We start from the raw sequence: 57,671 nt of genomic DNA, 5'->3' as shown, positions 1-57,671 counted from the left end.
TGGGCACTTGATCAGCGCTGTTTTGAAGATGGCGAAGCCTATGACTTGAGCACCATCCGCATGCTGTTGTCGAGTTCAGACTCGGTTTCTTTTAAAGTGGTTGATCATTGCGGCGAGATGAAAGGGTTTTTACTGGGCCTGGTTGACCGGACTCCGACCTATGGCGCTCCGGTTGGCGGTCATATCGTGGCGGTTGGCGTTGCTCCCGAGGCGCGTTGCCAGGGCTATGGACGATGGCTGATTCAGCAAGCTGAACTTGGTTTTGCGTTCCAGGGAGCACATCTGGTGTACCTTGAAGTCCGGGTTTCAAATCTGACAGCGTACCGACTTTATTGTACTCTAGGCTACACCATTGCTGAGGCCAAACCCCGTTATTACGCCAATGGTGAAGATGGCCTCAAAATGATCAAATTGATTCAAACTGCTTTTGTTGAACCCAGAGACTGAAAAGACATCGGGCTCAGGGCGATTGAAAGGATGAGGGATGAAGGATGAGGGATGAAATGAAACCAATTCTTCAACCCAACGTCTTCAGCCCCAAGTCCGGTTTCTTCAGCCCGATGTCTTCAGCCCTGATTTTAGGGCTCAGGGCTTGGGGCTGAAAACTCGCAAGCTCGGGGCTAAAGAAAACGAGAGGGTTCATTCCCAATTCTTTATTCTTCATTCTCAAATTCTTCATTCTTCATTCTATTCCAAACAGGAGACCTGCTGATGTTTAACGTCAACAGCCGAAAAAACTGGCTTGAACGATTGGCCGATAAAATCCCTGGTCTGGGAGATTATCTGGATCGTGACCGCCGGCGTGAAATTGACAAAGTACTGCGCGAACAGGTGGCTGACCGGTTGCGCCATATTAAAACCATTCCCAACAATGTGTTGCGGGACTTGAGCGATAATGGCCGGCTGTTTGAAGTTGGCCCGCTGGATCGAATTTTGAAAAAGCTCGACAAAATGGAAAATCGGATTCGGTTTGCGACCTATGGCTATTCTGGATTCTTTGATGCAGTGAAAATTGACGATTTTGAACTTGATCAAATCTACCAGTTTGACCTGACCTTGCTGGATCTGGCGGAAATTATCGAGGCAGACGCCAATGTGGTGGCGGCCCAGGCGGGTGAAGCCGCCACGTTGAAAGCCGCCGCCGCCGCGCTTGAGAAAAATATTGACGCGCTCGATGCCAAATTCACCGAACGCTACAATAAGATCAACACAGTCTAAGGAAAGCTGACCGAATTGCCACCCGCTGACGCAGGGTGGTACGGACAATTCTTCATTCAACAAGGTGATTCACATGCCAGAAGTAATTCAGTTTTTCGACAATTCAGGCCGCGCGCTGGTGCACCGGTATCCACCACAAGGTTCAACCAACATCACCTGGGGATCGCAATTGATTGTCCAGGAAAATCAGACAGCCGTCTTTTTTCGGGATGGTCGGGCACTCGATACCTTTGGACCAGGAAGACACACCCTATCAACGATGAATCTGCCGCTGATTTCGTCACTTCCAGGGCTCTTTTTTGGCGGCAATTCCCCGTTTCAGGCTTCGGTCTTGTTTATTGGGCGTCAGACGTTCCAGGATTTGAAGTGGGGGACGAAAGCCCCAATTTTGCTCCAGGATCCACAGCTTGGACCGATTAACCTGCGGGCGTTTGGGAAATACTCGCTCCGCGTGGTTGATCCACAACTGTTTTCAGCCACGGTGGTTGGCACCCGTGGCCGGGTTACAACGGAACAGGTTGAAGACTTCCTGCGCGACCTGATCGTCCAGCAGTTGTCTGATTTGCTTGGTGAAAATTTCAATTCGGTCTTTAAACTGGCCTCGCTCTACAACGAAATCGCCGCCGGCACCAAAGGCCGCGCCGCCGATGACTTTGCCAAGCAAGGCATGGAACTGGTTGATTTGACCGTTGGGGCGATTACCCTGCCCGAAGAAGTCCAAAAACGAATTGACGAAGGCGCCGGAATGCGCGCCCTGGGTGATATGAACGCCTATATGCAATTCCAGACCGCCCAGGCCCTGCGCGATGCCGCCAACAATCCTGGCGGTGCTGGCGAAGGGCTTGGACTTGGCATGGGCATTGGGATGGGGCAGGCCATGGCTGGTCGTATGGCACCACCACCACCTCAGTACCCAGGCTATCCACCGCCAGGGTATCCACCACCACCGGGCTACCCGCAGCAGCCACCGCCGGGCGCAGCAGCACCAGTAGATGACATTGAAGCCCGACTGGAAAAACTGCTCAACTTAAAGAACAAGGGCTTGATCACTGAAGACGAGTATCAAACCCGCCGCAATAAAATCTTGGAAGAAATTTGACAACCTTGCTGAACACGCTCCGGTGCAGTTGGTGCGGAAAGGACAAAAAAGACGGGACTCGATTCATTCCTTCTTTTTTGTCCTTTCAGTCCTTTCAGTCCTTGTTATCCACGGGCAGTCACTGTACCGAACTATTTCACCTTAACCCTTTTCTCAGGAACTCAAATGACAGGACACGAAATTCGCCAAAAATTTCTGGATTACTTTGCCAAACATGGCCACCGGATTGTGAAAAGCTCTTCGCTGATGCCGCCCGACGACACACTCCTTTTCACCAACGCCGGGATGAATCAGTTTAAAGATGTCTTCACTGGCCGTGAAACGCGTGACTATTCCCGCGCGACAACCTCCCAAAAGTGTATTCGAGCCGGTGGCAAACATAACGACCTGGAAGAAGTCGGAAAAACCGCCCGTCACCATACCTTTTTTGAAATGCTGGGAAATTTCTCCTTTGGCGATTATTTCAAAGAAGAAGCCATCGTCTTTGCCTGGGACCTGCTCCTGAAGGAATTTGGCCTCCCGCTCGAACGGCTGTGGTTCACCGTGTATGAAGATGACGACGAAGCGATTGAACTCTGGCGCAAAGTCGGCGCGCCGACAAATCGAATTTTGCGATTTGGGAAAAAAGATAACTTCTGGCAAATGGGCGACATCGGGCCCTGTGGCCCCTGCTCGGAAATTCACTATTTCCAGGGTGAAGATATGGCTGACAATTTGCCGGAATATGTCAACGGCCACGGCGACACCACCATGGAAATCTGGAATCTGGTCTTTATGCAGTATGAACGGTCAGCCGATGGAACCCTGACCCCGCTGCCGAAACCATCGGTTGATACTGGTGCCGGGTTGGAACGGGTGGCAGCCGTCATCCAGGGCAAGCCATCCAACTACGAAACCGACCTGATTCGACCCATTATTGATTTCATTGCCAGCCTGGCGGGAAAAGACTATGCCTATGACATGGAAGACGACCATGTATCAATGCGGGTGATTTCTGATCATGCCCGAACCACAGCCTTTGCACTGGCTGACGGAATTTATCCTGGGAATAAGGGCCGCAACTATGTGCTCCGCAAAATTATGCGTCGAGCCATCTGGCACGGACGGCGGCTCGGGATGGAAGATTTGTTTCTCTACAAGGTCACCAACTTTGTGATTGACCACATGGCCGGCGCCTTCCCTGAATTAAGAACGCAGGCCAATGAAGTTGAACGCGCAACCCTGACCGAAGAGAAACTATTTAGCTCAACCCTGAACAACGGCACGAAAAAGCTGAATGAAATCTTTGCGCGGAGTGAAAATGGGGTTGTCTCTGGCCAGGACGCCTTCACACTCTATGACACCTACGGCCTGCCAATTGATATGACCGTCTTCATTGCCGAACAAAACAAGATGACGGTTGATGTCGAAGAATATGAAGCCATTCTGGAAGGCCGAAAAAAAGCCGACCGCGAGAGCTGGAAAGGTGTCCTGGCCCAGGTCAAAGAAGTCTATCAATCAGTCCACAATGGCATTCCAACGGTCTTTACTGGCTATGAAGGCACAGCGCTGGCGGAAACCAAAATCCGGGGATTGATTCGCGAAGACCAGGTGGTTGACGTTTTGAAGGCAGGCGAAACTGGCGAAATCATCCTTGAACGGACGCCGTTTTACGCCGAGTCTGGCGGTCAGGTTGGCGATACCGGATTGATTGAAAGCATTTCGGCAACGGCTCGGGTCAGTAATACCTACGCCCCAGTTTCGGGCCTGACGGCGCATAAAGTCACGATTGAAACCGGTGAGTTCAAAGTCGGAGACCTGGTTTCGGCCACGGTTGACGCGCAGCGGCGCCAGCGAATCGTCCTCAACCACTCGGCAACGCACCTGTTGCACGCGGCGTTGAAGGAAGTGCTTGGGCCGCACGTCAAACAGGCTGGAAGCGAAGTCGCGCCAGACCGGCTCCGGTTTGATTTCACCCATTTTGCACCACTCACCCAGGAAGAAATCACTGAAATTGAGCGACTGGTCAACAATGAAATCCGACGCAATACCGGGGTCTCGAAAATCGAAATGGACCTCGATGCAGCCATCGAAGGCGGCGCCATGGCCCTGTTTGGCGAAAAATATGGCAGCCGGGTGCGAGTGGTCGAAGTCCCAGGGTTCTCGAAAGAACTCTGTGGCGGAACGCACGTCAATGCCACCGGCGATATCGGACTGCTCAAAATCGTGAGTGACGCATCCATTGCTTCTGGCACCCGCCGGATGATTGCCGTCACCGGTGAGGCGGCATTTGCCCGGTATCAACAGGAAGAAGCTGTGCTTGATCAGGTCGCCGGAACACTGAAATCGGCCACGACCGAAATTCCCGCCCAGGTTGAGAAACTGCAAGTGTCGCTTCGAACGGCAGAACGTGAAATCGAATCACTCAAACTCAAACTCGCCAACCTGAGCGCCGTCAACGCACTGGCTGAGGCGCGCGAAGTCGGTGGTATCAAGGTCCTCTCCCACGAAGTCGAAGACCTCGACAAATCCGGCATGCGCAGCCTGGCAGACTCGCTGGTTCAAAAACTTGGTCAGGGTGTTGTGGTGCTCGGCAAACGGGAAGGCGACAAAGTTGCCCTGCTGGTCCGGGTGGCTGATGACCTGACCAAACGCCTGCAAGCCGGCAAAATCGTCAAAGAGCTGGCCGCGATTGTCGGTGGTGGCGGTGGCGGTAAACCCGACCTGGCCGAAGCTGGCGGACGCGATGCTTCAAAACTTCCTGAAGCACTGAATGCGGCTAGCTCTGTGGTTGGAAGAATGGTTTAGATTGAAGATTAGAGACTGTTTGGAAATTCACCAAAGCCAGGGCACGGGTTTTCGTTCCGGAGGAATGGTTGAGTTGAGACCGGTCCTTCAGGGCCGGGAACCTGAGGGTGAGGATGAATGAGGGGCAAGGTGCGGCGATTTGGATGGTTTCCAGCCCTGAAGGACTGGGCTCAACGCACATCCCGGCTCGGCAGCGAAATCGAACCCCGAATTTCCAAACAGTCTCTTAGAGACTGTTTGGAAATTCAGTGTTTGAACCTGCGAAGCGGGTGGAAGGCTCGTAGCCCAGGGTGAGTCTTCGAACCCTGGGACCACATGACGTTCCGAATTGAGCCTCCGAAGGGGGCGCCGGCAGTCTTCGACACGCTGGCCGACACCCGCTTCGCAGGTTTGAACCAGGAGGGGCTCGGTTCCCCGGACTCCGCTGCGCTCCATCCGGGGCTACGAGCCAGCCACCCGCTTCGCGGGTTCAAGAACAATTTTCTTTTAAATCAATACCTTACGGAGATTCCAAGAATTTCCAAACAATCTCTTAGAGGGTAGAAAGAGAGAAACTAAACCTACGTTTTTCTTTTTCCCTTCACCCAATCTTCTCCAAAAGTCTCTTTGGAATCAAAAAACTGTGTTTTACTGTTAGCTGAGTGAAAGGAGGTGTTTAATGATCAAAGCATCATTTACTTTTTCAGATGATTTTCTGATTGAGGCCAACCGAAGATATCGTCAACAGAAGCGAATATTGGGTATAAAAACCTCTTTTTTGATATCTCTTTTGTTTTTATTAATTTTAGCTTTTCCATCAATCATGTTTTTTCGTCTGGGTAAGCCCCAACTTTGTATTGTTTTATTGCCATTTCTCTTCCTTGCCTCTTTTCAGAGGTTGATTGAAGAAAAGATTATTCGGTGGAGATTTGTTTCTTCTCCATATCGCAATGATCGTTTGACCATCGAATTTTCTGAAGATGGTTTTCATGGTTGGTCTGAAATACAGAACAGTACCCTTCACTGGGGAGTGTTCTCAAAGGTGGTTCAGTTCAAAGATGGATTTCTTCTCTTTCAAGGTCCAAACCTCTGTAACTGGATACCAATCACATCATTAGCAAATCCTAACCAAGTTTCCGAGTTACTTGATCTCTTAAAAAGAAAAATCCCTAAGTTTGAAATCTTTGATGAAGTTTAACTTTGGGGCATAGGTGAAACGAACCGTACCCATGTTTGTTGTGTTTCCATTTACACAAATTTCAGTATTCGGTTTGAAATCCAGAACCATGGCGTTGATCTTGGTTGCAATGTTTGCTGGATGTCGAGCCTCTACCAATGATCAATCACAACATCCTTCCCTTCCTCCTGTGGTGTCAGCTCCCCAAACCGTTGAACCTCCCAGCCAGCAACATTTAAATCCAGGTCGTGTGATCCACGTTCTGGTTGCACTGTGCGATAACCAGTATCAAGGAATTGTTCCCGTTCCTGCCAGAATCGGAAATGGCGACGATCCACCACATAATTTGTACTGGGGCTGTGAATTTGGGGTCAAAACCCATTTGAAGAGAGCCCAGGAATGGAAGGTGGTTTCCGAAATTCAGACGCCGAAACCCGGTGTGCTTGAGCGGGTGATTTTTCAGCATCGGACGAAACCAGTGTTCCTGGTTGCAGATGCCTATCAAGGCCGCGAAATCAAACAGTGTACGCTTGATCTTTTGCGCTTTGCGGCAGGAGGTGGGACAGAGACGATTGCTATTCCTGGTGGGTCGTCACCAGTTTATGCCGGAGGCTCGTCCCACTTGCTGGCCTATGTTGGCCACGATGGCCTGATGGATTTTCAACTTGATGCGATTCCTCAGCGCCAGGACCAGTCAAAACGGGAGGTGATCATTCTGGCCTGTATCAGTCAGAAGTATTTTTCAGACCCGTTGAAACAAACCGGTGCCCAGCCACTCCTGTGGACAACTGGACTGATGGCACCCGAAGCCTATGTATTGAAAGCTGGGATTGATGGATGGATTGCAACTGAATCAGGTGAGGCGATTCGAAGCCGGGCGGCAAAAGCCTATAACACCTATCAGAAATGTGGGATGAAGGGCGCGATGCGGTTATTTGCAACTGGCTGGTAATATGTTGGGGCTTGGGGCATAAGCGCCAGGATAAGGAAACAGAGCCCGATCTGGACAAGGGGACAAGCGGACAAAGGGGACAAGGAGAAAAAATATTCTCCCGCTCTCAACGTCAGTCGGAGGATCTCCTTGTCTCCTTGTCTCCCTGTCTCCCCAGCTCCTTGTCTCAAACAGGCTCTCATTTCCTTATCCTGGCGCTTATGGGGGCTTAGGGACTGTAAAAAATCAACTTCCCGTTTTCTTTTGGGAATCAGGCATTTGGATTGAGCATCCTGAAAGGCTGCCGTTCGGATAGCCGGTGGTTGCGGCTCCTCGCTTCGCCCGCGCCCCGCAGGGGCCCGGGCGAAGCGAGGAACAACAGGGGTGGCCGTTGGATCCGGTGGTAGGCCCAAAGCGGCCAACCGACCGGCTATCCGAACGGCAACGCTTCGCGGTGCAAGACCAAAACCTGGACGTGGCAGAACGCGCCCCAGGAACTTATTTTTTAACGCTCCCTTGGGGCAATTGAAGAGATGAGGGATGAAGGATGAGGGATGAAGAAAGGGCTCAGGGCTTAGGGCTTGGTGCCAGTCACCAGTCACTCAACCGAAGTCTCCAACTTAACCACAAAATCCTCCAGACTTTGAGCCATAATGGCATTTAACTGATGGGTGTTTAAGAGATCGTCATTTTGAATTGTCTGGATCTTTTTGATGACGGCAGGAGAAATTTCGCCAAAGCGTGCCTTGAGCGTCAGTAGAATCATTTCAATTTTTGACTCGACTCGTCCTTCGGCTTTTCCTTCGGCTTTTCCTCGGGCTTCGGCCATACGTTCGATAGTCGTCACATAAGGCATATGATGTTCCTCCTCATATTCTTCCAGGTCCTTCTGAAATCCTTGCTCCAAATCCTGTGGCAAATACATAAACCAGTCTATCAGCCGAAAGAGTTTTCGCACATCCTCCGCCGCATACCCTTTTTCATAGAGTGACCGAACAATCCGAAACTTCCATTCACGCCGGGTTTGGGGTTCGTGTTTGGTGGTCATCGTTTTGAGGTGGGCCAACACAATTGGAGCAAACCGGTTCTGGCTCTGCTCCAGGCCCTCAATATTCAGATTGATCAATTTCACAATGGGAAACCGAACTCCCATTTCATAGCCCCAAAAAGACCATCCAAAGGCTTTTGGCACCCAGTCCGGGTTTGGGTCTCCCAGCACGACCAGGCTCACAATGTGTTTTTCAAATTCGTCAAACAGCCGGGCGTCAAACCGAAAGATCCGCCTGGGAAAATCAGCTTCCCACTGGCCTTGAACCTCGACATGGATCAGCACCCACCGGGTTTCACCTTCGTGGGTTTGGACTTCTTTGAGTTTATCGGCAATTTGTCGCCCCAGTTTGGCGGTAGCCGTCACTTTCTGGAATTCTTTGTCGCGTGGTTGAGGAGCAATGTCCCAATTTATCCCATCGTGAACCATCGGAAACAACAGCTCCAGGAAGTCCTTAAAATATTCATCCAGGGCTTCTTTCCAGGGACTATCATAGTCATCATTGACAAGTTTATCTTCCAAGCCTCAATCCTCCGTTTACCTGAGTCGTTTCAGAACCACCAGTGTCATGTCATCAGCCTGGGGTTCTTTGCCGACAAAATGGCTGAGTGCTTCATCAATCCGGTCACGAAGCTGGGAAGCATTGGCGTGATTATGGCGTCGAATCACTTCTATCAGCCGTTGCTCACCAAACAATTCATCGTGTTCATTGACGCCTTCGGTCACTCCGTCACTGTAAATCACCAAAATATCCCCTGGATCAATCACAATCTGTTCGGATTCATAGGGAAAATCAACCGTAATCCCAGCCGGGAGCCCTGTGGCACCGAGTTCTTCAACCGACTTGTCCGCACGAACCAGGAGCGCGGCATTGTGCCCGGCACTGGCATAGGTCATGGTGCCGGTCGGTGGGCACAGTTCACCACAAAACAGGGTCAGGAACTTGTTTTCCGGTGAATTTTCCGTGATGTAGGCGTTGACCTCCGACACAATATCTTCCACCGGGCGTCCGGTCTGGGCCTGAGCCCGGAGTGAAGCGTGCAGGCTTGACATCATTAATGCCGCACCAATTCCCTTTCCGGAGACATCTCCCACCGCAACAATCCAGTTTCGGTCACGACATTGAATAAAATCATAGTAATCGCCACCAATTTCACGGCACGGGAAGCTGATGCCCATCACGTCATAGCCATCAATTTTGGGCTGGCGGGCTGGATGCAAACTCAACTGGATTTCACTGGCCACCTTTAACTCTTCGTCAATCCGCCGTTTTTCCAGTTGTTCTTCCATCAACCGGACATTATCAATCTTAATGGCTGACACGCGGGCAATCGTGGTGATAACGCCCAGATCTTCCTGGCTAAACCGGCTGGTTCCGTAATGCGAATCCACATAAATCATCCCCAACACTTCATCGCCGGTATGCGCAAGCGGAACCGCCATAATTGACCGGATGTTACTGAGCATAATCGAATTTCGCTGTGAAAACCGTGGATCCTGCTGAGCATCTGAGGTTAACACCGAGGTACATTCGCTGAGTACCGTGTCAATAATTGACCGACTGATTTTTACTTCCTCATTGACCAGTTGGTCAGTATTTCCAGTCTTTGTCCGGGCGGCTTTAAGCAACAATTCACCGGTTGGACTGGTGAGAAAGATGTACCCTCGCTCAGCAGCCACAGCATCAAAGACCAGATCCAAAATCAACTTGAGGGTTTCGTCCAGTGACCGTTCTGAGAGCAACGTTTCAACCACTTTGCTGACCACTGCCAGCAAATCGCGCTGCTTGTCGAGCACTCCGAGTTGAGGTGTCAGAATTCCGGTTTTGTCACTGAGCCTGTCCCGGCCCGCCATTTCGCTAATCACCGATGTCAACAAGCTGTCTTTCTTGTTGGCGCCGCTCCGCCCCATGATTGTCGCTTCGGGGGCCGTTGTCCAATCGGCATCTGAAAGCAGAATATTGGCACTGTAGGACCCGGTTGAGTCCGACTCACGAAAGTGAATCTGTGTTTCCCCAATTCGAATGATATCTCCGATCAGAAGCGGCAACGTTCCAGACATTCGAATTCCATTATGGTAGGTCCCGTTGGCACTTCCCATATCAGTAATGAAAAAGCTCTCGTTTTCCCGACGAACTTCGGCATGAACGCGCGAAGCAAATGGATCATTCAAGCAAATATCATTGCGCGAAGAACGCCCAATCGTGGTGCGCACTTTCTGCACGGCAACTTCATAATTCATTCCATTGGCTTGCTGGACAAATAAAAGTGGCATATCCAAATCGGCCCTTAACGTGACAACCAGAGAATTTGGGGAGTGGTACGTGACGGTAAACAAGACTGCTGGAACAGATTTGGGACGACACCGCATTCCACCAGGAAGGTGCCGTTCAAGCTGTCAAAAGCGGGGTTATGGGCATTGACTGGTGATTGATCCACAAGGAACTGTGGAATCACAAGAACGATGGATGCGAGGGGAAACCAGTTATGAATTATAAATTATGAGATTCATACCTGATGGAGACCAGGGTAGGCTGATTCATAATTCATAATTTTGTGCAGGCGGCTATACATCTAACCGAACAACCAGCGTGTGCGCAAGCTTGTCGTGCCATCCCTGTTGCCGACGATCCCACAACATCCACAGAAAACCGAGACCAAAAATCAGGGACAGTGGGTAGCCAATGAGATGGCGTTTGAGAATATGCATCACTGAAACCGGAGCAAAACTGGTCTGGATAATCCGAATCCCAACCAGCCATTTTCCAAGGGTTTGTCCCTGGCGAGCCGGAAGCAACAGGTGATTGGCAATCACAAGAATCCCAAACACCCAGTATCCCAACCCCTGAAGTGAATAGGAAATTGCCGGGTTTTGTTTGGCCAACAGAGCAGCAATTGGCCACCACACCAAAAACCACAGCATATACAGCGAAAAATCAAACATGCCGGCACCAAATCGAAGCCCAAACCCAGCCTGTTGAAAAGGCCCAATCAACACATTGGTGGGTGGCGCCAGTGAAAAGTCTTCAGGCCGCACGCTAAGCATCAATGGGTCTTCACTTTTGCGCTCGCCACCGGTACCCTCCGATTCGGGGGGAGCCAGGGCTGGCAGCGGCAGATTACTCAGTGACTGGTATTTCCACTCCTGGGCTGGTCCTTCAGTGACTGGACTGGCGCCCCCACTCCCTTTGGCAGGTAAGGCAGAACCAGCCGGTGGGGCCACAGCCAGTCGGGGAGGAGACCCCAGCGTTTTCGTCACTTGAACGGAGCCGGCTGAATTTCGAAGTGGTGCCCCAGCACTCTCTGATGCCGGTTGCGGCGAACCGCAAAACCGACAAAACTTTCCAGACCGTGCAAGTTCCTGATTGCAATTGCGACAACGCATGCTCAACTCTCGTTCAATTGGTTTGCAACTCCTGTTTGGTGGTGGGGCTGACACCAAACCCCAGCTCAGGGTTTGTTTCCACCAACCTGGGTCCCAAAGCGACCATATCAAGCAGGCAATCGCCCAGTCACTGGCAGGAAAGCAGAGTCGCCAATTAGTGTAACAGGCCACTACCCAAGGACAAACTTGAGAGTTGTCTCACCAAGCCGCAATTTATCCCCTTCCTGGAGGGCCCGCGGCTGTTTTGGATAAAGCCGAATATTATCGTTGACGAAGGTTCCATTCACACTTGAAAGATCTTCAACCAGAAAAACCCCACCCTCACGGTAGACTCTGGCATGTCGGCGGGAAACCTTGGTTTCAGGGTCAAATGACGTCAAATCAACTTCAGGAAAAACCCCCGTGTGCGGATCGTTGCGACCAATGAGATTGGTGTCTTTTTCGAGTGGAAACGCCGTTGTGGTCACCACATCAGCCTCAGCCATGAGAACCAGTCGTGGGATAATTCGAGGTTGGGGTGAAGCAATGGGTTGCCGGGTACCACAATGCGGGCAAAAATGGTCATCACCGGCAATCCGTTGGCCACAATTCCCGCAAAACACCTGTTCGACGGGAGGTGCGTTCCCCAACCCACGTCCGGTCTGCCGGACAACTCCGCCATCAAGGTTCACGGGTGGTGGCGGGGGTGGCAACTGACTGAGCCGGCGTAAATGCTCATCCAGGGCATACCTGAGTTCCATCGCTGAGGAAAACCGCCGTTCCGGTCGGTGTTCAACCATGCGGGCCAGGAGATTGTCCATTTCAGAGGTGAGCGCCGGACGAAGCTGACGGGGGCGCTGGTTTTTTGTGAAATCAAAGATGAGCAACGGGTTGTCTTGTGGGTCCACCCCGGTCACCAGATGAAACATCGTCGCCCCAAGTGAATAGATATCCGACCGGGGTTCAACATTTCCCGAAAACAACTCTGGAGGGGCATACCCCATGGTTCCGATGGCCGTCACCCCTTTTTGAGTCGGAGCCACAAACCGGGCAATTCCGAAATCCACCAGCATAATTCGGGACGGGGTAATGGCATCATCCAGCATCAGGTTGGCTGGTTTTAAGTCTCGGTAGATAATCGGAGGGTTTTGGCTGTGCAAATAATGCAGTACATCACAAATTTGGATGCCCCATTCGGTCACGGACCGCTCTTCGATCACCCCACCCCTTTTTTTGAGCTGGCCCTGTAAATCCCCTCCCCCGATATACTTCATCACCAGATAATAGCGACCATCGGCTGAGATGAAATAATCAAAGATCGTCGGAATTGACGGATGATCCAGACTCGCCAGCAACTGGGCTTCTCGTTTAAAATCATCAACTGCTTTCCGTCGCTGGGTTTCATCAACAAACAACTCCACCATCTCTTTGACCGCCCTGGGTTTGTTCCCAAGGCGAGTATCATAGGCCAGGTAGACGCTCCCCATCCCGCCGCCGCCAACCCGTTTTACAATCTGGTAGCGGTCGGAAAGCAATGTTCCTGGTTCGAGTTGTGCATTGGGTGATTTTCTGTTTGGTATGCTCATTCCAAAACCACCAGGCGAACCGATTCAAATGGCAGGCGATGATGCCGGTGTGGTGACCCATTCCCCGCGGCTGCGGGCCAGGGTCACCCGTGGCAACCAGGCCCCACCGAAGAAATCACAAATTTTCTCCGCTGGCGCACTATTCAACCACAAATTTTAAAAATGTCTTCCCGACAATAATCTCATCCCCATTGCTCAACGCATGGCGACTTCCAGGTAAAAGCCGACGTCCACGGTTGATGAAGGTGCCATTCGTACTGCCTAAATCTTCAAGCAAATACTGCCCGCTCTGGTGAACGATTCGGGCATGCCGGCGAGAAACCTTGGCTTCCGGGTCGTCCTGATCCAGGTCAACATCCGGGAAAATCCCGCCATCGGCATCCCAGCGACCAATATTGGATTCAGTATCGGTCAACATAAATTCTTTGCCGATGGTGCCGCCCCGCTGAATGATCAATTTGGCACGCCCTGGTGTTTTGCCTGAGGGAGAACTTGATGCAGCCCCCCCACCAGGGATAAATGTTGGTGGGGGCGCCCCATGGTCAAGTGGCGGGAGAGGAACGGCTGACGGCGCCGGGGGCATCGGCGGTGGCGCACTTGAAAAAGCCGGAGGCATCGGGGGCTGCCCGATTGGACTCGGCGCCGGCATGGCTGGCGGCGGCGGCGTTAAGGCTTTGGGGGGCATCGGCGGAATCGGTGGCGGCGGCGGCGAAAGCGCGGGAGTTGGCGGCATCACTGGCGGCGCACTGGCGGGAGGCATCGGGTACAGGGGTGCGGCGGGTAACGGCGCGACGACTGGTGACTGCAGCGCGGGTGAAGGTGCTGATGGGGGAACAGGCATCATCCCGGGTGCGCCATATCCAACCGGGGCACCTGGCGCCGGGCTGGGGTCAATATGCAACGTTGAAGCTGAAGCCTGAATGTTGAGCTTATTCCCACACTCGTCGCAGTATTCAGAACCATCTAAGTTGTCGGTACCACAATAACTGCATCGAATCATCAGTACATACCTGCCTTTCAAAATTTGTGTCAGGCGTGAGGGCCCGGGCTAAAGAAGTCAGAATCTCAGAAACCAGCGGCTGTTCCTTGGGACATCACACGTTTCCTTGTGGCACTCAACTCAGCTTACCGACTAGAAACGAATGTGCCAGGGACAGTCTCTGCGTCAAAACAGCTTATTTGCAATAGATTGTGTGTTGCTGATGCGTTGTGAAAGTGTTGATTGGTTTTGAATTATATTCCAAAACCCGTCTCAGGCAAGAGGGATGGGGATTTGTTTTCAAGGGTATTCTCCCAACAGGAGCGCCAATCCCCTTCCGTTTTCAGATTTTCAGGTACCCTGGCTACAGAATTCGAATCACGACCGCCGAAATATTGTCTTCCCCGCCACAGGCATTGGCGGCAATGACCAGTTCTTTTGAGATGCTCCAGGGATCCACACCCCGAGCTAAAATCTCTCCGATCAGTTCATCATCCAGCATGTTGGTCAACCCATCGCTGCATAAGAGCACGGTATCGTTCGCTTGGAGCCGACGGGTGACAATATCAACTTCGATTTCATCCGAACTGCCCACCGACCGATAAATAATGTTGCGGTGCGGGTGATGCCGGGCTTCATCCGGGGTTAATTCCCCGCGACGAACCATGCGCTCAACCAGAGAGTGGTCTTCGGTGATCAATTCCAGTCGGCCATGACTCCACACATAACACCGACTGTCGCCAACCTGCCCAACCGTCAACATATTTCCGATCAGCAACGCGGCGGTCACGGTGGCGCCCATCCCTTCAGATGCCGGGTTAAACCCTGCATAATCAAGGATTTCACGATTTGCGTGCAGAATTGCACTGGTCAGCAACTGCTTGGACCGGGCATTGGTGCCCGTTTCGCTGATATAGAGAATATCTCCACTTTCCGTTGATTGCATGAGGCGACTGCCATGGGTTGATCTCAAATTCATGGTGATCAATCGCTCCGTAATCCACTCCGCGATGGCCCGCACCGTGATCCGGCTGGCAACTTCGCCGGCAGCCTCGCCTCCCATTCCATCTGAAACCACATACAGGCCAACGTGCGCCAGGCTTGATTCAAAATATTGCTGTAAATCCAGGATCAGAATGCTGTCTTCATTCAGTTCCCGATGCCGTCCCACATCGGTGTAGGATCCAGCCTGGGGCTGGGCAAGGTAGGCCAGACTGACGAGGGTGGCCGCCAGTTCGACCACCGAGGTAAAGCGATGCTGGGGATTGAGCGCCAGGGTTCGGAGCAAGATTCGTTCAAAGGCTGGCGAGAGGAGCAGTTCCGGATAGGTCCCCAGACCCCGACGCAAATGCAATGACGAGGGACGTGACGAAAATGAATGCCCAGTCAACAAAAAATACAGCACACACCCAAGGCTATAGACATCAATCCGGGCATCAAGCTGGACATTGGCCGTTAACCAGATGTACTCCGGGGGAGAGTAGCCTTCAATCGGGGTCAAGGGAAAGATTGGATCAAACAACCCACGTGGGCGCATCCGATCAAAACACATTAACCAGACCTGCCCTTGACTGTCCAGCCAGAGACTGTTGGTTTCAATTCCATTGTGGATCAACCCAACCCGATGAATCAGCGTAAGAATCCGACAGACCTGTCCTCCGATTCGATGGGCGTCCCCTTCGGTGACCTGCCCGATGAGACTCAGTGGTTTGGCATCAGGTTTTTCAACCACCAGATAGGCCCAGGTGTCCTCCTCGAAACAATCGAGAAACTTGGGCAATCCAGCCATGGTCGTGTTTTTGAGAAAGAGCGCGGTGATGCCTAACGGATTTCGCTCGGAAAACGAAACCTGGATTGAAGCCGATAAATCAAAATTTGAAAGCGGGTGTGGATGCTGCGACTTCATTTCAGTGATCCAGCACAGGGTGGCAGAAGGCGAATCAATCAATTGACCGTGGTAATACACCGCCCGGTGAGGAAGGTGTACCACTTCAAGAATGCGATACCGATTGGCCAGGATGGCACCCACCGCCAGCCGTGGCGACCCAATGACTTGAATTTCCCCGCTTTCCAAATCGGAAAGACTGGTTAACTCAACCCCGCACTGGTTGCACCGCACATCACCTGAGGTATTCCCGACATATCCACATTCTATGCAGATCCGCATATGAAGCTTCCGCCCTTGATCACAAACCCGGTTGCTGGCTTTCCTTTCCATTCTCTTTCAACCGACCCTCAATTGTCTATTCCCAGCTCAGAATTTGTCCAAATTGAAACCGATGAATAATTCCAGTTTGTCGTCAGGAGTCAGGAGTCAGGAATGCCAGTGAAGAGTTGAATCCGTTTTTGGTTCTCAGCCCAGGAACTGGGCGCCGGCTCGTAGCCCAGGGCGAGTCTTCGAGCCCTGGGAATTCGGGTCAGTCCCCACCTTTTCCCAGGGTTGCACCCTGGGCTACGAGCCTGTCACCCGCTTCGCGGGTTCAAATCCGCTCATTTTTTCAACTCTTCACTGGCATCAGTAGTCAGTGGTTCACTAAGTTTATTTAGTTGAATCATTTGACTGTTTTCTAATACAAGGATTCCCTTACAAATTGGTCTATACTCTGGGGACAGCCGAAGTGACAGGCAGTGGGAACTTGCGGGAACTAAACAGACGGGGAAAGAGCTGGCGATTACTTTTCAGAATTAAAATTTGCGTGTACTCACACTGGCAAGGATTTTGGTGAGAGAGTCACGTGGCAAAGTAGCGCAATGGCAAAATAGCGAAATAGTGAAATAGTGAAATAGTGAAATAGTGAAATCCTCTGTAAGCGGTTGCTACTTCGTGACTTCACTACTTCACACTTCGCTCTCTTGCCGTGTTGCTCAAGATCACTGTCTCGGTTTACAGAAACGCAAAGTCATAGTGTTCCTGGTGGATATTGGGGTCTGATTGCAAGGAAACCGAGCAGCCCAGATAGTCTTCGATTTCTCCCCACACCTGCTTTTGTTCATTCCGCAATGCCTTGGCAACGGAGGGGTTGATCCGCAACGTGACTTCCCGGCTTCGGGTTTCACCTTCCATATCCGACGCCATCCGCCTGGATTCAGCCAGAATCTCATAACATACCGTCTCGGCTGATTTGACGATTCCCGCCCCGGTGCAATAGGGGCAAGGTTCACACAAAATCCGTTCCAGACTCTGTCGAACCCGCTTGCGCGTAATCGCCACCAGACCAAAATCGTTAAATTGCAGAATTTTGGAAGGCGACCGGTCAGATTTGATTTCCTGCTCCAACACCTGCATCACTTTTTGGCGATTTTTGCGCTCTTCCATATCAATGAAATCAAGCACAATGATTCCGCCCAGATCACGCAGGCGAATCTGGCGCACGATTTCAACCGCCGCTTCGAGGTTGGTTTTGACAATCGTGTCTTCCAACCGGTTTGAGCGTCCGACAAATTTCCCGGTATTGACATCAATCGCCACCAGCGCTTCGGTCTGGTTGATCACGATAAACCCGCCCGACTTGAGCCATACCCTGGGTTTCAAGGCCGCATCGAGTTCTGATTGAACTCCATATTCCTCAAAAATCTGACGTTTCCGGGTATAGAGTTTGACTCGATCAAGCAATTTGGGTTGGAAGCGACTGATGAAGTCAACCACCCGGGCATATTCTTCTTCATTATCAACCCGAATGACCGAGAATTCATTGGAGAGGTGATCCCGCAAGAGCCGCTGGACCAGATCGAGTTCACGATAGACGACCGTCCCAGGCTTGGAATGCTCAGATCGTTTGCGCATATCCTGCCAGGTGCGAAACAAATACATCATGTCTTCGCGCAGTTCTTCCTCGGTGTGTCCCTCACAGGCAGTGCGAACAATAAAGCCACCTGGAATCTGTTCGCGGTCCCGCAAGTTGATCATGGTTCGTTTCAACCGGGTGCGTTCCTGGTCTGAAGGAATTTTGCGTGAAACCCCAATGTGGGCCACGGTCGGCATATACACCAGATATCGCCCAGGCAACGCCACATACGAAGTAATGCGGGCACCTTTGGTGCCAATCGGCTCTTTCGCAATTTGAACCAGAATTTCCTGACCTTCTCGAAGGAGATCGGTAATTCCAGGCGCCCGACCGCGAAATTCACGGGGGGGACGGGCTTCGCTCTTGGTTCGAGTGTCACGGGGGGGAGGAAGGTCTCGTGATTCACGGCGAGCCGGCAGCGCGGCAACCGGGGGCTGGGGCGGCACCAGGGAATCATCCCCGAGACTGTCATCTTTGGCTTTCATTTCCGGAGTCTCTGAGTCCCCGCCATCAGCCTCAGCTTCATCTCCGAGCAGCGCGGCCACATCTGAATCGGCCAGCGTCGTTTCACCGGTATCCTCATCCGACTGGGCGGCCCCGCCACCATTGGCTGGCCGGCCACGACGACGACCACGACGGCCACGACGCGAAGCAAATTCAGAGTTACGCGACCGTTTGCCGACACTGGCTTCCGTATCGGTCAGATCAGCTTCCGGTTCCCCTTGCGCCACGGCTGGCTCGACGGGTTCTTCATCCGCGACCCGGACTGGAGCTGGTTGAGCAATTTCAGGAGCAACTGGCGTTGCCTCCATCGCTGGCTGGGCGCCGTCCTCCGCAGTGGGAGTCGCCGCGATTTCATACTCATCCTGTCGGGTTTGCTCCAGGATTTTATGCTGAACAATCGCTTCTTTGAGTAAATCACCCGCGTCGGAGAGCACATCGTCATCCAGAATGCGTTCAAAGGCCACGGCTGGAGCTGGAGGTGGAGTGGCTTTCTTGCGTCCGCCGCGTGCCGGCTTTTTCTTTCCAGCAGGTTCAACCGGAGTCGGTTCAGCCTGGACCGGAATTTCAACTGGGGGTGGTTCGACTTTTACAGGTTCCGCTTTTTTGCGTCCCCGCCGGCGCCCCTGGGGCCTGGTCTCGGCTTCAACGACCAGCGGTTCAACTTCAGCCACGACAGCGACTTCCGTGGGGGCTTCAGCGGCTTCAGCCTGGACATCGGCTTCGGGTTGGGTGGCTGGGGGCTCTGGTTCCACCTGAGGCATATCGTGGTCAGTGACCCGTTCAAACTGGAATCCATCAGACAAGGCCAGCGCCAGATCTAGATCAGGTTCGGTTGACTCGACTGGTTCGGCGACAACCGGTTCTTCATCCTCAACTGGGTGAATTTCGACCCGCTCAAGCTGAACTTCGCTTTCGGCTTCGAGCACGGCCTGCATTTCCTCAGGATCAAGTTCGACAACCGAGGCTTCCGGGCTGACGCTTAAATCCAACCCATCCGTCATAATCGCAATTTCAGATAAGGAATCGTCCACATCCAGGTCTGGTGGGAGCAAACGGCTGTCAAACTCGACCTGGTCTTCGATTGCGGGTTTGGCCTTTACGGTACTTTCGGCAGGTTCGGTCACCAGAGGACGGGGATCACGATCCCGTTTGTGACGGCCTGACAGATCCCGATCCGGTTGACGTGGCGCCTCCCGTCCTTCTCGGCCTTTCCCACGGGCCTGACCTTCGTTTGAGACAGATTCCGTGTCATATTCATCATTGCCTTCTTCTTCAAAGAAGTCCGAAACATAGAGAAACGCATCCCGTTCCAGACCGATATCCACAAAGGCGGATTGCATGCCTGGCAGGACCTTCACCACACGTCCTTTATAGACATTTCCGACCACAGCCTGCGTTTCATCAATGCGCTCAACGTAAAATTCCATCACCACTCCGTTTTCCAGAATGGCCACGCGCTTTTCGTGGGCGCTTGCACTGATAATCATTTCTTTATTCATAGTTTCCTCTAAGCCCTACAAAATCACTCTTTTGTCAGGTAACTTGCGCGCTGGGGACTACACCCTGACAACGAATATGGATTGTTTCAATGTGTGTGGCTTGGAGGAGAAACTGGTAAAAGGAAGCAGGATGAGATCAAGAGGAAGATTGATTGCGACTCTCTCTCGCCGCCCAATGGTCAAACTCGTACCCGATAAAGCGCAACGGGTCTGAGATAACCACGCATTGGGTGATGACCGGACACACCGAAATGTGCCCAAAGGATGTCCCAATCAAGTTGCCGAAGGGAGCACTGGCACCAACACTTGTCAAATCAGCTCGGGGTATGGAACGGAGACCGATCAGAAGAAGGGTGAACAACCGGTGTGCCGCTGAGAGCGCAAGCCGGACTTGCGTCAAGATACCTGAAGCGCAGTGTCTTCTCTCAGACTGGCAAATCCTGTGTTTTCTCTCACCGAATGGTGATTTTTCCTGTTTCAAGCAACATTTCTTCAGAAAACGAGCAGAATTTTAGAAGATAAGACTGATTCCTGGTTCAAAACAAGAGACAGTCAGATACCACACCTTATTTCTGGATGAAAACCAATCCCAAAGTTGTTTCAGTCTACTGCCAGAAAGCGGCAGCAGAGTTAAAACGAGCTATGTCAAACGTCGTTGCTGGCTCCTGTTTCAGCCTCTGTTTTTCGCAAACAGACTTCTTTCTTACCGAAACCAAGCCTCAACACAAAAAGTTGGAAAGAAAGTTGTACACCTACCTGACGTTCACCATTCAATTTCGCCATGGATTCGTCAACACTGACACCAGCCCCTTGGCCAGAATGAATTTTCCGCACTGGAGTTTGCTCAAACGGCGATCAGAACAACCTTCCCGCACTCCAAACGCCAGGGACAGATCCATCCGGCAAGATTGCATGATGGGTTCAGCGTCTCAGGTTCTTGACTAATTGACAAACCGCTGCTGATACACATTGGCAACGATGCCAAGACACATAAACGTCATCAGCAGCGAGGTTCCGCCATAGCTCAACAATGGAAGCGGAATCCCCATAATCGGGACCAAACCAACAACCATGCCGATATTGATGACCGCGTGAAATGAAAGCAACGTGACGAATCCGGTGAGTATCAGCAAGCCAAACCGATCGCGTGCGCGTTCGGCGGTGCGAGCCGAGTGTATTATGATGAACAGCAAAAGCGCAAGCATGAAGATGCTTCCAGCAAACCCAAGTTCCTCAGCCAAAACCGCGGCAATAAAGTCGGTACGTTTTTCCGGGACGAATCCGCCCTGGCTCTGAGTTCCTTTGGTAATTCCCTTTCCGGTGGCGCCGCCGGATCCAACCGCAATCATGGATTGCAGGGTTTGGTATCCATACCCTTCTCGAATTTCCCGGCCCTGGAGTTTTTCCGGTGCAAACATCGCATTCACCGCAACGTTGATCCGATCCCGTTGATACTGCTTCAACCGGGGTTCAATCACATATTTGAAACCAAACGGGGCGATGATTAAGGTCAGAATCAGCGTCACCACAATAAAGCGCCGATTCAACCCGCTGACAAACAACATCGCAATCAGCACCGGGAAAAACGTCAGCGCGGTGCCGGTATCCGGCTCCAGCATAATCAGCCCGACGGGCAAAGCCACTGCCGCACAGGCTTTGAGTGCAAAATCCATCGTCACTGCCCGTCGTTGCAAGGGGTGCAAAATCCGGGCAACCATCATAATTGTCCCCAGCTTGGCAAACTCCGATGGCTGCAAGGTCCCGAACGCCCCCAAACTGATCCAGCACCGCTGACCGTTGATTTTGGTGCCAATCATCAGAACCAGGACCAGCAGGATCATGGTTGCGGCGTAAAAATAAGGCACCACATCAAACAACCGCTGAAAATTGATCTGTGACAAAACAAACATGACCACCAGCCCAATCCCGACCGTCACCAGTTGCTTAAACCAGAAATTCCCTTCCGGTTGGGCACTGTAAATGCCGGTAATCCCCATGCCACACAACACCAGGGCGGCAATCAACAACGGCCAGTCAAAATCTCGAATATCACGTGTCATCATAGGGTGGATCACCGCCTGGTCAGGAAAAGTGGTTCATTGAACCGGAGTTGTAGCCGCCGGTTTGGGCGTTGTTGCCGGCTTGGGCGTTGTTGCCGGTTTCGTTTGTCGGGTCTCAGCACGTTGTTGTCGGCGGGCAATAGCGTTGTGCCACTCCTTGCGGAACTGTTCGGCCTTCTTTGCCGCTTCCTGAACTGTCTCCAGCGACACCTCAATCGGTAAGCCGTTCTTTTTCTTCAAATAGGTTTCAAAGACGGCCTTCACATTTGGGGCCGAAGCCTTTGCCCCAAACCCGCCGTGTTCAACGAGCGAAATTCCCGCGATTTCAGCATTTTCACGCGGGCCAAAGGCAACAAACCACGAGTGGTCTTTTTCCTCCAGCTTTTCGGTCTTGATTTTACTTACCACCTGAGCCGTGCCGGTTTTTCCACACATTTCCCAACCCGGAAACTCAGTAATCGCGGAACCAGTCGCGGTGCCGCCAGAATTGACCGCTCCCCACATGCCTTTGATAATCGCTTCCCAGTTTTCGGGAGGCATTTCAATTTTATGGGTTTTGTCCGCGAAAAATCGGGCGGGATAATCTTTGGTAGGTCTGGCTTCGAGCAATAAATGCGGCGTGTGAAAGGTTCCACGTTGGGAAATCCCCGCCGCCGCCCGCAGCATTTGGAGCGGCGTGGGTCGGACCATGGCCTGTCCGATAGAGGCATACACCGAATCTATGTCCCGCCACTCAAACTCCCTGGCGGTCGGGTTGGGGAAAGAACGCCGGACGGTTGCCGCTTTCAACTCCAGACTTGGAATGTATCCCTTAAACTCATTTGGCAAATCAATGCCCGTATATTGGCCACACCCCATTTCGGTGGCCCATTTTTGAAGGTTTTCAAGTCCTAGCTTGATTCCAAGGCGATAAAAGAATCCATCGCACGACTTGGTCAGGGCATAGTCAATCTTTGGTGCACCGTGGGCGCCCATACAGCGGGTAAACTTATTACCAACGGTGATACCGCCACCGCACACATACGTGTTGTTTGGATCCAACACACCCGATTTCATCCCCGCCACAGACATAATCAGCTTCCAGGTTGATCCAGGGGGATAAATATCTTGAATGGCACGGTTCCGGAGCGGTTTATGCGGATCCTGAGCCAGTTTGGCATAATCCACTTTTGAAATCCCGGAGGAAAACAGATTGGGGTCATACCCTGGGAACGAAGCCATGGCCAGGATTTCCCCATTGCGTGGGTCCATGACAATGATAATGCCGTCCAACCCCCGTTCACGCAGGACCTGCTCCGCCATCAACTGCAGGTCCAGGTCAATCGTGGTGACCACATCCTGGCCCGGTGACGGGGGCACCTGCTCCAGTTCGCTCACAAATCGGCCCCGGCTGTCCACAATCACCCGGCGATAGCCTTCCTTCCCCATCAAGACCTGGTTATAAGATTTTTCCAGTCCGGCCTGTCCGACTTTATCGCCCGGTTTACAGTTTTCATATTCGGCCCGCAATGGTGGCTTCAATTGGGAAGGACTGATTTCATGCACATAGCCCAAAATATGCGACCCGATATCACCCAGGGGGTATTTGCGTTGGGGGTGCAATTCCACGGTCAGTTCGGGGTATTCATAGGACAACGCAGCAGCTCGGGCCCGGTCGGCATCGGTAATATCAATTTTGACTTCAATTGGTCGGGATTTAGCAGCCTGTGACTGAAGCTGCTGGAGCACATACTCACGATCAACCCCGAATTCTTCAACCAGCATGCGAATGGTGGCTTCCTGTTCACCGATATCTTCCCGATTGATCATCAAATTAAATGTCGGGCGACTATCAACCAGAATCCGGCCATTGCGATCCAGAATGTTGCCCCGCGGCGCCGGAATCGGAACGTCCCGTAACCGGTTGTTTTCAGCCTGTCGGACATAGTTTTCATGCTGAACCACCTGCATGTTCCAGAACCGCAGCGCCAGTACGCCGAAGGCAATGACGATGCAATATTGCAGAATCAGGAACCGGAAGTGGAGGTTATAGGGATGCGACCCGTCGGAATCGAGAGATTTCAATGGCATAATGCAACAACACGAGGGGGTAAGAATTCGAGGTTGTGATTCTGAGATTGAACCGCGTGCGAAGCCACAAGCTGGATAAATAGTTTGCCCTTTTTTTTCATTTGAATCTAGGAAAGTTTCCTTATTCACCCAGCAAAAAGAAGAAACAGTCGAGTCAGAACAGATGGGTGGACAGACTTTTTCTTCACCTCAACACTGGCTAATTCAGTTTCCGCCGGCCCACTTCAGGGGCCCGGGTTGGATCATAGGGATCTTCGTGAAAGAATTTGTCAAAAATTGGGAACAACAGCAGCGAAACGAGCAGGTTTCCCACAAGCTGCAGTCCTCCGATTTTCATGGCTCCGCGAATATTCATTCCTTCTGGAGCCGCCGCAAAGAAAAAATGAAGTGCCACAAACATCAAGGTATTGGCGGCGGAGGATGCCAGCAAAATAAAAATTCGGAGCAGCGCCCCATCCAACCGAAAGCGATTTCCAAAAAACCAGAGGCTGTAGCCAATCGCGGTTTTTGAAAAGCCGCATAATCCAAGTAATCGGGAAGACAGTGAAATGTCCTGGCACAACCCGGCAATCGCCCCAAACCAGATGGCCTGGCTCGCGTTCCGCTGCAATCCCAAATGAACCGTTAAAATTAAAGGCAAATCAAGATAACTGAACCCCGGCCAATATCGGGGGAGCGCCGTTTGGAGAGCAGTAATGATGAAAATGACAAAAATGATTCGAAGAGTTGGCACAAATAAAAAGGGTGAAGACTGTTTTTCTCAATTTATGGTTCAGGGTTGCTGGGTTGCTGGGAAATACAGGGGTTTCAATCATTTAGACTTCCCCTCATACAGAGGGTTCATTCCAAAATGGTATCACTTATTCTTTTTCTTTCTTTACCGATTCGGTCATTTGAACATCCGAGGCCCGGCTCAACAACACCAGAACCTCTTCCAACCGGTCAAGCTGAGCCGCCGGGCGAACGGAAATCTGATGGAGACCAGCCCCCGACCCAAGCTGGACCTGGGTCACATATCCCAATAACAACCCTTTTGGATAAAACCCATCGAGCCCGGTCGTCAGGACTGCCTCGCCAACCCGGACCTGGGTCAGGCCGCTGATACTGTCGAGCTGGCACACCAACTCGTTTCGGCCACGCAATTCTCCGTTGGTTCGCGATTCAGCCAGCATGGCGCCCACGCCGGCATCACCGTGAGTGATCATCAAAACCATGGCCGAGGAAGGTCCGACGCTCACAACCCGTCCCACAACCCCATCTGGCGTGATGACAATATGATTGAGGTGGACCCCGGCCAGTGTCCCTTGATCAATAATGACCTGCTTGTACCAGGGACTCCCATCCCGACCAATGACATTGGCCGCAATGGTTGGACTTTGAAAGCTTTCCTTTAATTTGAGCAAATCCTGGAGGCGTTTGTGGCTGGCGATTGTTTCCTGCAATTCGGTCCGTTCCCGTTTGAGTTGCGAGAGTTCCCGACGCAAGTTCTGATTTTCCTCAGCCGCCCGCCACAAACTAACGTAGCCCTTCCAGACATGGCCCACGGAGGTGGTGACGACCGCCAATCCTTTCTGGATGGGATAGGTGGCGGTCAAGATGAGGGTGCGCGGAAGGGATTGCTTGGTAATCCGGGCCTGCGCATTGATCGTCATCAGTAAAAACTGACCGACCAGCAAAATGACGGCAATGATGGTTGGACGTAACGATGAATCAGACTTCACCCGTAGTTACCCCTGAGCCGGAGTGGTGTGGGAACTGGTTGCTCACGCGAATTGCCTTTGGGACCTTTACCCAGCGATCCACCCACCGTGGAAAATCCTGGATCCAGGTGACAACCAGCCTCGCATCACCCACATTAGTTTTGATTATTGTATCCGTACCCACTTTCGAGGCTGACACGTTTTAACAACTCAAAGTCACCAAGCATTTTCCCGGTGCCTAACACGACTGAGGACAACGGGTTCTCAGCCAGGGTTACGGGGACACGGGTTTCTTTCATCAACAATTTATCCAATCCCTTGAGCAGTGCCCCACCACCAGTGAGAACGATGCCACGGTCGGCAATATCGGCTGAGAGTTCAGGCGGAGTTCGCTCAAGCGCCACCCGAACGGCATTGACAATAGTTGCCACCGGGTCGGCCATGGCCTCGCGGACTTCTTCGTCCGAAATCGTAACCGTCTTCGGGATTCCTTCGATCAAGTCCCGGCCTCTGATTTCCATGGTCAGCGGTTCATCCAACAAGTGGGCAGACCCAAGCTCAATCTTGATTTGCTCGGCGGTGCGTTCCCCAATCAGCAAGTTATATTTGCGTTTGATGTACTGTGAAATGGCCTCATCCAACTCATTTCCGGCCACTCGAACCGCTCGCGAATACACAATGCCAGACAGGGAGATCACCGCGATATCGGTCGTTCCGCCGCCAATGTCCACGATCATATTCCCATAGGGTTCGGTGATGGGCAGTCCAGCTCCAATGGCGGCGGCCATGGCTTCTTCCACCAGGTAGACCTCGGCGGCGCGTGCCCGATTGGCGGCATCAATCACAGCCCGGCGTTCGACTTGCGTGATTTCCCCCGGAACTCCGATGACAACCCGCGGACTGACCCACGACTTCCCGTTGTGGGCTTTCTTAATAAAGTGCTGAAGCATTTTTTCAGTGACTTCAAAGTCAGCAATCACACCATCTTTCATTGGACGAATAGCCACAATGTTTCCAGGCGTTCGGCCAAGCATTTCCTTAGCCTCTTTGCCAACCGCTTCAACTTTGTTGGTGATTTTGTTGATGGCGACGATGGATGGTTCACTGACCACAATCCCGCGTCCCTTGGCATACACCAGGGTATTTGCGGTGCCCAGATCAATCGCAAGGTCATTTGAGAAGAAGTTAAACAGGGAGCGAAGTTTCATGGAGTATCGTACAGCAGCCTTTCAAGAAGGAATTGTTAACTCACCAATCTATCAAAAATTCGTCAATCGGGAACCCCGTTTTGGAGATTCTCTGGTTAAATAGTTGAATATCAAAGGATTTTTGGTTCTCCTGGTTTTTCGTTCCTGGTTCTTCGTTCCTGGTTTTTGGAAAGTATCTGTTCCTAAACCCCAGGCCCTAAGCCCCAAGCCCCAAGCCCCAACCACTAAGCCCCTTGCAGATTGACCACAACAACCTGGTTTTTCGTGCCCTGTTTGGCGTTGTACATGGCCTGATCGGCCCATTTGACCAGATCTTCAGCCACAACGCCATGTTCAGGAAACGCCGAGATCCCAAGGGAACAGGTTAAATGAACATTTAAGCCTCGTGCCTTTTGGAAATTGGACGCTTCGATGCGGGCCCGGATTCGTTCGGCAATAATAAATGCCTGGGCCGCATTGGTTTCCGGCAGCACAATCACAAATTCATCTCCGCCATAACGAGCGACAACGTCTGTTTCGCGCACGGCCCGGTAAATCAACTGACCAACTTCAACCAGCGTACTGCTTCCGACCAGATGGCCAAATTGATCATTGATCCCCTTGAACCCATCCAAATCTAAAAAGATCACGGCCAGGTGAAGCCCATAGCGACGAGACCGTTTCAGTTCGGTGTCCAATGCCTGATAGAAAAACCTGGCATTATACAGGCTTGTCAAGTCATCCAACTGGCACATGCTTTCCGCTTTGGTAAAACTCATGGCATTTCCCAAGGCAATGGCCAGCGAGGCGGTGACCCGTTCAGCAATATCCAGATTTTCCGCGGTAAATGTGCGCGTACCGGCTTCCAACGAAGCCATCATCACACCACACAGATTGCTATTGGTCAGCAATGGCAGGAGCAATTGGGTTTCGTGTTTGTCACTCAGTGCATTGAGCGAATAGGTAACCACTGGATCAGCGTGGCTCTCACCGGCGGCGGGAAAAATGGCAAACATTGATTTCCCCTCGCGAACCGTTTGGACCAGCGGGCTTTCCTCATCGGCCATTGAAACACTTTTGACAATGGCCCGGCCTGAAGCATTCACCGCCGCCACCAGATTCAAATGTTCACCAGATTCGGTGCTGAGATAGAGCGCCCAGGTATCGGCGGGAACCAGCCTTGGCAAATGCAACATAGCGGATTCCACGACTTTTGCCTGATCCAGTGACGAGTGAAACGAAGTCACGGCCTCAAATGCTTTGTCAAACCCTCCTTTTCCCGTTGCCGTCGGAACCGGGCTATGGGGGAGTCGCGACAGACGCAGACCATACTGCAGGTGCAATTCGAGTTCTCGTGGAGTCAATCGGAGGGCTTCCAGATGGTTGATAAACCCAATCTCGGCTGAGAGGTCGCACATATCGGCGCTGGCCGTGGACGAGAAGGAGAAGGCTGGGATTCCGGCCACCGCATGCCGGGCGTGAGTCAGCATTCGGCGTGATAATTGTTCGCTGGCTTCATCTTCCAGCTCATACAAAATCACTTCGGGATGCCACAAACTGAGGAAATCCTCGTCGTTTCGCTTGCCGGTAAACAATGCCGTTTCAATAGACGTGGTATGGCCAAGGACCCGCAAGAGAACTTCAGGGATTTTTTCCAGGTACACCACGGCCACGCGCATTGCAGTCTTTATCAACCAAAATGAAATGAGGGGGAGATGATACAGTTGGCGATTTGAAATCAGGACCCGCGATCAATGGTTCCCTTAGAGTGAAACTGTTGGTGGTGAGTTCCAGTCACAGGGGTGAAACGGTCTCTTTTCACCATAAACCAGCGACATCAGGTTGTCCGAAGCAACAATCAACCAGGTTCCGCGAAACATGTGACAGTACTCAGTTTCCACGCGTGTGTCTACTCAGTTTTTGACAAAACGTTGAAAACAGTATGGAACCAGAAGTTGATGTATTGAAGGAACCAGGCAAGGTGGGAGTCTTGCCTGGTATAAAATTTTGAAAATTTGAGCAAGAACCCGAAGCACGCACTCCGGCTTGATTCTGGATCTGGAGTCAGGTTACCGAGGCATACGCGCCAGGATAAGGAAACAGAACCCAATCTGGACAAAGGGACCGGGAAACAGGGAGACAGGGAGAAAAAACAACTGGTCGCCTTCGCCCGCTCTCAATCGAAACTGATTCAACCTGACAAACCTGGTGAATTGTCATCCGTGTCTCCCCGCCTCCTTGTCTCCTTGTCTCGCACAGGCTCAAACTTCCTTATCCTGGCGCTCATGGGTTACCGAGGTGGATAATTTTCGGTTCGAGTTCGTCCCTGTGAATCCTGTGCCACAAACATGACGGATTGATTTCCGTTTAAATCCACGTTGGCCATATATTTTCCATCCGGGCCAACCGGGACGTTTTTGCCGTTGATTCGCAACTGAACCCCAGGTTCGGTTTCACCGGTCACTTCATAAATCCCTCGCCCAATTTCACGATAAGTTGGTCTGGGGAGATAAATGGGCGTATCCTTGCCACCGCTTGCCCGAATCACGATTTGCAAGCGCTGTTCATTGGACCAGATTCCCTCTTTGCCGTTGCCTTCCACGCCCTGAACCCGCCAGTAGTAGTTTCCATCATATGGTCGAAAGACATTGCTGGTTGAGGTACCACGCTGGTTCCGCTCGGCAATGATGGTGCTCTTGACAAAGGAATTTGAAGTTGCAATCTGGAAATTATAACTGACAGCCCCTGGAACCGGACTCCAGGTAAATAGAATTTCAGGTGATGTTCCCCGGTTAAAACTCCGCAGTTCAGAATTTTCAGGAGATCTCAGCTTCGGACTTGGTAAATAGGCAATATCATTGACTTTGGCGCCGTCCTTAAACTCACTCCCCCGGTTTTCAGAGATGACCTGTGCGGTCCCGGCATCGGTCACCACATTCAAATTGCCTTTTTCCGATACCACTTTCGTGGTCTGACCGTCATAGTTAATTGTCCCCTGAGTTCCACTTTGGAACGAAACGGATACGCCAGGAGCCGTCACGTTATTGACACTTCCGGAGGCTGGGGCTGACGCCGGATTCGACATATTCACCGTACCAAACGCCACATTGCTTTCAACCTGGGTTTTTTCGGTTTTGACCTCCCTGCTATTTTGCTTCACGACAACGGTGGAGTTTTCTTTGATGCGGAGGGTGCTGCCGTCAATAAATTGGAGTGAGGCAGTGGAACCAGACCCGGTCTGGATCCGGTCGCCTTCATAGAGCGACATACCAGGGACTGCCAGTTCAACGTTGCCATTATTGGCCCGGTAAATGGTTACATTGCCACTGGTTTGAACGAGGCGGATTTCTTCATTGATAACTACATCTGGGTCTACAGGACCTGGAGGATTGAAATATCGGTAAAGAGCAATACCAATTATGATCAAAATCAGGATCAATCCTGCCCCAATCATGTACAGGGTTTTCTTTGAAATGACATACCAATCAAAATACTCCCGACGAATGCGGGAATCATCACCTGATCTGTTCACGTCTCCTCCGATATTGGATCAGAAATCCAGATCATCCTTCCGAAATGAGTGCGGGTCGTCAAACGAATGCACCGCGAAAGATGCCGACAATGGAACTTGTGCCAAACCATTGCCTCAAAACCTGGGGTCGCGCAGGTTCACGTTCGAAGTGATCCTTGCGTTCTGATCCAGATCGTCGCCGTCAAATCTTATGAAAGTTGAAGGTGTTGTTTGCCGTGCGAAGAATGCTGAAAAAAGGATGATAATTTGTGTAAATTCTCAGAACTAGATGACTAAGAATCACCCCTCAATCTAGCACACGCAACTTTTTGCCAGCAATGTAATTTTCTGGGATTTCACTTGGTTTTTCTGCGCTGAACCATCATTTACAAGTTCGAGGAAGATCTTCCCATATTTATTGGACAATGACGGGATCACTCGACGAAGCTGGTTGTCCCTTATGATCAGCACCGCGCAATTGCCCGGTTTGGTCAATGTAGTACGAAATGGTGCCATTGGTGTTATACACCACTGGCATGCCAACACATTCAAAGGTGTGTTCCGAAGCCGTGAGCGTGTATTTATAAAGTCGCTCATTTTCTGGGTCGGTGTTTAACTCTCCCCCCTCAACCAGTTCAGCCATGGAGCCATAGCGTCCGGTTCTGGCTTTAAAGGCTTCTTCGGCTCGATAAATCGTTCGCATTTGGGATTTTGCCGCACCATCCCGAGCCGCCCGATTCGCCGCGGGGACAACAACTTGCGGGGCACTGTCCTGGCAACCTGTTCCAGCGGCCAGCAAAACCATAACACCGAAAAAACACATGACACGCAGTTCAATTTTCACAAAAAGGTCCTTTCCAAAATGGAGTTGATTGGGTTGGGCTGAAATAGCGGATTGCCGCAACCCGGTTTCAGGAAACCGGCAATTCGATGATAAATCGAGCACCGTGGGGTTGATTTTCCTCAACCAGAATCCGTCCATTATGATCGGTCACAATGTGGCTCACAATGGCTAACCCGAGCCCTGTTCCCCGTTTACGAGTTGAGAAGTATGGCTGAAACAGGCGCTCCCGGTCATCAGCGGAGATACCCTGCCCGGTATCGCTCACTGAAAGTCGGACAAGGTCTTGATCTGGACGGTATTCCGTGGCCAGCAGGATCCGCTTGTCACCGAATTCAAAATTCCCTGACCGGTCGGAAGCCGCTTCAATCGCGTGGCGTGCATTATCAATCAAATTGACCAGGGTTCGCTTAAACTGTTCTCGATCAATGTTCAAGATCGGCAAGGATTCATCCAGGCGGGTTTCCAGTTCAATATCATCCAGTCGGTCATCATAGAGCCGGACGGCTTCTTGAACGACCTTGTTGAGCGATGAAGGTTCGGGCTGGGCATCCGGCAATTTGGCAAACCGTGAAAATTCATCAACCATGCGTTTCAGCGTGGCGACTTCCCGGCTGATGGTTGCCGTGCACTCATGGATTGTCTGATGGACCCGTTCGGACTCAACTCCATGGCGGTCAATATTGCGGCTGATGCGCTCAGCGCAGAGTTGAATCGGCGTCAGCGGGTTTTTGATTTCGTGGGCCATTCGGCGGGCAACTTCGCTCCAGATTGCACTTTGCTGGGCCTGTATCAGCGGAGACAGGTCTTCAATCATGAGCACTGCGCCCTTGTATTTCCCCTTTTCATCGCGAAGTGCGGTCCCCGAAACGGCGACGTGCAAGGGTTTTTGATCCCGGATTTTGAGTTCAACTTCCACTGTGGACTGTCCAAGTCGGCGTGTTCGGCGCAAAACCCGTTGAAACTCAGTCCGGTTGGCGGATGGCACAGCCTGTTCAATCGGCAACCCAATTGATGACTGATCCAGGCCAAGCAACTCAATTCCAGCCTGATTGATGGTCGTCACCCGCTGTTCAGCGTCTAGTGAAACCACGCCGGTAAACAAACTTTGCAAAATGGTTTCGATATATTGCTTTCGTTCTTCGAGGGCTCGATTCATGGTCCGGAGCTGGGTAGCAGTGGCTTCAAGTTGATGACGGTTGGTGCGTAACTGACTGGCCATATCATTAAAGGAATTAACCAGCACCGCCAGCTCGTTATCAGCCGCAACATCCACCACATAATCAAAGTTCCCCTGGGCAACGTGATGCGTCCCTTCAGCCAGCGCCTGAATCGGGACCGTAATCCCCCGCGCAATATACAATGCGATCCAGGTGGTTCCAAAAACCAGCAGCAATGTGACAAATCCTAGAATATACAAATAAGTAAACCGCATGCGACGGTTTTGAATGGTTAAATCGGCCCGATTCCTGGCCTCATTTGAAAGCTGGTCAAATCGGCGAATCAATGATTGTGGAAGCTGGCGAATCAAAAACAACCCTCCAACCTGTTTTGCCTGACGCATACCGGTTTGCGGCGCCGTCTTTTTTCCAGTCCCGGCGACCACTCCCGCCCGAATCGGCAATCCAACCAACACAAACATCCGGTTATCTCCGGTCACGAAAATCGAGCTGTGCGGGTCATTACTGACGATGACTGATTTGGCCTGCTGGACATTTGATAACCCGTCAAAGAACCCATCGCCCAATTCCAGCACCTGTTTCCCGTCACTGTCGAGGATGAACAACCGGTACAACTCATGACTGCGAAATTCAGCCTTAAACATTTCACGTCCGGTTGCATCCAAATCCAGACGCGATGGAACGGTGTCAGTCGCGGGCATGGTTGCGAGTTGTCTCATTTTCAACAGCCGAATCATGGACCGACCAGTTTCCGACAGCGCTTTCATCTCCTGGGAGTACATCTGGTCCTGGATAAACGCCACATCTTCTTCAAATCGCTGGGCTGGAATATTAAACCATTTTTCCAGGCTCCGGTTGACCAGGCTATAGGCAAAGAAAAACAACATAACCACCGGCAAAATCGAAATCGCCAGTGACCCAAGCACCATTTGTGATTTAAATTTTGACCCCAGTTTTCTTTGACGGCGCTCTTGGATCAACTTCAGAATGTTGCGGCTGAGCACAAACAGCAACAGCATCGAGGCCATAAAATTCAACATCGAGAGGCCATATAAAATAAATGTGGCCACCGGTGTGCTGGGGCTGATCAGGTTTAATAAATCAAGCGACCCCTGGGCAATCAACACCCCTAAAAACATCAGGGTGACAATTGACAAAATCAAAATGCGCGTTTGCCGCCGGCGATAGTTGCGCAACCGATGTTCGGCATCTGAAAGGTTGGTGACGCTGATTGGTCCTGATGGCGTGGAATCGGTCATCGTTGGTTTATTGAAAGAGTCAGTGGTCAGTAGTCAGATGTTAGGATCTTACGGTATTTATCAAAATGTATTTTGTTCTCTCTGGACAGATTACAAAACTTTTATTACGGAACCATATCAATGAGCAGTAGTAGATTTGACGACTGATGAAGTTCGATTGACGAAACTTCTTTAAAATGAGCATGAAGGCTAGGAAATTACCGAATGAATGTAATCATAAACCTTTTTATCCACCCCGACACTGGAGAACTGCGAAGCGGCTGGCAAGTAACCATTTTTTTTATGGTTTTTCTGATTGTGGCCTGGTTTATTGCTGTCCCATTCGCGACCTTGGGAACCACGCTCCTTCCCGCCCAGCTTCAATCCCGATGGGTAGCCCTCACGTTGAATAAAATCGGAATGTTGCTGGCCGCTTTGGCCGCAACCCTTTTTTGCCGGAACCTGTTTCCCCAGATCCAGTTCACCCGCTGTGGGTACTCACTTTCCCAAGGCTGGTGGATGGACATAGTGGGAGGATCACTGGCTGGAATCGGCTTGCTTTCCCTGGTTTTAGGGCTCACCGTCATTGTCCAAAAAGCCACACTCCAGGTTGTGACCGTTTCACTCATCCCGCTCGGGCTGGCACTCATCCAGGGGCTTGCCCTGTTTCTGGTGGCCGCCGCCTTTGAAGAAGTCCTGTTACGTGGCTTTGCCTTTCAAACCCTGAAGGAAAACACCAATCCTCTCAATACCTTACTGGTCACTTCCGGCCTGTTTGCCCTGATTCATATTGCCAATCCGCACTCAACCTCGCTGGCACTTCTCAACACATTTCTGGCTGGAATCTGGCTCGGGGTGGCTCGACTCAAACGCCCAAGTCTCTGGCTGGCGACCGGATTACACCTGGGATGGAACTTCGCCACCGTCTGGCTATGGGGCATCTCCGTCAGCGGCCTTGACCATTTGATTTCAACCACCGTTCTGGCCACGCAACCACTGTCACCTCAATGGCTCACGGGCGGCAGCTATGGCCCCGAAGGTGGCATCCTCTGCACCTTTGGGTTATGCTTGGCCACATTCTGGATGGCTTTCCGGTTAAAACCAGTTGATCCCCCAGCCCACCCATCACCTTCATAAGCGTGGACTGTAGAAAATAAAACCAAAAAGGACCCCAAGCCCCATGCGAGGAGAACGCGAATTTATTCGGCTGCTTGAACAACGCGCCCGTCGGACAAGCCCTGACGTGCTGGTTGGTATCGGCGATGATGCCGCCTTGATCATTCCCAAAGCCGATACCTGTCTGGTCATTGCCTCTGATGTCATCGTGGAAGATGTTCACTTTCGCCGGCGGTACTTCCCCCCGCAGGCACTCGGGCACAAAGCCCTGGCGGTGAATCTGAGCGACATTGCCGCGATGGGGGCGACTCCACGCTACTTCCTGTTGACCCTTGGCCTTCCAGCGGATTGTGAGGATTGGTTTGCCGAACAAATCCTGGCTGGAATACTGGCCCTGGCTGACCAGCACAACGTGGTTTTGATCGGCGGAGACACCTCACATGCCCCAGAGCGGATTTTCATTGACGTCACAATTCTTGGCGAAGTACATCGCGCTGAAGCCGTTCAGCGCGCTGGGGCTCAGGTTGGGGATCTGATCTATGTCAGTGGTGAATTAGGAGATTCAGCCGCCGGGCTGGCCGTTTTGCAAAATCAAGCCTCGACCGGATCGCTCCACAATACCCAGATTTCAATTCAATCGGCGATTCGATCCCATCTGCAACCACAACCCAGGTTGAAGCTGGGCCGCTTCCTGGCCCACCGGCATCTGGTTACAGCAATGATGGACATCAGCGACGGTCTTTCAATTGATCTGGCCCGACTGTGTGAAAAAAGCGGTGTCGGTGCCCGACTTCAAGCGGATTCCATTCCGATTTCCACGGCAGCTCAGGTTGTCGCCTCCCGCAACCGTCAGTCTCCGCTTCAATTAGCGCTGCATGGCGGCGAAGATTATGAATTGTTGTTCACTGTTTCGCCTCAGAACCGGGCCGCCGTGACACAACTTCAGACCGTCCTGGCCGATGCGGGTGAGCCAATCCCGTTGACCTGTATCGGCGAGATTCAGTCAGTTCAGGAAGGATTGCAGATTGAGACCTTGACCGGGATTCATCCCCTTGAAATCAAAGGATATGATCATTTCCGCTGAAAAAAGGGCGCGGTTCAAAGCAACAGCGCCCTTCCATCCCCCACTCACCCTGTCACCCTGTCACCTTGTCACCTTGTCACCCACTCACCTTGTCACCTTGTCACCCTGTCACCTTGTCTTTGTCAGGGTTGCCAGACATTTCGCCCAAAGCGTTGATTCAAGCAGAGCTGGATGTCTTTGGCCGTCGAAAATTCCGACATCACAAATTTGAGTGGATATTCAAACCCGGCATGACCAATAACTGGCCAGACTGAGGCGGCATGCGCGTTGTAGTAGTCAAAGTGGACAAACGCCAGCCCCTCGACATTGAACGTGAAATGGAGCGACGCTCTCCAGTGGGTATTTTCCGAGTAGTTGAACTCTTCCGGGTGAAACAGGCTATTGATGCGTCCGCGGATGGTTGTTTTTAAATTGGTAAAGGCTGGATTGGACTTGATCCGATTGAGCAGCGTGTCAGTATCTGGTTGTGGACGGAACAAGATCGAATTTAACCCAACTTCGCGGGTTGGGGTCTCTATGAACAGGCATTCCCATAATCCGTGAACCGCCAGCGCCGCATAAAAATTCAGGCAGTCAGCCCGCCTTCGGTTGAGTTGGGAATCAAAGACTGGTTGGGAAATATTGGCGAATGTGAAATGAGTTTGCACTCGCTCAGGCAATTGACTCCAGACTGGTAATTCCGATTCATTGACTTTCATTGTTTTTGAGCGAAGGGGCGCAGGAGATCAGCGTTACATTTCAGATTGGGTTCCGTCCACCTCTAAATTCTTTGTCTTTGACGACTTCGCTACTTCACGATTCACGATTTCACTCGCTTCTCTATTCACGACTTCGCTATTTCGCTCAGTAATCACACATACTCAATGGTATTGGGAAACGTCAGTTGGAGTTTGGGGAGTTCAACTTCAATCTTTGTTTGTTGATTTGGGATGCTCTCAATCTGGAGACTGCCTTCATTGATTTCAATGATCCGTTGCACAATGGCCAGCCCTAATCCAGCGCCCTGCTGTTCATAGATGGTTCGCTCAAATTGCATATAGGCTCCGATATCGGCAATCTGGTCAGCAGTCATTCCGCGGCCATGTTCAGTTACGGTAAGAAGGTAAGTATCCGGGCCGCTCGTTCCGGTCACAATCACTGGCGTTCCAAGCAAAGAATACTTAAAGGCGTTTTCGAGGAGTTCTTCGACGACTTTTGCCAGGTGGGAATCTGATATTTTGACGGCCTCTTCCGCCACCGTAACCTGCAGGTCCGGGGTTCGATGAAAATCGCGGGCTTTGGTCGCCGCCACTCTCTCAATAATGGCTTTGACGGAAAAGGTTTGTGCCTGCTTGCGGATGACTTCCAGGTGACCAGGATCAGTACTCAGCGTTTCAAGTTTGGCATATAACCAGAAATTCTCGACCAGCCGGTGCAGTCGTTTGGCTGAGATATGGATATCACGCACCATCTCCAGGGTTTCTTCGCGGGTAAAGGTGTCATGGGCATCCATCAACAGTTCCGACATACCTAAAATTCCGTTCAGCGGCGTGCGTAATTCGTGCGGAAGCGAACTGCTGATATTGCGGCGCAACTCCTCCATTTTCTTTTCATACTGGTCGCGCATCCAGCTATGTTTCTGAAACTGGGCCCGGACGGCGGTAATGAGTTCATTGCGTCCAACCGGCTTGGGTAAATAATCATCCGCCCCCAGATTCATTCCCTGTCGAATATCTGAATGATCAACTTTGGCGGTTAGAAAAATAAAGGGAATGGATGCGGTTTGCGGATCTTTACGCAAAGCAGCCAGTGTCCCGAGCCCATCCAGGAAAGGCATCGTCACGTCACAAATGATCAAATCCGGGCGGTAGGTTTTGGCAAACTCAACCCCCTGCAGGCCATGTTCAGCACCAATGGCTTCAAACCCTTCCAGTTCAATAATTTCAATAATTAATTTGCGAATCAGGTCTTCGTCATCAATCACCAGGATTCTTCGTTGTTTGGTCACGGCTTTTTCGTCGCTCCTCATCCCCGGATCGCTGCTTCAGCTATGAACATTTTAAAAATCGCCTGGGAAAAGGAATCCGCTTCCCAGTGAACTTCCGGATGCCACTCAACTCCTAACATAAAGTGCCCTGGGCGGGTATTGATCACGGCCTCAGTGACCCCATCCGCTGACCAGGCAATTGGTTCCAAATCCAGCCCGACTTCATCCACCCCCTGGTGGTGGTGACTGTTCACCCGGATGGTGGTCCCGCCTGCCAGCCGGGCCAAAATACTGTCCTGCTTGATTTGAATGCCATGGGCGACGCGGGTATAGGTTCCACGCTGATTGTGCTGGATCACATTCTCCACCTGGGATGGCAGGTCTTGTAACAGGGTGCCGCCCCGGTAGACATTCAGCGCCTGCATACCGTAACAAATGGCCAACACTGGCAGACGTTGGGACTCAGCCGCGGCCAGCAGCAACTGATCCACTTCATCCCGTTCCGGAAAGACTTCTCCCAAATTGACATGAGGCGCCTGACCGTAGCGGTACGGGTCAATATCACTGTTGCTGCCAGGCAACACAACCCCATCCAGCCGGAGAACCACCGCATTGATATACAGGGCATCCGGGATCAGCGGGATGAGCACCGGGAGTCCCCCGGCTGAAAAAACTGCTCGACCATAGGTTTGACGCAGGTAATTTGTGTCTTCAGTTGGATTTAACCGGGTTGAAATACCAATCAACGGTCGGTGCGAACTCGTCACAGACATAGACTGTTCCTTGTTTGTTGTCGCAGTGTCCGAACTTTTTTGGAAATATTTCTGGAAAGCTGTCTTTTCCATTTACCGCAGGAAAGGAATTTGTGCTTTGAAAAAGGCTTGTGGTAGCGTGCACAGTCAGCTTGAAAGTACCCCATTTGATGTTTTTTTGCCATTCTTCTTGCAGATTTTTGTTGATCTGTCAGCTTTGCTGGCTGGAGATCCCTCTGAAATCTGACAAAAAGTGAAAGTTCCTCCCATGTTTCCTGAACTTATTCAATTCGGCTCCAATTTTACAATCAATACTTATGGCGTTTTCATTGCCATTGCTTTTCTGGCCGGTGTCCTGCTGACCGCCAAACTGGCCGAAAAAGACGGACTTGACCGGGGCACGATTTATGATTTGTGCCTCTATATGCTGATTGCTTCCCTGGTCGGCTCGCGACTATTGCTGGTGATTACTGAATGGGAACAATACCGGCTCAACCTGAAATCGCTGTTCTCAATTGAGTTTCTCCGCTCGGGGGGCGTTTTTTACGGCGGATTGATCGGTGCCAGTGTCGCCAGCATTTTTCTGATGCGCCACTATAAACTCCCCTGGTGGAAAACCGCTGATGCCTGTGCGCCCGGCATTGCCCTGGGACAATTCTTTGGACGATTGGGCTGCTTTGCGGCTGGCTGTTGCTGGGGAAAATGTACCACGAGCTGGGTCGGTGTTCACTTTTCAGCGCGCGCCCACGAACTGACCGGCGTCCCCATTGATTGTGCCCTCCACCCAACGCAACTCTATGAATCAATCAGCACCCTGGCACTCTGTCTGGGGTTGTTGTTGTTGCGGAAACGACGGTCCTTTGACGGACAAATCATCCTGGCCTATTTCTTTTGTTATGCCGCGATTCGATTTACCATCGAGTTTTTCCGGGATGACCCGCGAGGCGCCGTGTCTCTCTTTGGAGCACAATCCCAGGGAATGCCGGTTGAACTCTCCACCTCGCAACTGATTGCATTGCTGTTTGTGGTGCTTTCGGGGTTGAGTCTCTGGTTTCTGCGCCACCGAACCAGCGCAAAGAGCGAAGTAGCGAGTAGCGAAATCGCGAAGTAGCGAGTAACCAATCCATCATCGGTCAAAGAGCGCGCCAGTTCGGCTGGTACGGAGCATCCCGCACATCACGTCAAAAACCTGATCAGCGGTAATTGCCTCAAGCTGGGATTGATACAGGAACTGATGGCGCTGGCGCATCGCACCTTGATCAAAGATTTCATCCTGGTTGTCAGTCAATAAAACTGTTGGTGTATCAACCGCAGCCGAAAGCCTGGCCCAGCCGGTTTCAGCCGTGACCATCAACGAACAACAGGCCAACCCGGCAATCCGCTCGGCGACGGGAATCCCCGCCAGGATCACCCCCTCATGCGCATACTGATCGCGCAACGCCGTGGTGATGGTTTTGATAACCGGACTGTTTTTGGCATCTCCAAGCAGCGCAATTCGGGCGTTGTAGTGGTTGACCAGCAAACCGGCCACTTCAGCAAAGCGGGTTGCCGGCCAGGATTCTTGATTGCCACTGGTTTCAGGACACAGGCCAACCAATAATTCTCCTGGGTTCCAGGCTGAACGCTCCAGCCGTTTTTGAATGGCCGCATCAAATTTGCTGGTAATCGTGAGGCGAATCGTGCGATCAAGCACCTGAACACCAATCGCTTCGACCGCTTCGGCATATTGATCAACTTTGCGTGGTTGCCGACTGACACGTGGGTTGCGGATATTAAACATCCAGTTCGCCAGTTTGCTCTGGTGTCTGATACCGATTCGATTGGTCGCCCTCGATAACCAGGCCAGCACCCCCGATTCCGAAAACTCGTTGAGATCAATCGCCAGGTCATACTTCCCTACGCCAAGCTTCGCACCTGCCGAAATCAGGTTCCAGCCAGCCGTCACTTTATCGCCTTTGACCAGCTCATAGTGGTCCTGAACAATGATCTTGTCAGCACACTCCGCAAACTTGAGGACTTCGCCCTGAACCGTTCCGGCCACAACGGTTAAATTTGATCGTGAAAAATGCTGGCGCAAGGCTTTCACCGCTGGAAGGCTCTCCACCACATCAGCCAGTGACCCGGTGTCAAACACCACAATATTCTGAAATTGCGCCGGTTCAATCCGTGAATTAGAAGATAAACTGTTCATTGTGAATAGCGAAATAGCGAAATAGCGAAATAGTGAAGTAGCGAAGTCACCCTCTCACCCTGTCATCCTGTCATTTTGTCACCTTGTCACCCTGTCACCCTGTCACCCTGTCACCCTGTCACCCTGTCACCCTGTCATTTTGTCACCTTGTCACCTTGTCACCTCGTCACCCTGTCACGGTGTCACTTTGTCACAACATACCCCTGGCGGGTGCGACAGGTGAAGCCAGAATGTTTGATTTTGACCTCAAGCTTGCGAAATTGGCCAGCTTTTTGCCCTTCCGGTGCATAAAATCCAAGTGTGTATTGCTGGCGGAGTTCGTTGACAATTTCTTCAAACCTGGAATCCAGTTGGGTTACGCCTGCCGATTTCAAATAGCGACCACCACTCTTTTCCGCGATTTCCTTTAAAAATCCAATAGCCTGCATTTGGGCAGGATTGGAGGCAATTTTGGTTGGATCAATCAAATCCACACTGTACACGGTGGCATCCGTCTGGAGGGCCTGTTGAATCACTTTTTTGGCTGAAACCCGGCTTTGGGTATCTTCTCCATCAGAAAGTAAAACCACAGCCCGGCGCTTTTCGTCACGTTTTCCAAGTTCAGTCAAGCTGGCTTCAAGGCAGTCATAAACTTTGGTCATGCCTTCGGCTTCAAGGTCCCACAGTCGAGGCGACACATCACGCCCTGGCGTAAATTCCTGAAGGCACTCAACTTTGGAATTAAAACTATAAATGCACACCACGTCGGAAGGGCGGGTTCGGTCTTGAAAATGAGCGGCGGCCACTCTGGCTCGTGGAAGCTTGCCCTCCATGCTGCCACTCGCATCAATCAAAATTGCGGCGGCAAACGGAGTCACTTCGGTACTAAAGTGTTCCAGATGAACCGGTTTGCCTTCATCAAAAAGCAAAAAATCCTCTTCTTTGAGTCCACCGGCATAATTTCCACTGGCATCAGTGACGGTGACATTGAGCAAAACCAGATCAGTGGTAATTCGGAGCGGTTCCTCTTCGTGGGCTTTTTGGGGCAGTTGGGCGGAAACTCCCCCGGTAATCAATCCCAGACACAACAGAAGTGGATACAGAAGTCGAATTTTTGGTGACATACACATTTCCAGCCCAATGCCTTAGAAGCTGTTTGGAAATTCTTGGAATTTCCGTAAGGTATTGATTTGAAAGAAAATTGTTCTTGAACCCGCGAAGCGGGTGGCTGGCTCGTAGCCCCGGATGGAGCGAAGCGGAGTCCGGGGAACCGAGCCTCTCCCGGTTCAAACCCGCGAAGCGGGTGTTGGCAACTGTGATCAAAGACTGCCGGCGCCTCCTTCGGAGGCTCAATTCGAAATGGCACGTGGTCCCAGGGTTCGAAGACTCACCCTGGGCGACGAGCCTTCACCCGCTTCGCAGGTTGAAAACTGAATTTCCAAACAGTCTCTTATGCCTGTTTCCCTTTTCCCAATGCTTTGGCGAGGGCTCGAATTTGTTCGGATTTTGAGATTATTTTGATTGAGATGGTGAAGCGGGACGTTTTTTCGATCTCTGTTTTCAATTCAGCGGTCAATTCGTTCAATTTTTTGACTCGATCCAGAAATGCAGTGGGAAGGTCTTTCAGCCAGATTTCATCGTCGTCTCCGCCTTGTCCCTCCGAAAGCTTGCGAGCCAGTTTCTCGATTTTCTTGAGGTTTTTTTGATCTTCCCCAGAAAGCGTTGCGGGTAAAGGGCTTGATGATCCATCCCACCGGACGGAAAAGAGTTTCACGGCTTCTTCCATTTCAGTGTAGGTTTTGCGAAACTCTTTTTGAAATTGTTCTTCGGCTTTAATTCCAGCCCGTGTTTGGGCTTCGAGTTCAAATTGACTTGGGTAATTTTTTGGTTCCCGCTGTCGGGATTGGAAGTCAAACCGCACCCATTTTTTTATGTTGTTCAACTTGCGGTGCCACGTCAGTGAATTGGCCTGGACCACACAATTCCCGCCGACCAGCCCCAACCCAACCCAGATCACTCCAGCCAGAAAGAGATATTTTCTCACATGTCTGAACCGATTTATTACCTGTAACTGCTGCTTTTTCTGAATGATGCTGCCAAACTTCATGAAAATCACACTGGTTGTCGCGTGCCGGAATATCAACCGGGGACACAGGCAACGTCCTTCCCGCCCTGGTAAGTTGTGCGTCAAGTTGTGCATCCGGAAGGACTGCTTCAACCTGGGCTGACTGGTTCTTAAGATTGACCTGGAGTGATTCGAAACTTGAATGGCTCTGTGAACGCCAGTAGTATAGGCTCTAATTGAAACCTTTGGGTTGTCTTACTGTCAATAACGATTCAACATTCGACGGTTGGGGGCTGAGGGCTTGGGGGTTGAGGACTTGGGACTTGAGGGCTGACAGGTACGTGATAAATCTCTGGAAACTATTGATTTTTCATCACTTCGTATGAGTTCCCAGTCACAAACCACCAGGCAATGAGCACCAACTAACTGGCATCCGTCACACGTGCGAGACAACGCAGAGTCCCTCAGGTTCAACAGACTTGTGCGGTCCATCAATTCGCCTTTCTTTTTCCACCATCAGCTTTATGACAAAAAGACGAAAAATCATTCTGGCAGTCCTGGCACTGCTTGGAATCGGTTTGGTTACGGCAACTGGCATTTTCTTCTCCTGGCTCACGGGTCCAGGGTTTGATGACTGGGTGAAAACTCAGGTAGTTGCGGAGCTTAAAACCTATGGCATCGAAGCTGAATTTGATTCATTCGACGTTTCTCCGCTGGCTCTGAAAGCCGATGTCAAAGGAATGCGGCTCCGTCTCACGGGCGACACCGAGCCCTTTACGGCGGTTGATCAAATTACCTGCGAGTTGCTGCTGCGCAATCTGTGGACACAGGATATCCGACTTCAGGATCTGAAAATCGAGCACCCGGTGGTCCGACTCAAAGTTGACGAGCAAGGAAATCTCAATCTGGCCCGGATCAAAATCCCGGAAACCCCAAAACGTGAAGGTCAGGCCCAGCCGACGCCGCCAGCTCAACTGCTTTCAGGGATTGTGGCGCTCACGGGCGGCGAGATTTTTTTCAACGAGGAGCGCTATCAACTCAACACCAGCCTCAAAAACCTCCGGGTTACAGTCACGTCACAGGCACCGGCGCTGAAGTTCGATGTCGGCTTTTCAGAAAGTCAGATCAACTGGCAAACCAAAAAAATCGAGGCGATTGAACTGTCCACCCAGATTGTTCTGGACGAACGCACAGCCGATATCAAAGCCCTTGAAATCAAAACTCCCTATGGCGACACCAGTCTGAGCACCCTGGTGACCTGGGAAAGACCCGCCACCCCATCATCACCCGCCAAACTCAACTATGAAGGGAGCCTGCTTTCCAAACTCAACCTTACGCGGATTGCAGCCGATTTCCTGAACCAGACGCCGCTGGGCGGCCAGGCACAGTTGACCGGCAAAATCATCGGGGATCAGAACGCATACCGGATCGAAGGCAATCTCAAGGAAACGGACCTCTCAACCTATGGTGCCAAGTTTACCGCCTTGAGCCTGACCTATGATTTTGCCTCCCCGCTCCAGGCGTTTTTGCCCGACCTGCGGAGCCAGATTGCGTTTCGCGGTGTGACCTATGATCGCTATGAACTCAAAGATTTTCAGGCCAAAGTTCACCTGACACCCCAATTTGTTGATATTGAACCCTTTGAAGCCAAAATCCTCGGTGGAAAACTACAGGGTACGTCACATATTGCCTTGGGAACGTTGCTGTCAGCCAAGGCCACATCGGTCAACGCTCAAAGCACCACCAAACTCACCTTTTCCGACATAGACCTGCAAACGGCGCTGGCCATGGCGGCCCTACGTCAGATTCCAATGACCGGAAAAACCACCGGCACGGTTGAACTGGCCTGGCCGGAACTCAATGTCCAGCAAGCAACCGGAACCGCCCAGGCCAAACTGGCCGGAGTAGTAACCAGTATCAGCAAACCCAAACCCGCTGCCCCAGATTCAACCGAAACGACCACTCCACCACCTCCGTCTGATCCAAACCCACCAGTGGTCGCCCAGGGGCGAAAGCCGATTCCATTTCAAGGTGATCTCTCCACAAAATTGGTCTCTGGCGGTGTGGACATCCAGAAACTGGCACTCAACCTGGGCGACAGTACCCTGGACGTCAAAGGAATGTACCAGTGGAATCGCCAGACCAAACTGGATGTTCATTTTCAGTCGCCTGAACTGGCCGAGGCTCAGGAACTGGCCGAACGATTTGGCGTCAAAACACCGCAAATCCCAGGTTCGACCGGGCAGGTTGCCGTTGGACTGGGGGGTGCCGGTGAGTTTACGGGCGTGGTTTCAGGTTTGTTAACCGGACCAAACGTGGCCGGGACGGTGAGCGTGGCTGAAGTTCGAGTGGCACGGTCCGTCGTGGGCAAGGTTTCGGCGGAGTTTGAATCCACTCCGCAAACCCTGACCGTCAACCAGGCGCTCCTTGAGCAACCGCAGGGCGGCACGGTGATGGTGGATATTGTCGGCGGTCTTTCCGGCAATCAGAAGACCAATCTGAATGTCAAAATTGACCAGATTCGGCTCAAACCGATTGGTGAAATCCTGGCCCAAATTTATCCGCCTGGATCACTCGAAGTTGGTGGGAAAATGGATCTCACCCAGGCATTGAGTGATTCGGAAGGCCGCATTTCAGGGTCAATGAATCTCCTGAACCTGCCACCGCTCCTGGCACTGGCCAAAGGTGAGTTTCTGACCCGGTCCCCAAATGGAGCATTGTCACTCCCGAAAGACATCAGTGGGAAAAGTGAACTCACCGCCGATCAACTTCCATCGCCCTACGGCACGCTTGAATCAACCAAATTGCTTGTTTCCTTTGAAGCTGGAAAAGCCTACCGGCTGGATCAGTTTGTGTCCAAACTTCCTTTTGGCGCCTTTTCCGCCACCGGGGTTTATGACGTCGTGCAATCTCAATACACGGCTGAAGCCCAGGCCAAAGACCTGGATTTGTCTTATTTCGGCGAACCACTGAAAGCCAAAGGGTATCCGGTCACGGGGATTGCCAATCTGGATTTGAAGAGCCAGGGCAAATTTTCGGACCTTTTGAATGGCACCCCCCGCTTTACCTTGCTTGCGACCAGCCCGCTGGTGAAGGTTGGCAAAGCACCGATTTCCAATCTCAACACACGCCTCGAAGGCGAAGGCAATGGCGCCATTGACGTAACCCTGGCTTCAGGATTTGCCGATCAACCCTATGAAGCCAAAGGGAAAATCCTGCTCAACCTCGACACCGAAGACACTGGCGAATTTAAACCCACGATTGATGTGCTTCTCACCCTCAATCAAACCCAGTTGACCCCAATTCTGGCGGTCTTCGACATGGCATCACCCACTTTTGACGGCGAAGCCACCGGCTCCATCCGGTTGATCGGCCCTCTGTATAAACTGGCGCCCGACGCATCCGGGATCGAAGTCGTGGAATTCACCACCGAACAGGTCAAGCTGGCCGGTGATTTTTCCGACCTTCGCTTTGGCGTTCGCGCCACGGACGACACCGATAGTTCCTATGAAATCACCAACGAAGGACCGGTCAAAGTCAGTGCCACTGCCAGCGAAATCGAGTTTCAACAATTCCGGCTCAAAGGCGAAGACACCCGGCTTTCAGTCACTGGCCGCATCGGGGCCACCGGCAAGACCACGCTTGGCCTGGATGGCGACATCAACCTCAAGTTTTTGCGCAATGTGACGAAAAACACGCTCTACACCAGCGGCGTGGCGCGATTGAAAGCGGCGGTTTCAGGCACGCTTGATGATCCCCGGATTACCGGCACGGCGGACATTGACCGCTTTGCCATGCAGGTCAAAGACTTCCCACTGGTGCTTGAAAATGGCGGCGGACGCGTTTTGTTTACCAATAAACAGGCCCAGATTGATACCTTTACGGCGGATGCTGGCGGCGGAAAGGTCGAACTCTCCGGTGGTGCGGTGATTGATACGCTCAAACCGGTTGGGCTGCGCTGGCGGTTTGGGATGCGGGCTGACAATGTGCGGATGAACTATCCGGAAAATGTGCGCTCGTTGCTGGATGGTGATCTGGTATATCAGGGAAATTTGAAACTTCAGATTTTGCAGGGAACCATCAAAGTCAAACGCGCTGAATACACCGAACGAACCGATCTGGTTACCTTGCTTCAATCCACCCTTGCCGCCAGCACTTCAAACAGCAGCGATTTACAATCAACAGTTTCCCCGCAATCCCAGCTTCGGCTCGACGTCCGGCTTGAAGCCCCGGACTCGCTGTTTGTTCGCAATAACCTGGCGGATATGGTTGGAACCGCATCGCTTCGGTTGAGCGGGTCGAGCACGGATCCGCGCCTGATTGGACGGGTGATTATCAGTCGTGGCCAGCTTGAATTGCGCAATGACCGGTATCAAATCACCCGTGGCATTGTCGTCTTTCCCGAAGCCCGGTCAGAGAAAGTATTTTTTGACATCCAGGCGGAAACCGAGCTTCAGAATTATCGGGTGATTGTGGGAGCAACTGGAAATCCCGATAAATTTTCATCTATTTTGCGGTCGGAACCGGCACTTCCGCAGAGTAGCATTGTGACCTTGCTCGCCACGGGGAATCTTCCCCCCTCAGGTCAATCTCAAAATGATCCGTACACCACGACCCAAACCGGAGTGAGTGCTGCCTCCAGCCTCGTGGCCGAGCTCTTTTCAGAACGGGTCGAAGAACGAACCAATAAGATTTTTGGAATCAACCGCTTCCAAATTGACCCCTTGCTGGTTGGTCGCGGCAACGACCCAACCGCACGGGTAACGATTGGGCGACGCATTACCAAAGACCTTTCCATTACCTATTCAACCAACCTGGCCACCACCCAGGAACAGATCATCCTGGTTGAATACCGGCTTTCACCGACCGTCTCCGTCATCGGAATTCGTGATCAACGCGGGAATTTCGGGGTGGACGTGCGGTTTACTAAACGGTTTTAACAGAATTGAGAAAGTGGTGAGTGGTGAGTGGTGAGTGGTGAGTGGTGAGTGATGCCAGTTAAGAGTTGAAAAAAGAGCGGATTTGAGCCCAGGAACTGGGCGGAAGGCATGTAGCCCAGGGTTTTAACCCTGGGAAAACGTTGCCTCCCAACTCCCGCCCGGCCAGCCGCCGCCGTAGGCGGCGGCTGGCCGGTCGGGGAAAAGGTGGGGAGTGACCAGGTTCCCAGGGCTCGAAGACTCACCCTGGGCTACAAGCCTGCGTCTACTTCGTAGACTGAGAGCCAAAAACGGCTTCAACTCTTAACTGGCATTAGTACTTTGGAACCAATATCTTCCAAGAACCACGAACCAAAAACCAATCACTCACCACTAACCACTAACCACTAACCACTAACCACTAACCACTAAAAGGTTTCTTCATCCTCAATTCTTCATTTCACAGAGCCAGGGCAATCATTCATGAGACAGAAACAGATTCAAAACGGGTATCTGATGAGGTTGATCTGTACCTCTGTATTGGCCTTGATGGGTGGGTGGACCGCGCCCGTAGCGGGACAAAATATCAGCAGCACCATTCCAAACTCGGTGCTTCAGCCACCACCAGCCGAAATTTCCCAAGATTCTACGTTCGCATCCCAATCCAATCTTCGATCTGGGAGCAGCCTTGAAGGTCAGCGCATCGCCCGAATTGACCTGGAAGTGCAATTTTCAAATGGGTCACCGGCGACTGACAATGGATTGCGCGACCTGCTCAATGTTCGCGCTGGTGAAGAATATTCTCCCGTTATCATCCATCAGGCATTGCACCGGATCCACCAGTCAGGTCGTGCCTCCAATGCCCAGGTTTTTTTGATCAAAGGAGATATTGCTGGCACGGTGGTTCTCAGGTTTGTGATTACCCGGCAGGAACGGGTCAAAGACATTTTCTTCAACGGAAATCAATTTTTCTCGCCTGAAGAACTTCGGGCTCGACTCGTCGGTCTCGATGTCAATGCCCCACTTTCAAAGCGGGCAGTTGAAGATGGTCAGCGAACCGTGCTGAATGTTTTTCAAGAAAAAGGGTTTTTTCAGGCCAAAATTGACTGGACCATTAGCGGTCCCGATGTTGATGGCCGGGTTGATATCACCTATCGTATTCTTCAAGGTGATCAGGCTCTGCTGGCAAAACCCCTTCAAATCGAAGGGGATGTCAAAGTTGAGCTTAAAAAACTGACTGAAAAACTGAAAAGTAAACCAGGAATCCCTTACACCACTGATCTGGTCCAATCAGACCTTGAAAAAATCCGCCAGTGGCACCTGGATGCCAATTACCTCAACCCTCAAATATCGCTCCCTTTTGCCGATTATGACCCAGGCACCAACGCTGTAACCGTGTCGGTCAATGTAGGTTCCGGCCCCCTGGTTGATCTCAAAATTGAAGGGTATGACCTGTCGCGCAAGGAACAGGAAAAGGTTCTGCCAATTTTGCGGTATGGCGGGCTTGACGATTTTGTGCTGGAAGATGGAAAGCGCAAAATGCTGACCTACTTACAAACCCAGGGGTACTTCTTTGCGGCGGTTGATTACACCAAGTCAGTCTTTGAGGAAAAAGCAGAGGTGGTATATACAGTGGAAAAAGACCGGCGGTATCGTCTCGAAGTCATCAAACTCCTTGGAACCGATGAATTTACGATGATTGAAATCGGTCCGGAGTTACTCTCCCAGCCAGCCGGGATCCTTCCCCGGTCACGTGGAAAAACCAGCCTCGAAAGCCTCACCACTGATTCAACGCTGATTGAGCGGAAACTTCGGAATTTGGGATATTTACAGGCGCGCGTAACTGAACGGCGGCTGGGAATTCTGCCCGACAAACCTGATTTTGAAGTGACCTTTGTGGTTGATGAAGGCCAGCGCACCCTGGTCAAAGAGGTGGCCTTTATTGGAAATACCACCTTTACCTCAGACCGGTTACAAATGGAACTGCTCCAACGCGCTCCGGATGATAACTACTTTTCGCAAGAACGACTCAACCAGGACATCAACCAACTCTATGGGCTGTATGAAGAAGCCGGCTATGCCCGGGCAGTGATTACCCCCAAAATCGAATTTGCGGACAATGCCCCCAACGAAGCCAAAGTCACCTATCAAATCGAGGAAGGCAAACGCATTTTTATCAATGACGTGTTTGTGACAGTTCGCGGTCGAACGCATAAACATATTGTTCAGAAATACCTGCTGTATCAAAAAGGAAACCTGCTCCAGCAAAGCAAATTAAGCCAGACTGAACAAAATCTGTACGCCACGGGTCTGTTTAATCAAGTGGTGACCCGTATCCAGCCGGTCCGGTCAGATGGTCCCTATCGCGATCTGTATGATGTGTTTATTGATGTGGCTGAAGGAAAACGCTACACGCTGTCATACAGCGTCGGGATTGAACAACAGGAAGTTCAACGTCAGGCCACCCCACGCTTTTCCTTTGAAATTGCCAACCGCAATCTGCTGGGTCGCCTGCAAACCGCAAGTTTGATTTTCCGGTTGAGCCAGCGGGAACAATTAGGCCAGGTGTCGTACCAGTTTCCCCATTTCTTTGGATCACAGTGGCCGTTTCTGACCACCTATTTGTTTCAGCGTGCCCAGGAAGTCAGCTTCAGCATTGAGCGAAAATCGGTTCAGCTCCGCACCGAACGAAAACTCAATGACCTGACCTCATTGATCTTCAGATATCAGTTTGACGATGTCCGCCCGTTTGACCTTGAAATTTCAGGAGATGACCTTGATCGAAACAACCGCCCCGTTAAACTCGGGCGGATTTCGAGCACGTACCTGCGCGACAGTCGTGATTCAGCCCTGGATGCCACCAAAGGATCGTTTTCGATTATTGACCTGTCGCTGGCATCAACCAAGCTTGGTGGAACTGAGCGCTATTTGCGCCTGTTCGGACAATATCAGCAATTTCGAGCTGTTCCGAAAATTCCATCCGTCACGTTTGCCAGCAGTATCCGCATTGGATTGGCCCGACCGTACGGAGAATCAACCAATCTTCCCATCAGCGAACGCTTTTTCACCGGCGGGGCCAACACCATTCGCGGGCTTGATTTTGAACAGGCCGGCCCACGTGACCCAATTACCGATCAACCGATTGGCGGAAACGCCGTGGTTGTGCTCAATGCCGAGTTGCGGTACCCGATCTTTCGGGCTCTGACCGGGGCCGCGTTTTATGATACCGGCAATGTCTTTGACAAAGTGTCCAATATCCGACTGGGCGGGTTTACCAATACAATTGGAACTGGCATCCGCTTAAAAACCGGATTGGGTCCAATCCGGGTAGATTTGGGGTACAACCTGGATCCGCCAAGCTATGTGGCGGTTCCCAACCAGAAACTTTCACGCCTTCAGATCCATTTCAGCTTTGGGCAAGCCTTCTAAGGGCTGAAGACATTGGGGTGAAGAATTGGTTTTCTTTCATCCCTCATCCTTCATCCCTCATCCCTTCCTTTGCCCCAAGCATTGATCTTTCTGACTCTATCTGATATTTAAGACGGCACTTTCCACTTTTCCCTTTTGATTCCCCTATTTGAAGCTCATTCAACATGTGCGGGATACCATCTTTTTCAATCTATCCACTTGAGGAGAACCCATGAGCCAACGTTTTATCACAGCAACGTTGCTGGCTTTGTCTGTTATGTTTGTTGGACAAGCCTGTGCCACCAAGAAGTTTGTCCGGAAAACCATTGACGAACGTGTTGCCCCGCTGGAAGGGCGGACAGCAGAACTCGAAGAATCCGTCCGTCGCAATTCATCGGCGATTAAGGAAGTTGATGATCGGTTGAGCCGCCGGATTGATACCGTTAGCGTGAAAGCCGAAGAAGCTGAACGAAAAGCAACCGAAGCCGACCGCAAAGCGGTTGAAGCTGATCGCAAAGCAGTTGCCGTGCGCACGGACCTGGTTGAAACCAGCAAAAACATTGATAACTTTGTCGTGGTTCGGACGGCAAAAGTTTATTTCAAAACGGGTCGGTTTGAACTTAGCCCCGAAGCCAAAGCGGAACTCGACGCGATTGCCTCATATGTCAAAGGCCGCAAAGGCACCCGGATTGAAATCGCTGGCTATGCCGACCGCCGCGGCGGGATTCGGTACAATGAAAAATTGACCGAAAATCGCGCTGATGAAGTCAAACGCTATCTGTTCCGGGCCCACGGAATTGACCTGTATCGAGTGACCTACATTGGCGCTGGTAAAATTGACGATGAAGCCCGGACCAAAGATGAACTCCAGGAAAATCGTCGGGTCGAAGTTCGCGTGCTTGAAAATCAGGTCGTGAATAAATCTGGTGGCAATGGCTAATTGAACGCTTTGGGAACTGGAGACTGGTGCTTGGGATCTCTTCATTCTAAACACCAGTCTCCAGATGCCAAACCCTGAACCCACCCTCTCAATCCCTGAAAACCATTTTCTGACTCCCACCAGTTGTCCCAGTCGCCTCTTCCCATGTCATGCCCCTACGATGTTGTTGGTCTTGGTCTCAATGCCGTTGATACCCTCATTGTGGTTGATACCTATCCGGCTTTTAACACGAAAGTCCCGCTCCGGGGACACATTCGTTCCGCTGGAGGTCAGGTTGCAACTGCGTTAACCGCGTTGAAACGACTTGGAAAATCCGTCTGTTATCTTGGTAAAGTTGGCAACGATGAAAGCGGAGACTTTCAACGGGCTTCACTTGAACAGGAAGGCATTGATACCACGACCCTTCTGGTTGCGCCCGATGCGGAAACCCAAATCGCCTACATCATTATTGATGGCCAGACCGGCGAGCGGACGGTCATCTGGCATCACGATCAAAAGCTGAATTTTTCCCCTTCGGATCTCTCAGAAGAAATTATTACCTCAGGCAGAATTCTGCATTTGGACGGTTACAGTGTAGCCGCCAGTATTCAGGCTGCCCGATGGGCGCGTGCCGCCGAAATCCCAGTGGCGATTGACATTGACGAACTCTATCCAGGGCTGGAGGAGTTGCTTCCCCTGGTTGACTATTTGCTCGCCTCAACCGATTTTCCAACTGTGGTTACCGGCGAAAGCGACCCGGAACGAGCCTTACGACAGTTGAATGACCGGTTTGGATGCCGGATTGTCGCCATGACGCTCGGAGTGGAAGGGTCACTGGCGCTGGTTGAGAACCGACTGGTGCATACACCTGCCTTCAGGGTGACCTGTAAAGATACGACGGGTGCCGGAGATGCTTTTCGCGGAGGCTTTTTGTATGGCATCCTTGAAGGCTTTCCAATTGAAACCACGATGCGGATTGCCAATGCGGTTGCCGCGCTCAAATGCCGTGAACTTGGGGCGCGAACCTCACTTCCATCGCTGGCTGAATTGCGCCAACTGGTTGAGGAACTTTAGTGTTCGGCGATTGATTTTTTCCAGGTATCAATTTTAAAGACAGCGGTCATCTTTCTTACTTCCTAATTCTTCATTCTCAATTCTACATTCCGTCGAGGAGCTTTTACCCTGTGGTCAGAACATCTCTTGTTTTCCTAACTTGTTTGGCATGTGTGACTTTGCCATGGTTGTACCTGACGCCAGGTACCCAGGCCCAGCAAAAAGCACCTCAACCCCAACCCCAATCACGTGAAAAATATCAGCCGCCACCAGTTGATCCCCGCGAAAAACATTTTGGTGACATCCAGCAACTGACGTTCGGTGGTGAAAATGCCGAGGCTTATTTTTCCTTTGATGGAAAACAACTGATTTTTCAATCAACCCGTGAAGGCTACCTCTGTGACCAGATCTATTCCATGAATCTGGACGGTTCGAATTTAAAACTGGTCAGTACCGGGTATGGACGCTGTACCTGCGCCTACTTTTTGAAAAATGGGAAGCAGATTTTGTACTCCTCAACCCATGTTGGAAGCAAAGACTGTCCTCCCAAACCGGACTTTTCTCGGGGATATGTCTGGGCACTTTATCCAGATTACGACATCTTCATTGCCAACCGGGACGGATCCAACCCCAAACCATTGACCACGACGCCTGGCTATGACGCCGAAGCCACCATTTCACCCAATGGGAAGAAAATCATTTTTACCTCTGATCGGTCCGGTGATTTGGAACTGTATTCGATGGATATCAATGGCAAAAATGTCAAACAACTGACCAATACCCCAGGCTATGACGGCGGCGCCTTTTATTCGCCAGATAACAAAAAAATTGTCTATCGCGCCCACCGACCGGCAACTGATGCCATCCTCAAAGATTATCAGTCACTCCTCAAGGAACATTTGATCCGTCCGACCACCCTTGAAATTTTCGTGATGGATGCCGATGGGAAAAATCAACGTCAATTGACCCGAAACGGCAAAGCCAATTTTGCCCCCTTCTTTCTGCCAAACAGCAAACAGATCATTTTTTCATCGAATATGGACGACCCAAAGGGGCGCAACTTTGAGTTGTACGTGATAAACATTGATGGAACCGGGTTGGAACGGGTAACTTTTAACGACACCTTTGATGGCTTCCCCATGTTTTCACCAGACGGTAAAAAGCTGGTCTTTGCTTCAAACCGCAACAGCCTGGCCCAGGGAGACACCAACATCTTTTTAGTTGACTGGAAACCCTAAACGAGCGAGTAGTGAGTAGCGAGTAGCGAGTAGTTAATACCATTTTGCAATGAAACTCTCGGATTAGGGGGAGGCTAAATTATTGAAAAGATTGTATTTCCCTTGAACCCTGAACCCTGAACCCTAAATGGTATAAGACCTGTTGCCCTCAATTCTTATAGGAAATTTCTATGGTAATGACAGAAACACACCCCGATATTGATAAAAACGCAACGACCAAAACCTACTATGCCATGACAGCAGTTGGGAAAGACCAACCCGGCATTGTTGCGGCAGTCACCCGTGTGTTGTTTGAACTTGGCTGCAATATCGAAGACTCAAGCCACACGCTCTTAGGCGGCGAATTTGCCATGATTTTGTTGCTGACGGTCAACAGTGACGTAAATCGCGACCGACTGGAATCAGCCCTGCGCGATGCGGGAACGCCGATGGGCTTATCCATCTCGGTTTGCCCGATTGAAGCCGCCGAACTCATCCGAGCCCAAGGATCGGCGCATACCCTGCCGTTTTTGATTTCCGTGTACGGCTCAGACCAGCCGGGCATTATTTATCGAATCACCCAGCATTTAGCGGATCGTGATGTCAACATTACGGATATGAACACACGGGTCATCCGGAAAGACAATTCCCCGACCTATGTGATGATGCTTGAAATCGAAGTTCCCTCTGAGGTCAACCCATCACATTTGACCCTCGAACTGGAAGGAATTGGGAAAGAATTAGGGGTTCAGGTTGGAGTTCGCCCGGTGGAGGTAGCTGAACTGTAATGGCTATCCTGAATGTCCTTACGATTCCCGATCCCCGGCTCAAGCTCGTATCCCAGCCGGTGACCAATATTGATGCGGCAGTTGATCAATTCATCAGGGATTTTGTCGAAACGCTGCAATCCTTTCGCGGATGCGTTGGCCTGGCCGCCCCCCAGGTAGACAATCCCCTTCGAATCGTCGCCATTGATGTTTCTGTTTCCCGGAAACCTCACCCCAATCATGGCCTGATGGTGATGATTAACCCTGAAATTGTTGCTTCAGACGGCAGCGAATTGATGCGTGAAGGGTGTTTGAGCATCCCGGACTTTACTGGGAACGTTCGGCGCTCGGTTCAAATTGCGCTCCGGTATACCGATCCAACTGGGAAAGAATACAACCTGGAAACCGAAGGATTTGAAGCCCGTGCGATCCAACACGAAATTGACCATTTAAACGGACTTCTTTTCCTCGACCGGGTTTCATCACTCAAGGATGACGTCTTTCGGCGGAAAAATTACCTCTAACAAGGACCAGCTACCAGTTACCAAACACCAATGGCGAAGTTCCAACTCCAATATCTTCCTCCTGGGCGAACCTGTGGTTCGCCCAAACCATTTTGGCCCCTCCTTTTTCTGACGATACTGCTCAGTTTTTCGTCTGGGTGCCATCAAGAGCCAGACCCACCTTTTTCCCCACCCCCGGCACCGCCTGGTATGGTTTTGATTCCAGCGGGCACATTTCAAATGGGGAGTCACATCGGAGACCCAGCCGAAGCTCCAATCCATCAGGTCAAACTCGATGCGTTTTATCTTGACCAAATGGAAGTGACCAACCGGCAGTTTCGCAATTTTGTTGAAATTACAGGATACAAAAGCGAAGGACGCTGGGATCGGTATGCGACTCCAGGTCGAGAAGGTCACCCGGTGGTTTCAGTGACCTGGAATGATGCCGTCGCCTATGCCCGGTGGATTGGAAAACGACTTCCAACCGAAGCCGAATGGGAATATGCCGCCCGCGCAGGACGTGATTCGGCACAGTATGCCTGCGGCGGCGAAGCCAGGGAGGTCACCGCTCAGGAGGCCAACTTTGGTCACCTGGACGTTCCCGATAAACGGTCGCACCCACTGGAAGGAATTCAAACCGTCGTCATCACCTCATTTCCCCCAAATCCCTTTGGTTTGTATGATATGGCTGGAAATGCGGCTGAGTGGTGCGCCGACTGGTATGATCCCCAATATTACCGGGTCAGTCCTGAAATCAACCCACCTGGCCCAAATTTTGGTCGAGGAAGGGTGGTTCGAGGCGGTTCCTGGAATGAACAAAAAAACTACCTGCGTATCAGCCACCGCATGGGCATGCCACCTGGCAGCATTGGATTTATTTTTGGATTTCGGTGTGCTCAGGATGTTCCCAAGCCTCCCAAACCCAAAGGATGGCTGTGGAGTGCGGTGGCTTAACGGAGCTTTTTTCACCACCTTAGTACAAGTCCTCATAAATAAGGGATGGAATTTCGGTTTTCGCCCGGATGGGCGGTGGACAGTAGCCGGAGGGCAGCCTGCTTTGAGGCGCACCCTCCGGAATCCAGGCCCGGACAGGTTCGCGCCCGGATGGGCGCTGGAACCAAAATCGTAAACGAGTGACTGAAACTCCACGGGAAACGTGACCGAACCACACCTCCAGCGCCCATCCGGGCGCGCACCTCACGGGCGACTCCGTCCGGTGGCCGCGTGTCCAAAGCGACACTTGCCACCGGCTACTTTCCACCGCCCATCCGGGCGAAAACCAATTTTTCCCCAGCGAGTGGTCGAATTTCATCCCCCTTTTATGGGGACTTGTACTCAGCGAACCTTGCTCGGTGCCCGGAACTGTCCGACTCCGCCGCCGACTCCGTTGGGTGAGCCAAGCAAGGCCCAGCCTCCGGTTGGAATCAGCCGACACTGCACCCGGTTATTGAGCGTGTCGCCCACCACCAGCAACGATTGATTCGCGAACGGCCCGCTGAAGAACTGATTGACCGACACCCCTTCCGCTTTGTTCACCTGACCCAATCCTGATCCCAACAGCGCCAACGCCGTCGAATTATTCGGGTTGCCGTTGGCCCAGCGCAGGATTCGCGAGTTTCCGGTATCCGCCACGTACACGTTGCCGGCTTCGTCCACCGCCACTCCCTGCGGGTTCTTCACCCGGTTGAGCGCCGTTCCCAGCGTCGCCTGCATCGTTCCACTCGTTCCCGAAACCGTCGTGTGCGCGTTGGAGATGCGCATGATCCGGCTGGCGCTTTCGTCCGTGACATAGAGCGTAAACACTTCATTGACCGCCAACCCGCGTGGACTCGTCACCTGACCGCTCGCCGTTCCGTTCGTCGCAATCACTACTCCGGCACCGGGCGTGCCTCCGTTAAAACGCATCACCCGTCCGTTGCCGGTATCCGCGACATACAGGTTGCCGTTTTGATCCACCGCTACTCCCTGCGGAGCCCGGACCTGATTCGTTCC

At 51.7% G+C, this 57,671-nt stretch carries 44 protein-coding genes (1 of these 44 running past the window's edge); 17 read left to right on the top strand and 27 right to left on the bottom strand.

Translation table 11 applies throughout. The features are described 5' to 3' along the window. On the top strand, positions 1-447 hold the 3' portion of the coding sequence (locus HY774_00500; GenBank protein MBI4746939.1) for a GNAT family N-acetyltransferase. The gene continues 27 nt to the left of window position 1, outside the view; only the last 447 of its 474 coding nucleotides appear in the window; its start codon lies beyond the left edge, outside the window; it ends in the stop codon at positions 445-447. Positions 448-517: 70 nt separating this feature from the next. On the opposite strand, the gene HY774_00495 is transcribed toward HY774_00500, so the two are convergent. Next, positions 518-664 carry a hypothetical protein gene (locus tag HY774_00495; GenBank protein MBI4746938.1) on the bottom strand — a complete coding sequence of 49 codons (147 nt, stop codon included), beginning with the start codon at positions 662-664 and terminating at the stop codon, positions 518-520. A gap of 47 nt (positions 665-711) precedes the next feature. Here HY774_00495 and HY774_00490 point away from each other — a divergent pair, with 47 nt between their 5' ends. From HY774_00490 to HY774_00470, 5 genes are all read left to right on the top strand, one after another. Beyond that, positions 712-1,218 carry a hypothetical protein gene (locus tag HY774_00490; protein MBI4746937.1) on the top strand — a complete coding sequence of 169 codons (507 nt, stop codon included), beginning with the start codon at positions 712-714 and terminating at the stop codon, positions 1,216-1,218. A 73-nt stretch (positions 1,219-1,291) separates the two neighbouring features. Next, entirely contained in the window at positions 1,292-2,317 is a 1,026-nt protein-coding gene (locus HY774_00485) for an SPFH domain-containing protein (protein MBI4746936.1), read from the top strand. Positions 2,318-2,482: 165 nt separating this feature from the next. Then, a complete protein-coding gene (alaS, locus tag HY774_00480) occupies positions 2,483-5,104 on the top strand; it encodes an alanine--tRNA ligase (GenBank protein MBI4746935.1) in 2,622 nt (873 codons plus the stop codon). Positions 5,105-5,762: 658 nt separating this feature from the next. Next, positions 5,763-6,281, top strand: a complete 519-nt coding sequence (locus HY774_00475; GenBank protein MBI4746934.1) for a YcxB family protein — start codon at positions 5,763-5,765, stop codon at positions 6,279-6,281. Positions 6,282-6,531: 250 nt separating this feature from the next. Beyond that, positions 6,532-7,212 carry a hypothetical protein gene (locus HY774_00470; GenBank protein ID MBI4746933.1) on the top strand — a complete coding sequence of 227 codons (681 nt, stop codon included), beginning with the start codon at positions 6,532-6,534 and terminating at the stop codon, positions 7,210-7,212. A gap of 577 nt (positions 7,213-7,789) precedes the next feature. On the opposite strand, the gene HY774_00465 is transcribed toward HY774_00470, so the two are convergent. The 18 genes from HY774_00465 to HY774_00380 form a co-directional block, all read right to left on the bottom strand. Beyond that, positions 7,790-8,761: a hypothetical protein gene (locus HY774_00465; GenBank protein MBI4746932.1), complete on the bottom strand. Its 972-nt coding sequence runs from the start codon at positions 8,759-8,761 to the stop codon at positions 7,790-7,792. A gap of 15 nt (positions 8,762-8,776) precedes the next feature. Beyond that, positions 8,777-10,513, bottom strand: coding sequence for a SpoIIE family protein phosphatase (locus HY774_00460; protein ID MBI4746931.1), 1,737 nt, complete (start codon positions 10,511-10,513; stop codon positions 8,777-8,779). Between the two features lie 291 nt (positions 10,514-10,804). Continuing rightward, entirely contained in the window at positions 10,805-11,623 is an 819-nt protein-coding gene (locus HY774_00455) for an RDD family protein (protein ID MBI4746930.1), read from the bottom strand. 170 nt (positions 11,624-11,793) lie between these two features. Next, positions 11,794-13,188, bottom strand: a complete 1,395-nt coding sequence (locus tag HY774_00450) for a protein kinase (GenBank protein MBI4746929.1) — start codon at positions 13,186-13,188, stop codon at positions 11,794-11,796. Between the two features lie 139 nt (positions 13,189-13,327). Continuing rightward, positions 13,328-13,837 (bottom strand): FHA domain-containing protein, encoded by a 510-nt coding sequence (locus HY774_00445; protein MBI4746928.1) that lies wholly within the window; start codon positions 13,835-13,837, stop codon positions 13,328-13,330. A 694-nt stretch (positions 13,838-14,531) separates the two neighbouring features. Next, positions 14,532-16,334, bottom strand: coding sequence for a Stp1/IreP family PP2C-type Ser/Thr phosphatase (locus HY774_00440; GenBank protein ID MBI4746927.1), 1,803 nt, complete (start codon positions 16,332-16,334; stop codon positions 14,532-14,534). Positions 16,335-17,051: 717 nt separating this feature from the next. Then, positions 17,052-19,457 carry an Rne/Rng family ribonuclease gene (locus HY774_00435; GenBank protein ID MBI4746926.1) on the bottom strand — a complete coding sequence of 802 codons (2,406 nt, stop codon included), beginning with the start codon at positions 19,455-19,457 and terminating at the stop codon, positions 17,052-17,054. Between the two features lie 634 nt (positions 19,458-20,091). After that, positions 20,092-20,268 carry a hypothetical protein gene (locus tag HY774_00430; protein MBI4746925.1) on the bottom strand — a complete coding sequence of 59 codons (177 nt, stop codon included), beginning with the start codon at positions 20,266-20,268 and terminating at the stop codon, positions 20,092-20,094. A 332-nt stretch (positions 20,269-20,600) separates the two neighbouring features. Next, positions 20,601-20,789, bottom strand: coding sequence for a hypothetical protein (locus HY774_00425; GenBank protein MBI4746924.1), 189 nt, complete (start codon positions 20,787-20,789; stop codon positions 20,601-20,603). 107 nt (positions 20,790-20,896) lie between these two features. Then, on the bottom strand, positions 20,897-22,018 hold the full coding sequence (gene rodA / locus HY774_00420; protein MBI4746923.1) for a rod shape-determining protein RodA: 1,122 nt from the start codon (positions 22,016-22,018) through the stop codon (positions 20,897-20,899). A 33-nt stretch (positions 22,019-22,051) separates the two neighbouring features. Next, entirely contained in the window at positions 22,052-24,085 is a 2,034-nt protein-coding gene (gene mrdA, locus HY774_00415; protein MBI4746922.1) for a penicillin-binding protein 2, read from the bottom strand. A gap of 199 nt (positions 24,086-24,284) precedes the next feature. Beyond that, positions 24,285-24,818 (bottom strand): hypothetical protein, encoded by a 534-nt coding sequence (locus tag HY774_00410; GenBank protein ID MBI4746921.1) that lies wholly within the window; start codon positions 24,816-24,818, stop codon positions 24,285-24,287. A gap of 127 nt (positions 24,819-24,945) precedes the next feature. Next, positions 24,946-25,806, bottom strand: coding sequence for a rod shape-determining protein MreC (mreC, locus tag HY774_00405; GenBank protein ID MBI4746920.1), 861 nt, complete (start codon positions 25,804-25,806; stop codon positions 24,946-24,948). A 134-nt stretch (positions 25,807-25,940) separates the two neighbouring features. Next, on the bottom strand, positions 25,941-26,978 hold the full coding sequence (locus HY774_00400) for a rod shape-determining protein (GenBank protein ID MBI4746919.1): 1,038 nt from the start codon (positions 26,976-26,978) through the stop codon (positions 25,941-25,943). A 239-nt stretch (positions 26,979-27,217) separates the two neighbouring features. Further along, positions 27,218-28,651 (bottom strand): diguanylate cyclase, encoded by a 1,434-nt coding sequence (locus HY774_00395; protein MBI4746918.1) that lies wholly within the window; start codon positions 28,649-28,651, stop codon positions 27,218-27,220. 611 nt (positions 28,652-29,262) lie between these two features. Continuing rightward, positions 29,263-30,504, bottom strand: a complete 1,242-nt coding sequence (locus HY774_00390; protein MBI4746917.1) for a FecR domain-containing protein — start codon at positions 30,502-30,504, stop codon at positions 29,263-29,265. A gap of 394 nt (positions 30,505-30,898) precedes the next feature. Continuing rightward, on the bottom strand, positions 30,899-31,429 hold the full coding sequence (locus HY774_00385; GenBank protein ID MBI4746916.1) for a hypothetical protein: 531 nt from the start codon (positions 31,427-31,429) through the stop codon (positions 30,899-30,901). Next, positions 31,395-33,764, bottom strand: a complete 2,370-nt coding sequence (locus HY774_00380; GenBank protein ID MBI4746915.1) for a HAMP domain-containing protein — start codon at positions 33,762-33,764, stop codon at positions 31,395-31,397. Before HY774_00380 ends, HY774_00385 begins: the two co-directional genes overlap by 35 nt. Positions 33,765-33,968: 204 nt before the next feature. On the opposite strand from HY774_00380, the gene HY774_00375 reads away from it, so the two are divergent. Continuing rightward, entirely contained in the window at positions 33,969-34,880 is a 912-nt protein-coding gene (locus HY774_00375) for a CPBP family intramembrane metalloprotease (protein ID MBI4746914.1), read from the top strand. A gap of 43 nt (positions 34,881-34,923) precedes the next feature. After that, positions 34,924-35,943: a thiamine-phosphate kinase gene (gene thiL / locus HY774_00370; GenBank protein MBI4746913.1), complete on the top strand. Its 1,020-nt coding sequence runs from the start codon at positions 34,924-34,926 to the stop codon at positions 35,941-35,943. A gap of 122 nt (positions 35,944-36,065) precedes the next feature. On the opposite strand, the gene HY774_00365 is transcribed toward thiL, so the two are convergent. The 3 genes from HY774_00365 to HY774_00355 form a co-directional block, all read right to left on the bottom strand. Then, entirely contained in the window at positions 36,066-36,641 is a 576-nt protein-coding gene (locus tag HY774_00365; protein ID MBI4746912.1) for a hypothetical protein, read from the bottom strand. A 152-nt stretch (positions 36,642-36,793) separates the two neighbouring features. Continuing rightward, a complete protein-coding gene (locus tag HY774_00360) occupies positions 36,794-37,951 on the bottom strand; it encodes a response regulator (GenBank protein MBI4746911.1) in 1,158 nt (385 codons plus the stop codon). Continuing rightward, a complete protein-coding gene (locus HY774_00355; GenBank protein MBI4746910.1) occupies positions 37,948-38,682 on the bottom strand; it encodes a gamma-glutamyl-gamma-aminobutyrate hydrolase family protein in 735 nt (244 codons plus the stop codon). The genes HY774_00360 and HY774_00355 overlap by 4 nt, the downstream gene beginning before the upstream one ends. A 247-nt stretch (positions 38,683-38,929) precedes the next feature. On the opposite strand from HY774_00355, the gene lgt reads away from it, so the two are divergent. After that, positions 38,930-39,772: a prolipoprotein diacylglyceryl transferase gene (gene lgt, locus HY774_00350; GenBank protein MBI4746909.1), complete on the top strand. Its 843-nt coding sequence runs from the start codon at positions 38,930-38,932 to the stop codon at positions 39,770-39,772. Between the two features lie 15 nt (positions 39,773-39,787). On the opposite strand, the gene HY774_00345 is transcribed toward lgt, so the two are convergent. The 3 genes from HY774_00345 to HY774_00335 form a co-directional block, all read right to left on the bottom strand. Next, on the bottom strand, positions 39,788-40,852 hold the full coding sequence (locus HY774_00345; GenBank protein MBI4746908.1) for a glycosyltransferase family 9 protein: 1,065 nt from the start codon (positions 40,850-40,852) through the stop codon (positions 39,788-39,790). Between the two features lie 182 nt (positions 40,853-41,034). Then, complete coding sequence (locus HY774_00340; protein ID MBI4746907.1) at positions 41,035-41,955, bottom strand: VWA domain-containing protein; 921 nt, start codon at positions 41,953-41,955, stop codon at positions 41,035-41,037. 326 nt (positions 41,956-42,281) lie between these two features. Then, positions 42,282-42,875 carry a hypothetical protein gene (locus HY774_00335; GenBank protein ID MBI4746906.1) on the bottom strand — a complete coding sequence of 198 codons (594 nt, stop codon included), beginning with the start codon at positions 42,873-42,875 and terminating at the stop codon, positions 42,282-42,284. Positions 42,876-43,420: 545 nt separating this feature from the next. Between HY774_00335 and HY774_00330 the strand changes: the two genes are divergently transcribed. From HY774_00330 to HY774_00295, 8 genes are all read left to right on the top strand, one after another. Continuing rightward, entirely contained in the window at positions 43,421-47,836 is a 4,416-nt protein-coding gene (locus HY774_00330; GenBank protein MBI4746905.1) for a translocation/assembly module TamB domain-containing protein, read from the top strand. A gap of 459 nt (positions 47,837-48,295) precedes the next feature. Next, positions 48,296-51,241 carry a BamA/TamA family outer membrane protein gene (locus tag HY774_00325; GenBank protein ID MBI4746904.1) on the top strand — a complete coding sequence of 982 codons (2,946 nt, stop codon included), beginning with the start codon at positions 48,296-48,298 and terminating at the stop codon, positions 51,239-51,241. A 211-nt stretch (positions 51,242-51,452) separates the two neighbouring features. Further along, a complete protein-coding gene (locus tag HY774_00320; GenBank protein MBI4746903.1) occupies positions 51,453-52,160 on the top strand; it encodes an OmpA family protein in 708 nt (235 codons plus the stop codon). A 144-nt stretch (positions 52,161-52,304) separates the two neighbouring features. Further along, on the top strand, positions 52,305-53,213 hold the full coding sequence (locus tag HY774_00315) for a ribokinase (protein ID MBI4746902.1): 909 nt from the start codon (positions 52,305-52,307) through the stop codon (positions 53,211-53,213). Positions 53,214-53,356: 143 nt separating this feature from the next. Next, a complete protein-coding gene (locus tag HY774_00310; GenBank protein MBI4746901.1) occupies positions 53,357-54,430 on the top strand; it encodes a PD40 domain-containing protein in 1,074 nt (357 codons plus the stop codon). 176 nt (positions 54,431-54,606) lie between these two features. Then, complete coding sequence (locus tag HY774_00305) at positions 54,607-55,197, top strand: amino acid-binding protein (GenBank protein ID MBI4746900.1); 591 nt, start codon at positions 54,607-54,609, stop codon at positions 55,195-55,197. Then, a complete protein-coding gene (gene def / locus HY774_00300) occupies positions 55,197-55,700 on the top strand; it encodes a peptide deformylase (GenBank protein MBI4746899.1) in 504 nt (167 codons plus the stop codon). Before HY774_00305 ends, def begins: the two co-directional genes overlap by 1 nt. A gap of 189 nt (positions 55,701-55,889) precedes the next feature. After that, positions 55,890-56,633 carry a formylglycine-generating enzyme family protein gene (locus tag HY774_00295; protein MBI4746898.1) on the top strand — a complete coding sequence of 248 codons (744 nt, stop codon included), beginning with the start codon at positions 55,890-55,892 and terminating at the stop codon, positions 56,631-56,633. Between the two features lie 32 nt (positions 56,634-56,665). Here the strand turns inward: HY774_00295 and HY774_00290 are convergent, their stop codons facing one another. Both HY774_00290 and HY774_00285 read right to left on the bottom strand, forming a co-directional pair. Next, a complete protein-coding gene (locus tag HY774_00290) occupies positions 56,666-56,926 on the bottom strand; it encodes a hypothetical protein (protein MBI4746897.1) in 261 nt (86 codons plus the stop codon). An 88-nt stretch (positions 56,927-57,014) separates the two neighbouring features. Then, positions 57,015-57,671 (bottom strand): NHL repeat-containing protein (locus HY774_00285; GenBank protein ID MBI4746896.1); only part of this gene is annotated, 657 nt, incomplete at its 5' end.

The organism is Acidobacteriota bacterium (genome assembly GCA_016208495.1).
Lineage (GTDB): Bacteria > Acidobacteriota > Blastocatellia > Chloracidobacteriales > Chloracidobacteriaceae > JACQXX01.
This window is presented reverse-complemented; position numbering and strand designations above follow the sequence as displayed.

Excerpts from the sequence above, each read along its gene's own strand:
- HY774_00325 (MBI4746904.1), top strand. The coding sequence starts at position 48,296 with ATGAGACAGAAACAGATTCAAAACGGGTATCTGATGAGGTTGATCTGT.
- lgt (MBI4746909.1), top strand. The coding sequence starts at position 38,930 with ATGTTTCCTGAACTTATTCAATTCGGCTCCAATTTTACAATCAATACT.
- HY774_00490 (MBI4746937.1), top strand. The coding sequence starts at position 712 with ATGTTTAACGTCAACAGCCGAAAAAACTGGCTTGAACGATTGGCCGAT.
- HY774_00360 (MBI4746911.1), bottom strand. The coding sequence starts at position 37,951 with ATGAGGAGCGACGAAAAAGCCGTGACCAAACAACGAAGAATCCTGGTG.
- HY774_00375 (MBI4746914.1), top strand. The coding sequence starts at position 33,969 with ATGAATGTAATCATAAACCTTTTTATCCACCCCGACACTGGAGAACTG.
- HY774_00355 (MBI4746910.1), bottom strand. The coding sequence starts at position 38,682 with ATGTCTGTGACGAGTTCGCACCGACCGTTGATTGGTATTTCAACCCGG.
- HY774_00345 (MBI4746908.1), bottom strand. The coding sequence starts at position 40,852 with ATGAACAGTTTATCTTCTAATTCACGGATTGAACCGGCGCAATTTCAG.
- HY774_00365 (MBI4746912.1), bottom strand. The coding sequence starts at position 36,641 with ATGAAAGTCAATGAATCGGAATTACCAGTCTGGAGTCAATTGCCTGAG.
- HY774_00475 (MBI4746934.1), top strand. The coding sequence starts at position 5,763 with ATGATCAAAGCATCATTTACTTTTTCAGATGATTTTCTGATTGAGGCC.
- HY774_00440 (MBI4746927.1), bottom strand. The coding sequence starts at position 16,334 with ATGCGGATCTGCATAGAATGTGGATATGTCGGGAATACCTCAGGTGAT.
- HY774_00330 (MBI4746905.1), top strand. The coding sequence starts at position 43,421 with ATGACAAAAAGACGAAAAATCATTCTGGCAGTCCTGGCACTGCTTGGA.
- alaS (MBI4746935.1), top strand. The coding sequence starts at position 2,483 with ATGACAGGACACGAAATTCGCCAAAAATTTCTGGATTACTTTGCCAAA.
- HY774_00340 (MBI4746907.1), bottom strand. The coding sequence starts at position 41,955 with ATGTCACCAAAAATTCGACTTCTGTATCCACTTCTGTTGTGTCTGGGA.
- HY774_00320 (MBI4746903.1), top strand. The coding sequence starts at position 51,453 with ATGAGCCAACGTTTTATCACAGCAACGTTGCTGGCTTTGTCTGTTATG.
- HY774_00380 (MBI4746915.1), bottom strand. The coding sequence starts at position 33,764 with ATGACCGATTCCACGCCATCAGGACCAATCAGCGTCACCAACCTTTCA.
- rodA (MBI4746923.1), bottom strand. The coding sequence starts at position 22,018 with ATGATGACACGTGATATTCGAGATTTTGACTGGCCGTTGTTGATTGCC.
- HY774_00495 (MBI4746938.1), bottom strand. The coding sequence starts at position 664 with ATGAAGAATAAAGAATTGGGAATGAACCCTCTCGTTTTCTTTAGCCCC.
- HY774_00395 (MBI4746918.1), bottom strand. The coding sequence starts at position 28,651 with ATGCGCGTGGCCGTGGTGTACCTGGAAAAAATCCCTGAAGTTCTCTTG.
- HY774_00435 (MBI4746926.1), bottom strand. The coding sequence starts at position 19,457 with ATGACGGATGGGTTGGATTTAAGCGTCAGCCCGGAAGCCTCGGTTGTC.
- HY774_00485 (MBI4746936.1), top strand. The coding sequence starts at position 1,292 with ATGCCAGAAGTAATTCAGTTTTTCGACAATTCAGGCCGCGCGCTGGTG.
- HY774_00455 (MBI4746930.1), bottom strand. The coding sequence starts at position 11,623 with ATGCGTTGTCGCAATTGCAATCAGGAACTTGCACGGTCTGGAAAGTTT.
- def (MBI4746899.1), top strand. The coding sequence starts at position 55,197 with ATGGCTATCCTGAATGTCCTTACGATTCCCGATCCCCGGCTCAAGCTC.
- thiL (MBI4746913.1), top strand. The coding sequence starts at position 34,924 with ATGCGAGGAGAACGCGAATTTATTCGGCTGCTTGAACAACGCGCCCGT.
- mrdA (MBI4746922.1), bottom strand. The coding sequence starts at position 24,085 with ATGCCATTGAAATCTCTCGATTCCGACGGGTCGCATCCCTATAACCTC.
- HY774_00305 (MBI4746900.1), top strand. The coding sequence starts at position 54,607 with ATGACAGAAACACACCCCGATATTGATAAAAACGCAACGACCAAAACC.
- HY774_00295 (MBI4746898.1), top strand. The coding sequence starts at position 55,890 with ATGGTTTTGATTCCAGCGGGCACATTTCAAATGGGGAGTCACATCGGA.
- HY774_00315 (MBI4746902.1), top strand. The coding sequence starts at position 52,305 with ATGTCATGCCCCTACGATGTTGTTGGTCTTGGTCTCAATGCCGTTGAT.
- HY774_00445 (MBI4746928.1), bottom strand. The coding sequence starts at position 13,837 with ATGCCGGCGCCGAGTCCAATCGGGCAGCCCCCGATGCCTCCGGCTTTT.
- HY774_00450 (MBI4746929.1), bottom strand. The coding sequence starts at position 13,188 with ATGAGCATACCAAACAGAAAATCACCCAATGCACAACTCGAACCAGGA.
- HY774_00460 (MBI4746931.1), bottom strand. The coding sequence starts at position 10,513 with ATGCCACTTTTATTTGTCCAGCAAGCCAATGGAATGAATTATGAAGTT.